Raw genomic sequence first — 57,671 nt, 5'->3', positions numbered from 1 at the left:
CGGGGCGCCCTGTTGATCCATCCATCCTCCGCCTACGGAGGGCCCGTGCTGGGGGGCCGCGGGGGCGGCTCGCCCGTGGGGGTGGAGAGCTCGCCCGGGCGCGGCACGTCCGGTGGCGGCGTGTCTACCTCGGCCGAGTCGGTGGCGGTGTCCGGCGGCCGGCCGTACTCCCACCGGCGGCGTCCCTCCAGCGTGATCTGCCGGCTGCGGCGGTCCAGGTTCAGCAGCAGCGGGTCGCGCCGCACCGGCTCCCACGCGCCGCGGATCGTCCAGCTGCGCGTAGCCTGGTACTCGCCCGAAATCCCCAGCTTGGGCGCGTTCAGCAGGTCCACCAGCTCGAACACCGCAAAGAAGTCCTCGAAAACCTCCTTGCCCGCCTCCACCGACGCGTACGCAAAGATGTCGCTGCCGATGTTGCCGAACCCGGCGCCGAAGCCCACGCCCGTGGGCCGCGAGCGCAGGCGGAAGTAGTCGAACACGCCCAGCTCGGTGAACACCTGCTCGATCTGCGAGGTCAGCACGCCGCCCAGCACCTGCTCCAGGATGATCCCCTGGGTGAACTGCTGCGGGATGGCCGCCAGGTCGGCGCTGCGGCGGCCGAACAGCAGCAGCGTCAGCAGCTCCGACTCCGGGAGCGGCGGGCGCGTGTTGCTGGTCAGGTCGATGGTGGGCGACTGCAGCGTTCCGCCCAGGTGCACCAGCACGGCGATGTCGGCGCTGCCGGGCTCGCCCCCCCGCACCTCGTGGCTGGCCGTGATGTCCAGCCGCGGGTTCAGCTCGGGGGTGCCGGAAAACTGCACCGTTCCTTCCACGATCTCGAACTCGCGCTCGATGGGCCCAATCTGCAGCGTGTACGTGCCCCGCCGCGTCTGCAGGTCGCCGTAGATGCGCGGCAGGTCGGCGGCCGCGTACACCTGCAGGTTGCCGGTGATCTGGATGCGCGTCTGCGGGTTCTGCAGCCACACCGACTCGCCGATCACCACCTCTACGTTGTTCGGCACCAGCGCGCCCATCATCCCCGCCGCGCTGGCCACCATCGACGCCACGGTGTCGGCCCCCAGCTCGCCGACGTCAACGTCGACGATGTCGGCTTCGGCCTGCTCGCCGAACTCGGGAATGTAGATGGTGCCGTCCTCGATCTCCACCCGCCCCGTCAGCTCGGCGCCGGGATAGCGCCCGGCGATGCGCAGGCTGGCGTTGGTCTGCAGCTGGGCCACGTCGTCGTTGTCGATCACCTGGAAGTTGCTGGCGACCACCGCCAGGTCCACGAAGGGCGAGGTGGCGTCGTCCAGCCGGATGACGCCGGAGATCCGCGCGGCGCCCGCGCTTCCCGTGTGCGCGACGGCGCTGTCGACCGTGATGGTTTCGCCGGCCATGCGGATGGACGCGGCCATCCGCTCCCAGCGCACCGCCAGCGGCACGATCGTCACCGCGGCATTCACCAGCGTGGCCTGGCCGCTCAGCTCCACGTCGTTCAGCGTGCCGCCCACCGTGACGCGCGCGTTCGCCTGCCCCTGGCCCTCCTTCAGCATGGTGGGCACCGCGGCCGCCACCAGCTGCATGGGCAGCGAGTCGGCCGTGATCGTCGCCGCCAGCGGGTCGTCGCGAAGCAGCTCGAAGCCGGGAACCAGCCCGCCCAGGGTCAGCGTCATCGGCAGGGTGGCGTCGGCGTCCAGGATGGTGCGCCCCGCCAGCCGCACGGTGGCGTCCAGCCGCATGGACCGGCCCGCGTACTCGCCGGTGACGGCCAGCGTGTCCGTCCGCAGCCCGCCGTAGGTGAGCCCCTCGACCATGGCGTCCAGCAGCAGGCGCGGGTTCTCCACCGGGCCCACGATGGAGGCGTTCAGCGCCAGGGTGCCGGCCACCTCGGGAAGCGTGGGGACGATCTGCCGCAGCTCGGCCATGTCGATGCCTTCGCCGCGCACCACCAGGTTGGCCTGCCCCGACGTGGGAAGCACGCCGTTGGCCTCGATGAAGCCCGTCGCCGCGCCGGTGCGCTCCAGCCGCAGGTTCTCCACCAGGTAGCCGCCGTTCACCAGCGCCAGGCGCGCCTGCGGAACCGCCAGCGACCACTGCACGTCGCGCAGGCGCAGGTTCATGTCGCGCAGCACCACGCCGGTAACGGAAAGCCCGTCCAGCTCCAGCGTTCCCGAGGCGTGGAGGTCCGTCTGCGCGTCGCGGCGCAGGTCTACCCCGAACGAGGCCGCGTCGGGCGACAGGTTGGCCTGCAGCTCGATGGACTGGTAGGTGCTGGCCCCGATCCCCAGCCCTTGCGCGTTCAGCGCCACGTTCCCCGTCCACACCGTGGCGCCGCGGGCCAGCCGCACCTCGGCCGCCAGCTGGCTGGCGCTGTACGTTTCCCAGCGCAGGCCGCTGCCGCGCGCGTTCGCCGCCACCTCGGGATACTTGAGGGTGCCGGCGACGAAGCCGGTGGCCTGCAGCGACCCGGCGATCGCGGGCTCGAAGCGCCCCGGCGGCGGCAGGATGGCGGCAAGGACGCCCAGGTTCGGCGCGTCCACCGTGAACCGCAGCACCTCGCGCGTCGGCGAGGTCAATCCGAGCTGCCCCGACGCGTCCACCCGCGCGCCGCGCACGGCGAGGGAGAGTGTCTCCACCGTCAGCACGCCATTCGCGGCGGCGATGCGGGCCACGCCCCGCTCCAACGGCAGGCCGCCCACGGTGGACCCCGGCTCGGCGTCGAAGGCGACGCGCCCGGCGAAGGTCTCGGGGGTGAGTCCCCGTCCGTCCACGTCCAGCGTTCCCGTCAGCCGCGTCGCGGGGAGCATGGCCATTCCCGGAAGCCCGCTGACGTCCAGGTTCCGCACCCGGCCGGTGACGGCGTAGACGGGCACGTCGCCCGGCGCGTAGGTGCCGCGCACGGTCAGCTGCCCCTGCGTGCCCGTCAGGTCCACGTCGAAGCGGTACGGCGCCCGCCCCCCGCCCGAAACGGCGATGGGGCCGGAAACGGGGCCGGGAAGCAGCCCGGGGCGGCCCATCAGCACGCCGATGCGGAAGTTGTCCACCCGCCCGGCCACGTCGAACTGGGGCGAGCCGATGCCCCCCGGCCGCCGCATCGTCCCGGCCAGGGTAAAGCTCCCCGCCGCCTGGCGCATGTCCACGGCGAAGCGCAGATCCTCCGTCGTGCCCCGCGCGGAGAAGGTGCCGGAGAGCGGCCCCTCCATGGGCGTGGCCGAGGCCAGCACGGCGCCCGCGCGGAACGCCTCCAGGCGGCCCTCCACGTCGAACCGCATCGGCTGGCCCAGCGTCAGCGAGCCGGCTATGGCGATGCCGCCCGCGTCGCCCTGCAGGTCTACGTCGAACCGCACGTCGTCGCCGCTGCCGGAAACGGCGATGGGGCCGGCCAGCGTGGCGCGGCGGAAGGGAAGGGCGGGGAACAGCTCCGTCAGCGTGGCCAGGGCCAGCGGCTGGGCGCGGGCGCGCAGCTCGTAGCTCATCACCTCGCCCATCCGCACCCGTCCCGAAAGCCCGCCCAGCACCGTCTCCGGCGCATCGCCCACGGCGTAGGCCAGGGTGCCGCCCTCGATGGTCAGGTTCTGCATGGAGCCCGACACCGTGGCGCCGCCGGTGATCACCCCGCGCAGCAGCGCGTTCGGCTCGTCGGACAGCGCCGCCAGGTGCTCCAAGCGCAGCGGCGCCGCGTCTACCCGCAACCCGCGGAAGCGGATGGGGTCCTCACCGGGGACGTAGGTCACCAGCCCCGTGGCGGCGATCACGGAGGGGACGGCGTCCGGCGCGTTCCGGGGCGTCAGGTTGGCCGCGAGGTTGATCCGCAGTGGCCCGCCCGTTCCCGCGCCGATGGCATCGAGGCTGTTGATCTCGCCCTGCACCACGCCCAGCAGGGGCAGCTCCTCGGCGTAGCCCAGCGTTTCCAGGTCCGCCAGGCGCAGCGGGTTCAGCGAGATGCGGGTATCGGTGAACACCGGCTCCGCGTCCGGGGCCGTGAGCACGGTCAGCGCGCCGGACGCGCGCGAGCCCAGCACGGCCACGCGCGCATCGGACATGCGCCAAAGCGTGCGGCCGCGCTCCTGCGAGCGGGCGGCCAGGGCGAACTCGGCGATCCCGCTGGCGGGCACCGGAAAGCCCATCCCCTGCAGGTCGGCGAAGGCCAGGGGGTGGGCGCGGACGTTCAGGTCGAAGGTGGGTCCCCCCTTGGCGAACCGCACCCGCCCCTCGCCGTCGAACGACGAGCGCGGGGTGCGCAGGGCATCGATGTCGAAGCGCAGCAGCCCGTCGGGGTCGGATTCCAGCCATCCCGCGAACTGCACGATGCGGGTGTCGGGGTTGCGGACGTTGGCGGTGAACGATGAGATCTCCGTCCGCCAGCCGCCGCCCCCGCCCACGCGCACCAGGGGGAGCGTGGCGTCGAGGTCCGTCAGCCAGTGGATGGTGTACGGCCGCCCGCCGATGCGTGTGCGCTCTGGCTGCTTGAGCGAGGCGAAGCGCGCGTTGGGCGTGGTGGCGGGGGCCACGTACGGCCGCGCGATGCGAGCGCGGCCGTCGGTGATGCGCAGGCCGCGGAAGTGAAGGACGCGGGCCTTCTCCTGGTCCTGCCCGGGGACGGCCACCTCCTTGCCGCCCACCTCCACCTTCATGATGTCGGTGTAGTTCCACTCGCCGTTCGCGCGCTGCAGCAGGCGCATGTACGGCCGGTCGATGGCTACCTGGTCCACCACGATGGGCCCGTCCTGGGCCTGCATGGTGCCGGCGATCAGCCGTCCCCGGGCGACGGGCGCGGTGATGACGGTGTCGCCCGCCTGGTCCAGGAACACCACCTGGCGCAGGAGGATGCGCAGGGAGCCGTCGTCCTCCACCTCTTCCAGCTCGAACGCCTCCTCGGGAAGGCCCAGGCGCACGCGCACCTGCTCCTCGACCACGCGCGTCCGCTGCCGCCCGACGTACCACCAGATGGCCGCCGCGGTCACGGCGAAGCCGGCCAGCGTGCCCAGCAGCAGCAGGGCTACGCGGCCCAGCCGGCGGCGGCGGCGGTGGGGGCGGTGGGGGGTGGTCACAGGGCGTTCCCCAGCGAAACCTGCAGCACCAGCCGGTTCAGCCAGCTCCCCTCGCGCCGCCGCCGGAACTCGCGCAGCAGGGGCATCTCGATCAGGTCGCCGCTTTCGGTGATGCCGTACAGCGGGCCGGGCTCCGGCTGGTACGGGTTGTAGGCCACGTCCAGGCGGAACGGCCCCACCGGCGTGGCGAAGCGCCCGCCCACGCCGGGGGTGATGCGGATGCCCGGCCGCGAGATCAGCGTGTCGCGCGTGTCCCACACCTGCCCGGCGTCCAGGAAGGCGGCGCCGCGCACGTTGAAGCGGGTGAAGATGGGGATGGGAAAGCTGACCTCGGTGGTGGCCAGCAGCGTGCGCGTGCCCCCGGTGGACGAGCGCACGGTGTCGACCTCGAAGCCCTCGTCGCCCCGACGCTGGGGGCGGGCCACGTAAACCGTCGGCCCCAGCTCGTTGAAGCGGAAGCCGCGCACCCCCGTGGGGCCGCCGCCGTAGAACCGCTGCTCGGGGGGAATGTACCCCGTTTCGTCGTTCAGCAGGCCGGTGAAGAAGGTGCCGCCCATCAGCCGCAGCGAAAGCACCACGTCCTCGCGAAGCTCGCGGTGGATGATGCCGTCGGCCATCAGCCGCAGGTACTCGTCTTCGGAGCCCAGCAGGGGCGAGGCGAAATCCATCGTGGTGCGGAACTGGTGCCCGCCCGAGGCGAACGGGTCCAGCCGCACCCGGTTCTGCGTCAGCCCCAGCTGCACCGAGTTGCTCCACCGGCTTCGCTGCACCGCCTGGATGTCTTCGCGCTCGCAGACCTCGAAGGCGATGCAGAAGAAGTAGTCGCTGGCCTGGGTGCGCCCGCGCTGCACGTCCAGCGTCAGCGAGGCCAGCGTCTGCGGAAGCACCTGCCGCACCACGCCCACCTCCGCGCCGGTGGCGCTGCGGACGTACAGGTCCAGCTCCGACACCTGCTCGGTGAACAGCCCCGCCACCAGGCTGGTCTGCGTGGCAAGCAGCCGCGGCTGAAGGAAGTTGGCGGCCAGCCGGTAGTTCAGCGCATCCGCGATCAGCGAGTCGGTGTCGGTGGTGCGCTTTTCGGGATCGAAGGCCGGGCACAGCGAGCGCTCCAGCCCGTTCACCGGGTCGGCGACGCCCACCTTGGCGATCAGCCCGTTCACCTCCAGCCGCCGCGCGCCGCCCAGGAAGTTGCGGTCAAGGTTGCGGCCCTGCGCCCGCAGGCAGTCGAGGGTGCCGTAGCCCAGGGCGATGTCGGCGGCGTAGCGGGGCGCCTCCACCACGCGCACCAGCACGGTGCTGCCGATGCTGTCGGCGTCCAGCTCCATGCTGTCGGGCGTCACCTGCAGCCGCTCGGGCGCCACCTCCACCGCGGCGAAGCTCACCAGCTCCAGGTCGAACAGGCTCCGCTGGCTGCGCGCCAGGTCTGCCCCGCGCAGGCGCGCCCCCCGGCGGATGGCCAACTGCTGCCGCACGGTGCCGGGGTCCAGCCGGTACAGGCCCACGATGTGAATGCTGTCCACCGTCACCACCGGCCCCGGCGCGGCGGCCAGCTCCACCCGGGCCACGTCGGCGATGGTGTCGATCTCGTAGTTGCGCAGCACCTGGGCGTACGCGTAGCCCCGGTTCAGCAGCCAGTTGCGAACGGTGTCGACGGAGGCCAGAAAGTCGTTGCGGCGGAAGGGCTCTCCCTCCTTCAGCGGCAGCCGTCCGGAGAGCGCGTCGACCCCGTCGACGTGGTCGATGCCGGTGACGGCCAGCCCGGTGAGGGTCACCAGGTCGCCCGCCTCCACGCGAAAGGTGACGTTCACGCCGTCTTCCGGCGCCTCGTCCACCACGGGCACCACGCGGGTGCCGTAGTAGCCGAAGTCGCGGTGCACCAGCTGAATGCGGGCCACGTCGCGGCTCAGGACGGCCAGGTCCAGGTGGTAGTCGTCCTTGCCGAAGCTGCCGATGCAGAAGGGAAGAACGCCCAGCGCACTGCACCGCGACACGCGCGTGGTGATCACGCTGCGCAGCGAATCCTCCGGCACCACCAGCTCGCCCTCGAACTTCACCGAGCGCACGTCCTCGCCCTCGTACTGCGCGAACTGCGGCAGCGGCCCCGTCGCCGCCTGGTTGGCGGCGCACGCGGCGGCCCCGAGCAGCGCGCACAGGACGATGGCCGTCCGCAGCCAGGCGTGCGGACGGCGCAGGAGCGCGAACGGCGGAAAAACGGACATCAAGTGTCGGATGGACGGTGCACACGCGTCGGCGCGCCGCGTGCCTGGAAGCGTGCGCGGCGGCCCTGACCTGCTTTTTCGGATATTTCTCGCCCGCGCGTGAATCTACGCGCGCGGGACGGAGGGGCAACGCGGTGGCCGCGCCCCGCCGTGGCGCCGGCCCTGGACGGACGGGCACCGCAAGCGAAGGAAGCGGAAGCATTCACCGTGCCACGTCCCGCGGCGGGGAAGGCGCTGCCCCACCGATGGAATCCGCAGGCGGAACGGCGACGGGAGGCGCAGGCGGCGCCTCCTCCGCAGGGTCCGGGATGAACAGCGTGTCCCTGGGTGCGGACGGGGCGATGTCCTCGATGCGGATCGTGTCGCGCGGCTCGTCCTCCGGCGCCGGAGCCGGGTCGGGGAGCGGCGCGGCGGGGGCCTCCACCGGCTCGGGGCGGGGCGCGTCCTCCCGGGTGGGCGGCCGCGTGCCTGCGTCGCGATCGACCTCGTCCTCGGCGCCGACGGCGCGGCGGGCACGGGCGCGAACGTCGTCCCACGCCTCGCGCGCCCACTCGCCCGCGGAGGTGCGGACGGACTCGCCTACGCGCTCCCACCATCCCGCGTCCTCGCGCCGCCGCCCCCGCGGGCAGATGCCGGCGGGCACGTGCCTGCGCAGGAAGAACTCCTCGTACGTGGGGCCCCGCGCCCGGCACCCGGGGGCGATCACCCGGTCGCCCGACACGGCCACGGTGCGCCGGACGACGCCACCCGGGGCCTTCCACGGCTCCGGTGTCCCGGGCTGCGCCACGCGCATGATGCGTCCCCATACCGGCGCGGCCAGCGTGCCGCCCGATCCCTGGCGGATGATGGTGCGCGGCCGGTCGAACCCGAACCACACGGCGGCGACGAGGTCGGGGGTGAATCCCACGAACCAGGCGTCGGTGGCGTCGTTCGTCGTCCCCGTCTTTCCCGCGGCCGGGATGCCGGCGCCCAGCGCGGCGCGGGCGGCGGTCCCCGTTCCCCGGTCGATGGCGCCGCGCAGCATGGTGGTCACCACGAAGGCGACGCCGCGGTCCATCACCCGCCGCCGCTTGACCCGCGCGCGCCAGACCACCTTGCCGTCGCGGTCTTCCACGCGCGTGACGAAGCGCGGCTCCACGCGGTCGCCCAGCGTGGCGAACGGCGTGTAGGCGCGAACCAGCTCCATCGGCCGGACCGCCGTGGCGCCGATCGCGATCGAGGGGAGCGGCGGGATGTCGCGGGTGATGCCGGCGCGCCGGGCCACCTGCTCCACGTCGTCCAGCCCCGCCTGCTCCGCCAGCTTGACGGCGATGGTGTTGATGGACTGACGCAGCGAGGTGCGGACGGTCACCGCGCCCCGGTAGCGGCCGTCGAAATTGCGCGGCGTCCATACCTCGCCGCCCGGCAGCTCGCGGCGCACGGTGTCGTCCACCACCCGGTCCGTCGGGGTGACGCCCTCGGCGACGGCGGCGGCGTAGACGAACGGCTTGAACGCCGATCCCGGCTGCCGCAGCCCCTGCGTCATCCGGTCGAACGCCGACTCGTCGTACGAGCGCCCGCCGACCAGGGCCAGCACGTCGCCCGTCCGGGCGCTCATCACCATCGCCGCGCCCTGCAGGTACGGCGTCTCGGTGGAGTCGCGGTACGCCGCCCTCCGCGGGCCGGTGAATCGCCCGAAGCGTCCGTTCTCGATCGCCCGCACCTGCGCCTCCACGTTCTGCTCCGCCGCACGCTGGATGCGCGGATCCAGCGTGGTGTGAATGCGCAGGCCGCCCGCGTACAGCGCCAGCCCCAGCTCCGCCTCCAGCATCCGCCGCGCATGCTCCACGAAGTAGGGAAAGCGCGTGCGGAGCCGCGCCTCGGGCCGCAGCCGCGCCAGCCGCACCTCCGCATCCTTGGAGGCGCGCGCCTGGCCGGCGGTGATGCGGCCCTGCGCGGCCATCAGCGACAGCACCAGGTTCCGGCGCTGGACGGAGCGGGCCATGTTGCGCCGCGGGCTGTAGTGGGTGGGCGCCTTGGGCAGCCCGGCCAGCAGCGCCGCCTCCGACATCTTGAGCTGCGACGCGTGCTTGCCGAAGTAGATGCGCGCGGCGGACTCGATGCCGTAGACGCCCTCGCCGAAGTAGATGTTGTTCAGGTACGTCTGAAGGATCTGCGCCTTGCTGTAGCGCTGCTCGATCTCTTTCGCGACGCGGATTTCCAGGACCTTGCGCTTGACGCTGCGGTCGGCGGCGGGAAGGCGGTCGGGAAACACGTTCCGCGCCACCTGCATGCTGATGGTGCTGGCGCCCTGGCTTCGCCCGCCGGGGATCAGGTTCTTGACGGACTGCGCGATGAACCGCGGCCAGTGCACGCCGTGGTGCTCGTAGAAGTTCTGGTCTTCGACAGCGACGAACGCCTGCGCCACGTAGGGCGGAAGGTCGGCCAGCGGCACCACCGCCCAGCGCGTGGGCGCCAGCTCGGCCAGCAGCTGGCCGCGGGCGTCGTACACCCGCGCGGCGCCGCCGGGCTGCAGCGCAGCCAGCTTGCCGACGTCGGGGCAGCCGCGGAAGCCGCACCGCTGCCAGGTGAAGCCGGGAAGGAGGGCGATAAGGGCGATCAGGCCCAGGATCCACCGCCGGTGCACGGGATGCCGCAGCCCGCGCCCACCCGCGCGAAAGCCGGCCTTGATGACCGCCCATCCACCGAACAGCCACGCCTGAAAGAAGAGCGCATCCCTCTCCAGCTGCTCGCCCAGCCACGCCCCTGCCGCGGACGGCACCCGGGCGGGATGCGTGACCAGAAGCCGCACGGCATCCACCGTCCGCGCCAGCTTCTCGCGGACGCGGGGGAAGTACCCCTTGTGGTAGACGTTCTCGGGCTCGGGTGCGCCGGCGGGATCGGGCATTCGCTTGGGAGATGGGCTCCGGGGGATGCTCAGGCCATGGAATCGCCGGCCTGCTCCGTCACGGAGTATACCACCGGGGCCGGGGCCGGGCGAACCCGCCTACGATGGGATGGTCCCCACCGAGGGAGCAGATGGATCTTCCGAATCCCGGCGCGCGCCGGACCTATTCGAAGCGCGATCGAATTCGCCCCTCTCCCGCTTGCGGGAGAGGGGCGGGGGAAGAGGGCAGCCGGGGACTGCGCCGGACTGATCGAAGCGCATCCAGAGCCGCCCCCGCGTCGCCTGCTCCGGAACCCGAGACCCACGATTCCGTCGCCGCTGCCGCGCCCAGGTTTTTACGTGACGCTAGCAAGATCCTTCGGCCCGCACGGGTGTGCTACGGGTAGGTCTGGGGCGCCTGGGCCTCTGGATGACAGACCCCGTGGACGCGAAGAACGCCCAGCCATCAGACAAAGGCGCCGTGTTCCGTTGCATTGACGGCCTGAAGCACGTCGGCCAGCGACCCCTCTCGCAGCGCCTGGACGGGAGTGCGCCCGGCCAGCGTGTGCTGCTCGGTCATCAGCCAGTCGGGGATGACGTCCGGGTCCAGGAACTCCGCGAGTTCCTGGACGACGACCGCGAGGTGCGACAGCAGCTGGCGGTTCTGCGGATTCGGCACGTCGGCGCCCTGTTTCCAGGCGATCAGCCGCGACCGATGGACGCCAAGCAGTTGCGCCATCTCCTGGTCGGTGGAAAAGCCGCGGCGCGCCCGCAGGTAGTCAGCCATCGCAATCACCTGTTCTGCGGTTTTGTCCCGAGTGTACCGCACCCGCTTGCGATTGAATTCGAGGACCGCTACTCCGCGCTCCGGCTGAAAATCACGCACGATCACCCGTGCCGTCCTGCCGGGCTCGCGAACGTCCTCAAGGCTCATGAAGATTACCTCCGAAAGGACTCAGGGCAAGGATAGTGTCGCGCGCAGGAACGAAGAAATGCGAGAAGTGATGCGTGTTTTCTCCCCACCCGTGTCGCATACTACGTACGACATCAATCAAAGTTCCCGCAGCCCCGCGTCGCCACAGTGTGAAAGGCGCGCTAGCCATGCACGTACCGTGGCGTTCCGGATCTGATGACCCAGCGCTGTGCGCCACTACCGCCGAAGCGGGATCGAATTCGCCCCTCTCCCGCTTGCGGGAGAGGGGCCGGGGGAGAGGGCAGCCGGCGAATGCGCCGGACCCCGTCGAACCCCTCGGTCGTCGCGGCCTCTGCACGGTTGCCCGCTGCCGCGCCCAAGTTCCAAGGCGTCCGCAGCTAGATCCTTTGCCCCGCGAGGTAGGGTGTGTGGGCTGGTACGGTGCGCTTGGGGCTCAGGATGACAGGGTTTGGCGCTGCGAAAGGTGTTGAGGTGATGCGCCGGGCTGGCTCCCTTCCCCCGCGCAGTTTGCGGGGGAAGGGCTGGGGATGGGGGGCGCCCGTCGCACGCGCCACACCTGCTGAACCACTGCAGAAGTCGCCCCGCTCGGCTTCGCGGGTCAGGGCGCGACCTCTGGAGGACAGATGTCCGTGGACGCGAAGAGGGCCCGGCGATTCGCCGGGCCCTCTTCGCACTTACGCACTCGCCGTCTACCGGACGACGCGGCTCTCCTGGATCACCACGCCGCGCTCCGCCAACGCCGCGATGTACTCGCGCGCCGGCATCGCTTCGTCGGGGGTCCATACGCCCGGCTTGATCTTGCCCGCGGCCTGCAGGGCGCCGGTGATGGCCAGCGAGTAGCCCGTGGTGCGCATCATGGCCGTGATGCCGGTGTCGGCGTCGTACCGGTCCAGCAGGTCGAAGCGAAGCAGCACGTCGTCGCCCTTGTCGGTGCCCTCCACCTCTACCCGGAGCGCCACCAGGTCCGGGCTTTCCCGGTAGTCCTTGCGCAGCGTGGGCCCCACCGTGGCGATGAACAGGTCGCGCGGCACCACCGGCACCCCCTTCACGTTCACCGGATCCAGCCCGAACAGGCCGATGTCGCGCATGGCCTCCATCATCTTCGCGTGGCCGGGGTAGCGCAGCGTCTTGTACTCCATCGTGGGGATCATCCCCTCGTACCGCTGCGCCATCGTCGACAGGCCGCCCGCCGTGTGGAAGGCCTCCAGCGTGCCGGCACCGGGAAACTCGAGCTCCTCGATCTCCGACAGCGCCTTCACCTGCATCTGCTTGCCGTCGCGGACGACCCACGAAAGCGTGGTGTAGTAGTCCAGCACACCCTCCAGGCTGTACACCACCTGGTAGTTCAGCGGCCGCTGCGGCTTCTGCGGCAGGCCGCCCACCTTGATGGTGACCTTGCGCACCACGTCCAGCTGCCGGATGCCGTGCTCGGCCAGGATGTTCACCATCCCCGGCGCCAGCCCGCAGTCGGGGATCACGCTCACCCCCGCCGCGGCCGCGCGGGGGGTCACCTGCTTCTGCTCGAGCACGATGTCGGTGTTGCCGCCCAGGTCGCAGAAGTGCGAGCCCGCCTCCACCGCCGCCACGCTCATCCCCAGGTTGAAGTAGTAGGGGAAGGCGCTCATGGTGGCCGACACCCCCTCCATCACCCGGCGAATTCCTGTGCGGTCGTTGGCGTCAACTGCAACAGGCGTCAGCCGCCCGCCGATGTACGGCTGCAGAAACGCGGGGAGGTTGTCGACGTTCAGGTCGGCAAGAACGACGTCGTGCTCCGTGTGGGCAAGGAGGTCGTAGGCACAGGCAGAGCCCTGAAGGCCCGCCCCCAGCACCAGCATCCGCATTTGCAGGCACTCCAGAGGTTGCAGGATGGGCCGGCGCCGGCCCGGGATGGAGAAAGGCGCGCAAGATACTGCCCCGGCAGGGGGCGCGCAAAACCACCTGCGGCGGATACGGTGTGGTGCGTCCGCAAACGAATGGATCGCGAAACGAAAACCTTTCGGATTTCGGCGCGGCGCCTATATTTTTGCCCCTGGCCGGTCCCGGCCGAATCCCCCCAAATCCATGGATCCTGACAGGAGACCGATCCCGTGGCGAAGGACGTCATCGAGATGCCGGGCGTCGTGACCGACGTGCTTCCGGACACCCACTTCCGGGTGAAGCTGGAGAACGGCCACCAGTTGCTGTGCTACATCTCGGGCCGCATGCGAAAGAACTACATCCGCATCCTGGGTGGCGACCGGGTGACGGTGGAGCTGTCGCCCTACGACCTGAGCCGCGGCCGCATCACCTACCGTTTCAAGTAGCGCTCGTTCAGCGCGTCCGCCGCCGCCAATCTCCGACCGGCGACCCCCGATCCGAATCTACGACGACGGCCATTCCGCGCGGACGGCCAGGCCGGCGCGCACCCGCTCAGTCCAGCATCGCCAGTACGTCGGCCTGCGCGTGCAGGAACGCGTCCGGGCCTGACTGCTCCAGCGCCTCACGCGGGAAGGGGCCCCACAGCGCCGCGGCCGTGCGCGTGCCCGCCGCCTTTCCCGCGGCCACGTCGTGCGGCGAGTCGCCCACGAACAGCGCTTCGCCCGCATCCACGCCCAGCCGCTCCAGCGCGGCCAGCACCGGCTCCGGGTGCGGCTTGGGATGCGTGACGTCTTCCGGGGTGATGATGGCGTCGAAGTGCGACACCAGGCCGCACAGCTCCATCCCGCGCATGGCCGCGCGCCGGTGCTTGCTGGTGACGATGGCCAGCGCGTAGCCCCGCCGGTCCAGCTCCGCGACGACTTCGACGGCGCCGGGAAAGGGCCTCAGCATCTGGTCGTGCAGGCCGTCCTGGAACGTGCGGTAGGTGTCGAGCATCGCCGCGGCTTCGTCGTCGCTGCGGGCGAACCGGCGGAGCTGCGAATCCAGCGTCATCCCGAACCCGCTCAGCCAGGCGTCGTCCGGCGGGCACTCGCCCAGGTGGGTGGTCATCGTGTGGCGATAGCACCGCATGATCAGCTCGGTGCTGTCCGCCAGCGTCCCATCGAAGTCGTACAGCACAGCCCGGATCGGGCGAGAGGTTGTGCGGGTCAAGCGAAGCTCACCAGTCAGTTTCGTGGTTGGCGCCAGCGCCGGCAGGTGCAAACGATGGCTCCTCACCTGCCGTTCTTCCACCGCACGCCCATAAAAACCTCGATGTCATCGAGGGCATCCTCCGCGAATCCGCCCACCTCGGGGTCGGACAGCAAGGCCTTCAGCGCGGGCACGACCGAGTCGACGTCGATTTCGCGTGAGAGGCGGGCGACATGCCCCAGCGACGTCGCGGCGTTTCGTCGCACCCAAACGTCAGGGTGGGTCAGGTGCCGTAGCGCCTGCTGCTCCGCGACGCGCCAGTCCGGCCCGTGAAGCGCCAGCCGCAGGAGGGCGCGCCCGATCGTGGGCCCATCCCCCGACGCGAGCGCTGCTTCGGCCGCCGATTGCGATATGGGCGCGAGTTCCTCGTACACCATCCCGTCTTCGCTCACCGCATCCTCCTTTTTCCATCACCATCCTGATCGACCGCGAGCGCCGTCAGGATCGCGGGCACCACGTCCGTGATCGACCGTATCGCCGCAAACGCCTCGCGCCCGGCGCCGGTGGCGAGCACGGGTACGGGGTTCAGCGTGTGCCCGGCGCGCGTGTCTTCCAGGTTGCCGTGGTCGCTGCTGATGACCAGGAGGGCGTCATCGGGCAGGGCGTCCGCCAGCGCGGCTATGAACGCGTCCACCCGCTCCACCGCGGCGACGGCGGCGGCCAGATCGCCCCGATGGCCCGTGTAGTCCGTATCGTAGTGGGCGAAGAGCGTCACGTCCGATTCCGACGCCAGCCGCGCGAGCGTTCGGCCGGCTTCCTCCGGCGTTGCCTGCGGAAAGTCATCGCCCAGGCGCTCGCGCCAGCGCTCGTTGGTGATGGACGACGCCACGGCGCGCCCCTCCGCCAGCTCGATGGGTCCGCGGGTGAGCGCGCCCACGGATTCCGCGACCAGCGGCGGCGCGGCGGGCCGGCGGAAGATGCGCGGGTCGCCTCCCCCCAGCGGGTATGCGTTGGCGAAGCTGACAGTCAGCCGGGCCGTCAGCGCGCGGCGGAGCAGGTTCTGCTCGGCGAGCATGGGCCGCAGGTCCGTAGGCACCCACGGTCCGAAGTGTCGCCCGTACTCGGCGGCGGCATTGCGCCCCGTCAGCAGCGCCGTCTGCCCTGTTCCGCTCTGCGGCAATCCCTCGACGCCCATCGAAGCATCCGCCGCGACCAGCACCGCCCGCTCGCCTACGATCCGGCCGTCGGCATCCAGCTGCTCGGTGATGGGCCGGCGGCCGCCCAGCAGCCGCTCGATCCCCGGCAGATCGGCAGCGGCGAACGGGTTGTGTGCCGCGTCGCCCGAGCCGATGCCCACGCCGTCCAGGAACACGAGCAGGGCGCGGCGGGGGATGGTCACGGGTGTTCGACTCGGGTGCGTGGACCGGCTTCGGATCGGGCGGCGGAATGTAGGGCGGGGGCGGGATGGTGGGTAGGGCGCTCGGCGGGGATCCCCATCTCGGAGACTGCAGGGGGGGCGGTCACGATCTTGAGGCCTCGGCTCCGCTCGGGCGAATGAATTCGCTGCAACGACCACACGAAGTCCGCCTTCGCGGACTGGCTTGCCCAAGGGTGAGTTCGGCCAGGTGGCGCGACCGGAACAGGGTGCAGTTCTCCCCCTCTCCCGCTTGCGGGAGAGGGGGCGGGGGGAGAGGGCAGCCGGGGCCCGCACGGCCCTCTCCGAAGCGCTCCGACCTGCCTTTTTGGAGCGACCACGGTCACCGCGGCGAATGAATGAATTCGCTGCAACAAACACACGAAGTCCGCCTGCGCGGACTGGCCTGTTTTCGTGTGTGTGTGGGACCTTGTGGCGCGCCCGGAGTGTGTGGCGGATCCCCTCGGTCGCTGCGGAGTTCGGTGTGGCGGCGGGGTTGCCTGTGGCCGCTCCGTCGGGATGACAGAAAGCCCGGCTCCGCAATCGCGGGCCGGGCTCTTCGTCCACCGTCGTTACCGTTCCGACGGTTATTACCGTTTCGACCGTCGTCCCGCGGTCAGGTCGGGATGCGCAGCTTCTGGCCCGGGCGGATGCCGTTCCGGCGGCCCAGGCCGTTGACGGCCTGCAGGCGCTTGACCGTGGTGTCGTACCGCCGGGCGATGGTCCACAGGCTCTCGCCGTTGCGCACCGTATGGCGGCGGACGGCCGCCAGCCTGCGCTGCTCCTGCTGCCGGCGCTCCGCCACCTTCCGCTGCTCTTCCTTGCGCTCCACCTCGGCGCGGGCCAGGGCCACGCGCTGCACCGTCGCGAAGTTGGCGGCGTACTGGTCGCCGCGGCCGCGGGGGATGCGCACGCCGTACGGCTTGCTCCCCGGAGGCGTCATCGCCCGCACCAGGTGCGGGTTCATCCGCTTCAGCTCCGCCTCGCCCACGCCCACCGCTGCGGCCACGGTCGCCAGCTTGGTAGCGGCGGGGACCTGCACCTCGTCCCACTCCAGCGGCAGCCAGCGTTTTACGCCATCCAAGCCGTACTTCCCGGGCTCCTTGCCGATCAGCGCGGCGGCCACCATCAGCGGCACGTACTCACGCGTTTCGCGCGGCAGGCGGGCCCGGATGCGCCAGAAGTCGGCGTCCTTGCCGCGCTGGCTTCCCGTCGTGGCCTTCATCACCCGCGCCACGCGGCCCTCGCCGGTGTTGTACGCCGCCGCCGCCAGGTACCACGACCCGAACTGCTCGTGAAGGTCCGTCAGGTAGCGCAGCGCCGCGTCGGTCGACTTCTCCGGGTGCTTCCGCTCGTCCACGTACGAGTCCACGCGAAGGCCGTAGCGCTCGCCGGTGTCCTCGATGAACTGCCACAGGCCCACGGCCTGGGCGTGCGAGCGGGCGGTGGGGTTGAAGCCCGACTCGATCATCGAAAGGTACAGCAGGTCTTCGGGCATGCCGCGCTCGCGCAGCTTGCCGCGGATCATCCCCTCGTACCGGCCGGAGCGCTTGAGGTACAGCGCGTAGGCGTCCTGCTGGCTGCCCGTGGTGAAGATGCGCACGAACTTCTGCACCGGCTCGTTGCGCACCACCGGGATGTCCCACGAAACCTCCGAAACCGCCGCGGCGGCCTCGCTGACGATGCCACGCGCGGCCACGGAGCTTGCAGGCGCATTCGTGTCGTCGGCACCCGCGGCTGCTGCGCCAAGCACACAACCGATGAGCACGGCAACGGGCAATGCGGACCTGATCTCCATGCGGACCTCCTTGGGCTGCGCGTGTACGGCGGAAACTGCTGCGGTGCGCGGTGCGCGAGAGAGGGGCGGGCCTGGGAGTCCGCCGCCGGATGCGGGAAACGACTGGTCGCCGTTCCGCATCTAACTTACACGCACACATGGGTTTAGTCAACCGGAGGATGCAAGAATCCGGAAAAACCGGGCTCCGAAGGGCCTGGATGTTTCCGGATCTGGCGGGTGGGTGCAACCCGTTTCTGTGCTTCGATTTAGCAGGCGCGGCGCCGATTTCGGCCGGTGGGCGGCCGGGAAGGATCAGGGCGGATCGGCGCCGCGGCCCTGGGTGCGAATCCGCACGAACGCGGCGATGCCCAGGAGCGCGTAGAACACGGCGCTGGGCCAGGCGATCACGCGGGGAACGAAGATGCCCAGCGCGGCCAGCCCCAGCAGGATGACGCCCCAGATGCTGACCCATCCCGAGTCTTCGCGGCCGATGGTGCGCTGGCCCACCAGCGCGCGGGCCAGCACCGACGCGGCGCGGGCCAGGCGGCCCAGGTAGCGGGCCACGCCGGTGCTGCGGTACGACCGCATCCGCGCCTCGCGCGCGGCGATGCGCGTGGGCGACTCGTCCTCTTCCGTCGGCTCTACCACCACGCGCTCCACGCTGCGCCGGTCCCGCTGCTTGGCCAAGGCGGGAACCCGGCGCGTGTTGCGCAGCCCCACCTCTACCGCCGACGTCAGGTCTCGCTCGAACAGCGCCTCCATCTCGGCCGCGAACTGCAGGTCGGTGACGGCCACGTCCAGCTCCCAGTTTCCCAGCAGCGACGCCAGGTTCAGGTTGCTGCTGCCCACGCGGCTCCAGAAGCCATCGGCCACGGCGGTCTTGGCGTGGATCATGGGCCCTTCCCACTCGAACAGCCGCACCCCCGCCTCCAGCAGCGGCCGGTAGCCGGCGCGCGACATTCCCCCCACGATGGGCCAGTTGTTGTACGCCGGCAGAAGCACGCGCACGTCCACCCCGTCGCGCGCGGCGGCGGCCAGCGCCTCGGCCATGGCCGGCGGAAGCACGAAGTAGGGATCGGTGATCCACAGCCGCCGCTCCACGCCCACGGCCACGAACTGCGACAGGCGGTAGATGCGGGAGCGCCCCGGCTCGCCCTCCACCACGCGGGCCGCCACGTTGCCCACCGTCTTCACCGTCGCGGGGTCCGGAAGCTCGTCGGGGGGAAGGCGGCCGCCCGCCGCGGCCCAGGTGGTGGCGAAGGCGCGGTCGATGACGGCCGCCACCGGGCCGCGGAACTCCACGCCCGTGTCGCGCCAGGGCGGAATGCCCGCGTCGGGATCGCCCGCCCACTCGTCGCCGATGCACATGCCCGACACCGACGCCCACTCGCCGTCCACCGCCACCACCTTGCGGTGGTCGCGGCGCATGAAGTTCAGGGGATCGGTCAGGGAAACGGGGGCGAATGCGCGCACCTCGGCGCCCGCGTCGCGCAGGGGCTTCCAGAACTTCCGCGGCGTGGCCCAGCACCCGATCCAGTCGTACAGCACCCGCACCTTTACGCCGTCGCTGGCCTTTTCGGCGAGCGCGTCGCGAAACCGCCGGCCGATGCGGTCGTCGCGGATGATGTAGTTTTCCAGGTGCACGTACCGCTCGGCGCGGTCGATGGCGTTCAGCCAGGCGCGGAAGGCATCAGTGCCGTCCACCAGCAGATGGGCCGTGTTTCCGCGCACCTGGGGAGCATCCGCCGAACGCATCATCGCCCGCTCGGCCATGCGCATCATCACGCGCATGGAGCCGGCGGACGCCTGCCTGGGTGCGCGCTCGGGGACGGCCTCGGGCGGGAGGAGCGGAAGGTCGGGAATCGTCTCTGACACACGCGGAGGGGTGAGGGTCCGTGGCAGGCTCCGCAAGCGGTCTGCCACCGGGAGGAAAACGGTGCGAGAGTGCGTGGGCGCGTTAGTGCGGCGGTGAGTTAGCGCGCGGTCTAAGGAATCGTGTGGAGCGCCTCCGCGGTCTGACCTACGTACCCGCCGCCGAACAGGTTTACGTGGACGAGAAGGTAGTAGAGCTGGTAGACGGACCGCCGCGTCTCGTAGCCCGGCAGCAGCGGCCAGACCTCGCGATACGCGGCGTGAAAGCGGTCGCCGAATCCGCCGAACAGGTCCGCCATCGCCAGGTCTGCCTCGCGATGCCCCCGGTACGTCGCGGGGTCGATCAGCGCCGGGCCGGGCGTGGTGGACAGCACGTTGCCGCTCCACAGGTCGCCGTGCAGGAGCGACGGTCCGTCCTCGTCCGCCAGGCGGAGGATGGCGGGGAGGCGATCGAACAGGCGCTCCCAGTCCGCCTCGCGCCCGGGGAAGCGTCCGGAGCGGCGGGCAAGGTCCAGCTGTGGGCCGAGCCGCCGATCGCACCAGAAGCCGGGCCACGTGTCGGCAGGCGCGTTCTGCTGCGCCAGCAATCCGATGAAGTTGTCTTGCTCCCAGCCCCAGGAACGCTCGACGGCGGCGCGATGCATCTGCGCGAGCCCGCGCCCCAGCCGCTCCAGGAACTCCGGCGAGCGGGCGGCCGGCTCCAGCCACTCCATCGCGATCCACGCGGGCGCATCTCCATCCGCCTCCGCGTGCGCGATCACACGGGGGACGACCAGCTCCGCCGCTTGGGCGCGGAGCTGGTCCAGGGCGTACGCCTCTGCCGCGAACATGCCGGCGGGTGACTGAGGATTGTACTTCAGGAAGACGGGGCCATCCGCCGTCTCCACCCGCGCCCCGTGGTTGATGCACCCGCCGCCGACAGGCGTCGAGGAGCGGATGGTGCCTAGGTGCATCTCGACGGCGCGGCGGAGGGCGACAGTGATTCCCATGGTCTCCTTGTCAGCACCACCGAGGATGTATGTCCTCTATGACGAGCCAGCCAGCCACGCTTCGCGGCAGTTCGCGCCCACAACAGGCGAAATCGACTGCTCTCTCCACACATCCAGCAGAAGATCGAGAGACTCCCTAGCGGCCGGGTATCCGTCGGTCCTCGCGAGTAGCTCTCCAACAAGCTCGCGTGCTGCGTGATCGCTGGGCGACGTAGTAACTAATAGAGCCGACACGAGGGCAGCAACATACCACGTCCACTCTGGATTGAAGCATCGAATCAGTTGTTCCTGTAGGTCGCCAACCGAAACCCGAGTGTCAGGATGGAGGAGTAGCGCTATGTTTGCTGCACCTCGGATATGAGCGGGAAGTTGCGAATCAACCGCGATGTCTGCCAGAGGTGCCGGATCGGGAACGAAGCCTGCTAGCCCGCTTGACACTTCGTCCAGTCGAGAGTGGGCTCGACTGTCCTCATGGTCGCTAGGCCGAAAAAGATGCGGTAGCCGGGTATGAGGAAGTACCAGTGCGATTACATGAGGCAGAAGTACGATCTCATTCGGCAGATCTAGCGCGAAGGCGGCATTTGGTTGGCGCCAGAAGAGATCCTCAGGAATGAGCTCTGCTTGGCTAACCAACGCCTCGCGAAGACGCGCTCCGAGCGGTGGCGCCTCCGCCAAGAGATTACCGAGAATACCGAGTAGATCCGGGGATAGCGTGCCCCGGGTCAACGCAGCATTGACGATCGCCTCTGTGAGTGCTGGATCTGTGAGCCACTCAGGGGGCGCCCCGTCGAAGTAAGCATACCACTCGAATCGCATGCCCATAGCTGTGTCAGGGTACTGTTCGAGTAGTTGTAGTAATTCTGATGCTGAAGCGGGTACTGTGAAGCTGACCATCTCGAACCTTGGACCAAACCGCAGCCCCTCGTGTGTTTGGGTCCTGAGCAATCCTTCGATCGCCTCCAGTGGGATAGTGGCTAGATAAAGACTAAGATCAGAGTAGCGTCGATGCGGCGACCGCGGAATGTATGCACTCAGTTGCCCGTGCATTACCCTCATCAGCCACGGCGCGGCAGCGAGTTCAGCGATAATGCCACGTAATCCATGGCCACTCCGTGCTCCGGCAAAGACTAGCAGAATCCTGACGATCTCGAGAATGCCGCGCGCGCGCCCGGACAACATTTCCAGCGTTAGATCCGGGCGATGAGTTGTTGCTGAGGACCAATCATGTGCGTGTCGGTGCACCGCCATCGGCCCAATTTGCTCGACGACCAGTTCTCGTTTCCAACCATTCTGGAGCAGTTCGTCGAGCAGTACCTGCTCAAGTGCCGAGAGTCCTATAACATCGGCCGCCCGAGTGGTCGAGAAATCGTCCTGACGCAATAGTTCAAGCGTCGTTACACATCCACGCTCACCCAACGACCTCCACTCTGACGAAGTCAATCGATTAATAGCTTGAGACAGAAGCCATTTGCGTTGGGAATGATCAGCTTCGGCATCATCGTCCGGCTCGAAAAATGACGATGAGCATTCAAAAATGATAGCAAGTCTGGATGTAGAGGCACGTGAATAAATATCAGCGATGAGCGATAACCAAGGGTCGTCATCGCGAACGAGACTAGCTAAAAGCGCGAGCCAGCCGACGCATTCGGCCTCAGCGCTGTCATGAATCATCTCTAGCGCAACCTTCGCAAGCCAGACACGCGATTGCGAATGGCTGGTATTCGCTATCACATTGAGTATCGCTGGATCCGTGATCCCACCTAATGTACCCAGTACCGGACGTACATCTTGTCGGTATCGTTTGTCTTGCTCGAGCACGCCTTCCTGAATCAAACGCGCAACTGCCCCTGCACCTCTTCCTAACCGCCTCCGGAGCAAGCGTTCAGCCCCATGGGAGTCAGAACCATCAACGCTCATTAGTACTTGCACCGCTACGGCCAGCTCAGTTCGCCTGCCGTTCTCAATTAAGGCACTCAGGAGAAAATGCATCACCTCTCGCCAATGTTGATCGCCCGCAATTACTTCCAGTCGACCACGCAATGTACTCGCTTCGACGGAGTCGTATATGAACTCGGCAGCAAAAAATTCCTGAAGCTGGCGAACGTCAAAACGAACATGATCACCATCATCGGGAGTGCTTACGAGAACCAGCCGTTCCTGAGTGGCTTCAACAACGGCGTCGGCTAGCTGGTCTGCCGCATCTTCGGTACGCTGCGACACGGTCTGCTCGACCAGCAGGCTGAACTCGCGGCGAGAAAGTCGGGTTTGTGCTCCCTTGCTCGTCTCGGCACGTGCGTGCAGATCGAACCCGAGACGGTCATGCACGCTCTTTATGAGCTGTTCCTCTTCCCGAAGCAACCGAGCGATCCGTTTGTCTGCGAGTTCACGATTCGCCTCACGCCGGAGAATAATCTCGTAGAAACGTGTGAACAGCTGCCATCTCCGCTCGGGGGGTCGGCCACCATCGCGAACGATGATTGCCATGATATGTGATTGAAGGGGACTCTTCATCAACTCCCGAACGGACGGAGATTGAACCGCAGTTGTTAGAGTAGCTATCGCGCGCTCCGCCTCCGCCTCTGTCCGGTCGAAAGCGACGACGGGACTTGCGCACGCAAGAGCTTGGTCCTCAGATAGTTCTACCAGTTCAACAACTGGGGCATCCAATGACTCGAACTGGCCAGAATACCCTTGCGGCCGAGACGTGCATATGGTGAGTAGATCACAATCCAATTCTAAAGCAGCGACGTCAACAAAGTTAATAACCTCAGCGGCAATACTGTCTTTTACATCATGCGGCACCTCGTCTAGTCCATCAAACACTACAACCCAGCTTCCTTCCCGAAGAGCAGCGCGAATCGTGACGGTCGTGACCGTCGTGTCGACTACCGCACTGATGCGCTCTGCGCAGAACGTCAATACGCCCCGAGGTGCTCCCTCGTCACGACGTCCAAACCACTGGGCATAGTCTTTTAGTTCGATTACTAACGGAATCCGAGGGACAATGGGCCAGAATCCATTTCGCACTGCACCGTTACGAATCTCCTCTGCTAAATCTTTGTCTCGCTGCACCATCAACGCGCCCCCGGGTTGCAGTGCCAGGGCAGCGCGGTGTACTTGGCAAAGATACTGGCCGAGCGTGGATTTGCCCTGACCCGGTCCGCCTTTCACGAACCAAACGCGCGCACGGCTGGGATTTCGCTGCCATTTCCGCCAAGTCTTTGTCTCCACCCTTACGCGACTAGGGCGGTGGTTCTCCTGTGCCGCACTCGCGAGGTACTCCATAGCCATACCGCGGAGTTGAAACTCGGCACATGAAAACGGCAGATCAACGAACAACCGCTGGAGGCCAGGCCTAGAATCCGACGTTGATCCTGCCTGCTCCAATTTGGTGTGCTGATTGTCGCGAAGTCCTCGAACGACTAGATAGTTGATGAACGTTTGGACTTCCAGCTTATCCTGCTGGAGGAGGTCGAGCAGTCGTGCAAGTATATGACCGGGAGTTAGGAAGTGTTGGTACGCAGCTAAGATGTCGGGATGAAGGATTAGAAAATCGGCGATCTTGCTTCCTCCCCAGATGTGGAAGCGCTCCGCCATCTCTGGTCTTGCCGCCCGCACGAGTTCCCGCGCGCGATCGAACGCGCCCGTTTCGGCTGCACCGCTCGGGTCAATATTTGTAGCGATGATCCAGTTATCTGGCCATTTTCGCTTAGTTCCATGTTTCTCGAACTCGGAGATCTCTTCTTCAATACGGGAGAGGAGCCATTTTTGAGGGTCGCTGCTGAGGTGCGGCGAGTGGAATTTCGATTGTATATACCAGCGCCCTGACCACCTCGCCGCCTCACTCGGGTATGCTGCCTCGCCTTCGTAGTAACCGTCGCGACCGCCATCTGGACCTGGACCGAATCCTGTGGCTCCTGCGCCCAACACTCGCAGCGACAAAGTATTCACCAGATGTTCGAACGCGCGCGGATCCAATTTACCTAATTCGTAGCTGTGTAGCATATCTTCCGTGCTCGGAATGACGTGGCAGGGGCGCTCTCCGGAGGTTAACGTAAGCCCGTACGTGAGAGCGATGCAATCCCGATCTATTGAACTTCTGAATGCTGGACGATGTGGTCCAGCAGGCCGGCGGTGGCGCGTTCCACGATGTCGTGCACGTCCTCGAAGCCGCGGGGGCCGCCGTAGTACGGATCGGGCACGTCGCCGTGGCCCGGATCGGGATCCCAGTCGCGCAGCCGCCCAACGGTGGCCGTCCCGGGCGAGCGCTCGCGCAGAAGCTGGATGCCTTGCATGTTCTCGGCATCCATCGCGATCACGTAGTCGAAGCGGCGCAAGTCGGCCGCGACCAGCTGGCGGCTGCTTCCGGACAGCTCGATGCCGCGGCGCTTCGCCGTCTCGGTGCTGCGGCGGTCGGGCGCCGCGCCGCGATGGTAGCCGGACGTCCCCGCCGAGTCAATCACGAACCGGTCCTCCAGCCCACGTTCGCGCGCCCTATGCCGGAACACCGCCTCGGCCAGCGGCGACCGGCAGATGTTGCCCATGCAGACGAACAGCACGCGGATGCGCTCGTCGCGGGTGCCCGGCAGGTGCAGTTCCGACTGTTCGGACATCAGTCCGGGGGCGGAATGGTCAGGCGCTGGCCGGTGCGCACCTGGTCGGATTCCAGGTCGTTGGCGTCGATGATGTCCTGGCGCGTAACCCCGTAGCGCCGGGCGATTCCGAAGAGCGTTTCGCCCGGCGCCACCGTGTGCGTGCGGGTGGCGGGACGGGTGGGCCGCGATCCGGTGCGGTTCGGGGTCCGGGATGCGGCCGGAGTCTGCGGCTGCGCCGCCGCGCCTTGCGTCGAGCCGGATGCACGCGAGTCGCGGGCCGTCGCCGGAAGCCGAAGCACCTCGCCGACTTCCACGCTCTCCCAGTCTACATCGGGGTTCATCGCGCGTAGCTGCGCCGCCGTTACGCCGTACCGCCGCGCGATGCCGAAAAAGGTTTCTCCCGCCGCGACGGTGTGCGTGGTGCGTCGCGGGGCTGGTGTGGAGCCCTGCGCGGGGCGGTTGGGCGTGGTCGTGCCGGAGCCAGCCGTCGTGCGGCCGCTGGCGGGAGTCGTCGCCGACGTGCGCCGCGAGGCCGTGTCGCGCGGGGCGTTGCGGCCGGTTCTGGACGCGGTGTCGCGTGATGCGGTCCGCGTCCGGGAGGCCGTGTCACGCGATGCCGTGCGGCTCCCAGCCGAAGCCGTGTCGCGCCGCGCGGTCTGGCCCGTGGTGGTGCGGTTCGTCCCAGTCTGCGCCGTGCCTGTGCGCCGCGTAGAAGTGGTGTCGCGCGATGCAGTGCGGCTTCCAGTCGAAGCTGTGTCACGCCGAGCGGTCTGGCCGGTGCTGGTCCGCGTTGTCCCGCTCTGTCCCGTGCCCGTGCGCCGGGTGGCTGCGGTGTCACGCGACGCGGTGCGGCCCGAGCCCGTGCGCGCGGTGTCGCGAGTTGACGCGCGCCGAGACGCCGCCGTGTCGCTGGATGCCACGCGCGGCGCGGGAGCCGTTTCCAGCCACACGATCTCGCCCCGGGGTGGCCGGGGCGCTACCTGGCCGCTCGCCTCTACGGAGAACGGACCGCGCCCGCCGTCGCGAGAGAACGGCCCGGGACGCGGCACGCTGTCCGCCGCCGCCTCGTCTCCATCCGCCGCGTCCGCGTCGGTGGAGTCGGGCGGGGCGGGCTCGGCAAAGCGGATGGTGTCGCGCGGGGGGCGGCGGTTGGGCGTGCCCTGCGCCGCCGCCTCGGGGGCGGCGAACGCAAGGGCCAGGACGAGCAGGGCGATGCGGCGCATGGGGTCAGGCCTGGGTGGGCTCCGCCGCCGCCTGCTCGCGGCGGTGCTTGATCCATTCGAGAATCGGCGGAACGAGCGAGACGAGGATGATGCCGATCACCACGTACTCGAAGTTGTGCTTCACGGCGGGGATGTTCCCGAAGAAGTACCCCGCGAACAGGAACGAGGTGATCCAGATCACGCCGCCGATGATGTTGAACGACAGGAAGCGCGGGTAATCCATCCGCGAAGCACCCGCCACGAACGGCGCGTACGTCCGCACGATGGGAATGAAGCGCGCCAGGATGATGGTCTTTCCGCCGTACTTGGCGTAGAACTTCTCCGTCCGGCGTAGATATTCCAGCTTCATCACCCGTGCGTCTTCCTTGAACACTCGTAGCCCCACCGCCCTGCCGATCTGGTAGTTGACGGTGTCGCCCAGCACGGCCGCCACCATCAGCACCAGCCACAGGATGATGATACTGAGCGCCTGCTCGCCGGGCTGGTTGTTGGCCGCCGCGGTGATGGCGCCCGCCGCGAACAGCAGCGAGTCGCCGGGCAGGAACGGCGTCACCACCAGCCCGGTTTCGCAGAAGATGATCAGAAAGAGGATCGCGTACGTCCACGCGCCGTACTGGCGAAGCATGTCCGCCAGGTGCACGTCGAGGTGACGAAAGTAGTCGAACGCCTGTTGAAGGAACTCCATTCCCAGCCGCCGTTCAGGTGAGTGCCGCAACGGTATACCCGCCGCGACGCCGAATGGTATCGGAGGCGGGGAGGGGATTCAAGGATCGTGCTTGATTCAGCTTCAACTCAGGTGTCCCTGCGCCCGACCACGAGCGTGAACTCGACTTCTCCTCTCCCCCGTGCAGTTTACGGGGGAGAGGCCGGGAGAGGGGGACGGCCGCGGCATGCGCCAGGTCCGGTCGAAGCGCGTCGACGACCCTGTCGCCCCGTTGCCCTGACCCGCGGCGGCCCCTAACCTGTCGCTATGAGCGAGCACGGACTTCCCACGCTGTCGGCCGACGAGCACCAGCGATACAGCCGCCACCTGATCCTGCCCGAGGTGGGCCCGCAGGGGCAGCGGCGGCTGAAGGCCGGGCGCGTGCTGCTGGTGGGCGCCGGCGGCTTGGGATCACCCGCGGCCATGTACCTGGGGGCGGCGGGAGTCGGCACGCTGGGCATCGTGGAGTTCGACGTGGTGGATGCCAGCAACCTGCAGCGGCAGGTGATCCACGGAACGTCCGACATCGGCCGCCCGAAGCTGGATTCCGCGCGCGACCGCATCGCCGAGATCAATCCCCACGTAGTCGTGGAGCCCCATCCCGTGCGGCTGACGTCGCAGAACGCGCGGGAGATCATCCGGCGCTACGACGTGGTGATCGACGGCACCGACAACTTCCCCACGCGCTACCTGGTGAACGACGCCTGCGTGCTGGAGAAGAAGCCGTACGTCTACGGCTCCATCCTTCGCTGGGAGGGGCAGGCGTCGGTGTTCGCGGCCGAGGGCGGCCCCTGCTACCGCTGCCTGTTCGCCGAGCCGCCCCCGCCCGGCATGGTCCCCAACTGCGCCGAAGCCGGCGTGTTCGGCGTGCTGCCGGGCATCGTGGGATGCGTGCAGGCGCTGGAGGCCCTGAAGCTGCTGCTGGGCGCCGGCGACACGATGGTGGGCCGGCTGCTGCTGTTCGACGCGCTGCGGATGAGGTTCCGCGAGATGCGCCTGCGCCGCGACCCGGCGTGCCCCGTGTGCGGCGACAACCCGACCGTCCACGAGCTGATCGATTACGAGCGCTTCTGCGGATACGAGCCGCCGGGCGCCCAACCGGAGAACGACATGTTCGGCGTGCCCGAAATCACCCCGTCGGAGCTGAAGGAACGGCTGGACCGGGGAGACAAGCTGACGATCATCGACGTCCGCGAGCCCCACGAGTGGGAGATCGGCAACCTGGAGCCGCAGGGCGCGCGGCTGATCCCCATGGGCGAGGTTCCCGAGCGGATGGACGAGATCAGCGCGGACGACGAGGTGGTACTGCAGTGCCGCTCCGGTGGGCGCAGCGCGCAGGTCCTGCACTTTCTGCGTGCGCAGGGCTACGAGCGGCTGCTGAATCTAAAGGGCGGCATCCTGGCGTGGTCTGACGAAGTGGACCCCAGCATTCCGAAGTACTGAGGGGAAGTGCGTGAGTGCGTGAGTCGGCGCGATGTCATCCCGATGGAGCGGCCCCGGCCAACCCGACGTCCCGCCAATGTTCGCAGCGACTGAGGGATCCGCCACACATCGCGGGCGCGCCTATCGGTCCTCCTCACACGAGAACAGGCCAGTCCGCGAAGGCGGACTTCGTGTGGTTGTTGCAGCGAATTCATTCGCCCGACAAAGCCGAGGTCTCCGCCATGACAGCGGTCTGACGCGCCGGTGCAGGTCCGAAACCATTCGCCCCCGGGCGATCACAACATCCCGATGAATCGATGTCGCAGCCGGACCCGCAGGCCCAATCCATCGCCCTTCCCACCGCCGAGGACGTGCGCGACGCCGCCAACCGCCTGCGCGGCGTAGCCCATCACACGCCCGTGATGACCTCGCGGACGCTGAACGAACGGCTGGGTGCGCACGTGTTCTTCAAGTGCGAAAACCTTCAGCGTGGCGGCGCGTTCAAGTTCCGGGGCGCCTACAACGCGGTATCCAAGCTCTCGAACGACGAGCGCGCGCGGGGGGTGCTGGCGTACTCGTCGGGCAACCACGCGCAGGCGGTGGCTCTCACCGGCCGCATCCTGGACGTGCGCACCGTCATCGTGATGCCCGACGACGCGCCTGCCGCCAAGATCGAGGGCACCCGCGGCTACGGCGCCGAGGTGATCCTGTACGACAAGGAAACCACCTCGCGCGAAGAGCTGGCGGCCCAGCTTCAGCAGGAGCGCGGGATGACCCTCGTTCCCCCGTACGACCACGCCGACGTGATCGCCGGCCAAGGCACGGCCGCGCTGGAACTGATGGAAGAGGCGCCGGACCTGGGCGTCGTCATCACCCCCTGCGGCGGCGGGGGGCTGCTGAGCGGATCCGCGCTGGCTGCCCGCTCACTGCGGCCGGGCATCCGCGTGGTGGGGGTGGAGCCGGAGCTGGCGGACGATGCAACGCGCTCGTTCCGCACCGGCACCCTGCAGTCCGTCCGCAACCCGCCCACGATCGCCGACGGGCTGCGCACGCCCTCGCTGGGCCGGCTGACGTTTCCGCTGGTGCGCGAGCACGTCACCGAGATGCGCACGGTGAGCGAGGAGGCCATGGTCGAGGCCATGCGCTTCCTGTGGACGCGGATGAAGCTGGTGGTGGAGCCCTCCGGTGCCGTCCCCCTCGCCGCGCTGATGTCGGATCCGGATGCCTTCCGCGGCGAGCGCATCGGCGTGGTGATCAGCGGCGGAAACGTGGACCTGGCGAACGCCTGCGCGCTGCTGGCCTAGCGGTGCAGAAGGCTGTCCGTCGCGCCGGTCCCACCGTGGCCGCTACTCGCCGCGCCGCGAGGTCGGGACGCACCACTTCCACACGCAGCTGACGCGGCAGACGGGTTCGGGAAGCGAATGAAAACGAAGGCCACGGGGCGGGTACCCGAAGCCCTCGTAAAATCGTCAACTCATCCGGCCCGGGCGTCGACTCGGGGTCGACGCCGTCCCGTTCTCACCAGCAAGCTTGGCCGCCGCAGTTCGAGTACTGAGCCGTGCCGCAGGGGTCGTTGCTGTTGCACGCGCAGTCCGTGTAGTTGCACGTCCAGTCGCAGGTGTCACCACAAGTTCCATTGCACGACGCGTCGCAGGTGCCGTTGCACGACGCGTCGCAGGTGGGGCAGCCCGGGCACGTGCAGTTGGTGTAGCAGGTGCACTGCTCGCCGAACACGGTGCCGGCCTTCGCGGCGGGCCTGGTGGTGTCGAACGAATCGACAGCCAGTTGGTCCAGGTTCAGCTTGAGCTTGGTACGCATGGGGTTCTCCATCGGTAAGAGCGAGGAAAAACACCGACGGGCGGAGGCGTGGCGCCCCCGCCCGTTAACACTCAGTAGCAGATCTCGTTGCAGTTGGTCTGGAACGCGGTTATCCGCAGTAGTAGCGAATGCAGGTGTCGTAGGTGTCGTTGCAGACGCAGGTGTTTTCGTAGTAGGTGCCGTTGCACGACGCGTCGCAGGTTCCGTTACACGACGCATCGCAGGTTCCGTTACACGACGCATCGCAGGTGGGACAGCCCGGGCACGTGCAGTTGGTGTAGCAGGTGCACTGCTCGCCGAACACCGTGCCGGTCTTCGCCTCGTTCTTCGTGGTGTCGAACGAATCGACGGTGAGCTCGTCCAGGTTCAGCTTGAGCTTGGTACGCATGGGGCCCTCCCGGGGCGGTGGGAAAATGTCGGCCTCGCGTTCGCGAGATCCGACGAGAACGGCAACGCGTAGCGCAGCCGCAGCACACAAGCTCAACTCGTAACCCGACAGCAGTGCGCGCCCGCAAGGAATGGGAAGGCGTAAATGGCACGCACGATACGGCAATTCTCCTGGGCGGCAGCCACTCGGCTGTGATCGGCTTCGGAGATTTGGCTGTTTTCGTTATGACGCAAAACGTGTTCCTTGTCAGCGCCACCAGAACCATTCGCGCGCAGCAAAACGGGGCCGGCGGATGATCCGCCGGCCCTGCGTGGTTCCCCTCCGCGCTCGGTACTTTAGGCGGCGGCTTCGACTGGCTTCCTGGCGCCGAGGAGTTCCTGGGCCACGATGTAGCCCGATCCGCCGTTTACGCCGTGCCCCGGCCAGGTGGCGGCGCCCAGCATCAGCACGTTGGGCACCACGGTGCGATGGCTGGGCTGGCCGGCCAGCGGGCGGAACAGGTAGCTCTGCGCCACGTCGTGCGAGCCGCCGTACGGGTCGCCCGGGCCGGCGTTGGGGCTGAAGGCCGCGATGTCGCCGGGAGAGATCACGTGCATTCCCAGGATGGCGCCGGGCACGTTCGGAAGGTGGCGGCCCACGATGTCCACCAGCCGGTCGGCGTAGCGGCGCTTCAGGTCGTCGGTCCAGGTGCCGTCGCCCACGTCGATGGTCCCCGCCGCGTCGCCCTTGGGCCGGTTGGGAATTTCGAGCACCTGGATGCGCAGGATGGACTTGCCCTCCGGCGCCCGCGACGGGTCCAGGTTGGTGGGGCAGTCGATGGAGACCGTGGGGTTCGCGGGCAGGTAGCCGTTCAGCGCCTGCGTCACGTGCTCGGCGGTGGCGCCCATGCCGCGCGTCAGGTGCGGCTGACCCGTTCGGGCCATCCGCTCGTCGGCCCAGCGCGGGGCCTCGGAAAGGGCCAGCTGAATCTGCACGCAGCCGCGCCCGTAGCGGTACTTGCCCGCCTGGCGGACCAGCGGCGCGGGAACGTCGGCGCCCTCCAGCAGCTTCAGGTACAGCTGGTCGGGGTTTACCGATGCGACCACGGTGCGCGCGTGGATCTCCTCACCGTGGGCGGTCAGCACGCCGGACGCGCGGCCGTTCCTGACCAGGATGCGCTCCACCGGGGTGCCGGACCGCACCACGCCGCCGCGGTCCTCGATCAGCTTGACGAGCGACTTGGCTAGCATCTCCGAGCCGCCGACGGGAATGGCCATGCCGCCGCCCATCAGGGCCATCAGCGTCAGCGGCACCCAGAACCCGCCGTTGGCGCCATCGGGCGTGCGGCCCAGGTGCATCACCCAGGGCGCCACCATCGCGTGAAAGACGTCGGAGCGAAAGCGGCCCTCCAGCACGTCGCGCGCGCTGGTGAAGAAGTCGGCGGCGAACTCGGTGAAGCCGGGGCCATCAGGGTTCACCATCAGCCGGCGGATGGTTTTGCGCGCGTCGTCCGAGGCCAGGTCCTGGTTGAACAGCCCGAACACGTCACCGGCGTGCGCGCCGAACTCCTGCATCATGGTGGCGAACGCGGCCCCGTCGCCGGGCGCCAGGCGCTCGCACTCCGCCACCGCCTCCCCGAAGTCCACCGGGAACAGGGCCGTGCGCCCGTCCTCCATCGACACGCCCGTGGGGTACGCCGTGTTGACGTAGCGCAGCCCGCGCTCCTGCAGCTCGGGGCCCAGGTCGGCGTACGCCGCGCCGGTCAGGAACAGCGGGTGCGCGGCGGAAAACGTGTCGTGCTTGAAGCCGGGAAGCGTCAGCTCGTCGGTGCGCACCAGCCCGCCGGGACGGTCGTTGCGCTCCAGCACCAGCACGCTCTGCCCGGCGCGGGCAAGGTAGGCCGCGGCGACCAGCGCGTTGTGGCCGCTACCAATGAAGACGGCGTCAAATTTATTCATGGTGTGCCTCAGCGATCGTCTTGGGTTGGGTCGTGGATCGTCCTCGGCGGTGGGGAAGGCAACGGGCATTCCGGGCGGGAGCAGCGGCGGGCAGGAAGCTAAGTCGTTGCGGCACAACGATGGGGCGCGGAAGGAACTTCGGAGTGGTGTGTGGCGCCGTGGCCGCATGCGGGACATGCGTTCCACGGCACCCTACGACGCCAAGGGCGTGCAATGGGTCACACGCACCATTCACGGGACCAGCGCCATCTCTCGTGTTGAATGTGTCTGCAGCGGAGGAGGGTCCGCGGACGAGCGCGAAAGCTCGTCCGCGGGACCGGATGAGATCAGCGGATGCGGAGCGGGGTGACGGCGGTGGAGCTATCCACGTGGATCACCGCGTCGAACTGCTTCGACATCACCGCGTTGAAGTAGTGGCTCTGCCGCTCGGTGCGCGGCGCGTAGATCACGCCCACCGCCCGCTCCAGCCGCGGCTCGCCGAGCACGCGGCTCAGCTCCTCGCGCCCGCGGAAGGTCAGCAGGAACGCGGGCAGGCCGGTACGGTGGAAAAGGCCGGAGTAGCTTTCCGGCAGCGCGGGGTTCAGCCGGCGCAGGCGGCCGGGCGCGTCCCACTCCTCCGCCGCCAGCACCGTTCCGGCGTACGTGGTGAAGCCCACCAGGAACGAGCGCTCCGCATACGCCTGCCGCATCAGCTGGCCCACGTTCAGCTCGCCCCCGGAGCCCATTTCCGTCATCCGTGCATCGCCGCTGTGCGTGTTGTGCGCCCAGACCACCACCTTGGGCGTCTTGCCCTGCGCCTCCAGGTGGGTGACGATGGACTCCAGCGTCTGCGCCATGTGCCGGTCGCGCTGGTTCCACGAGGTGGGTCCGCCCTCGAACATCACGCGGTAGTACTCTTCGGCGTTCCGCACGACGCGCGCGTGCTGCATGGCCGAGAACAGCTCGTCGTCGGCGCGCGTGTCGGCGCCCACGTGCGGGTGGGCCTGGTAGCGCTCCTCCATCTCCGCCGCCTGCGCGACGGCCTGCTCGCGGCACAGGGGCCGGCCGGCGGTGTTGGCGGCCATCCCGTACTCCTGGGGGTTCGGCCGATGGCGCGAGAAGCACGCGTAGCGCTGCCGGGCGCGCGCCGCCGCGGCCGGGTCCGTCCGCGACAGGAAGGAGACCACCGAGTCGGCGGACTCGTAGAAGCTGTAGACGTCCAGGCCGTAGAACGACACCCGCTGGGCCGCGGGCTGGGCCTGGTTGTGGGTGCGCAGCCAGCCGGCCAGGTCGCGGATGTCGGTGTTGGCCCACATCCACTGCGGAAAGCCGGAGGTGAAGCCCACCAGCGCCTGCTCGGGCGTAGCCGCGCCCGGCTCGCCATGGATGAAGCGGTCCACGCGCATGGCGTCGGGCCACTCGCCCTCGATGGCGACGGCGGTGAACCCCTTGTCGCGGATCAGCCGCTGGGTGATGCGGGCGCGCTCGCGGTAGAACTCGTGGGTGCCGTGCGTGGCTTCGCCCAGCAGCACGAAGCGCGCGTCGCCTACCTGCGCGATCAAGGCGTCGTAGTCCGTTTCCGCGCCGGTGAGGGGGATGGCCGCCGCGCGGACGATCTCCACCGCACCGTCCACGTCGCCCGGCCGCGGAGCCGCATCCGCCACGGCCTGCCCCCCGCCGGAGTTGGCGCAGGCCCCCAGCAGCGCCATCCCCAGCGCCGTCATCGCCCGTTCCAAACGATTCGACCGCATTGCAAACGCCTCCACTCCAAGGGTTTAGGAGTGGAGGCGAAGGCAGGCCGCGTACCAGCGCGGGAGCAGCGAAGGACTGCTCCGGGCGATCAATCCATCGGGGAGAATTCCACAGCGAACGTGTTGGACACCGTCTCGTGGAATCGGTTGGAATCTCGGCTTTCGGTCGCGCGGACGCGGATGCGGTAGCTGCCGGGCTCGCCCACGCTCACCACCGAGCGAACCGAGTCTCCGGGCTGCACCTCCAGGGGGCCGCTCGTGTTGATGGCCTGGCAGAGGCTGCCGCCGCCGTACGCCTGGCGCCAATCGCCCCCTTCACGCCGGTCGACGGCCACGATCACCGCGCCGCAGTGCGGAAGGTAGATGGGCTCGTCGCCCTCGTTCTTCACGATGAACCCGACCAGGCTGACGGAGCTGATGGGTTTCGCGACGTACTCCTCCTGGTCGGTGCGCACCTTCAGCTCGGGCTCGCTCGAGCTGAACGGCGAACTGCAGGCGGCCAGGAGGATGAACGGCAGCGCGGACAGAATTCTTTTCATAGGTCGATCTCCAAGGGTCACGTTCCGGGGGGGCAGGGATACAAACGAACGAGCGCCCCGGGATGCGACACCCCGGAGCGCCCGCCATTCTCCATCGCCCGCCCCTCAGCGCACCGCCAAGCCGTTGCGCTCGCGATACGCCTGCTCCGCCGAGGCCAGCGCATCCCACGACCGCTGCGAGGCGCGGCGCAGCACTTCGCGTGGCGCGCGCCGCGTGGGCCACGGCGCGGCGGCGGTGTTCACGTCGCCGGGAAACAGCGCCAGGCTGCCGTCCACGATGGCGCGGGCCACCACTGCGCGCGTGGGGCGGTCCAGGTTGGCCATCACCGCCAGGGTGCGCAGCGCGCCCTGTGCGAAGGCGTCGGTGACGAAGGTGGCGTATTCTTCCCGAAGCGCACCCGTGCCCAGGTCTGGGAAGCGCTCCAGCAGCCCGGCAAGCGCCTCGTCATCGCCCTCCTTGACGCCGCGCAGAAGGAGCACGCTGGCCACCTGGGGCCAGCGCGTCTGCGCGCCGCGGGCGGCCACGGCGGCGAACAGCTCGTCGTCCAGGCGGTCCAGCAAGTCGTACGTCTCCTGCTCCTCCAGCTCCACGGTGAACGGGTCGCGCGGAGGCGGGATCCGCTCGCCGTTGGCCCCCGTGCGGCGCGTGGTGGTAGAGGGGGTCTGCCGGGGCGGCGCGGCCGGCGCGGCGTTCCGCCCGCCGACCATGACGATCTCGGTGCCCACCTGCACGTTGTGGAACAGGCGCAGGGCGTCGGCGTTGCTCAGGCGGATGCAGCCGTGCGAAACGCGCTGGCCCAGCAGCTCGGGCTTGTCGGTGCCGTGGACGGCCAGCCCCTGGCCGATGAACACGCCGGCCGAGCCCAGTCCGCGTGGAAAGCGGCGTGCGTCGGAGTTGGGCGGCGGCACGCGCAGCCCGTTCTCGATGAAGTACCAGTCCGGGGCGATCCAGTCCGGCTCCACCTGCTTGTGGGTGACGTGAAAGGTGCCATTGGGCGTGGCGAAATCCCACTCGCCGCGGTCGTGCTCCAGCCGAAGCCCGGTGCCGGTGCCCACGGGAGCGGACCACAGCACCCGCCGCCCGCGCGCGAAGTACAGGCGGTTGGCGTCCAGGTCCACCACCACCGCGTAGCCGCCCCGCGCCAGCGAACGCGACCGCACGCGGGCGAGCGGGTTCTGCGCCTGCGGAGCCGCGTCGGCCGGGCGCGCGGTCGGGGGCCGCCGCGTGGGCGCGACGGGCTCCTCGGCGCGGCGGCGCGGACGCTGCTGCGCGTCGGCCGGCGGTGCCGAGGCGGCCGCCACGCCCGCCGCCGCGAGCGCCAGCACGCCGGCGCGGCGAAGGAGAAAGAAGGTGTTGCGCATACTTCCGCGGGGTACCACGTGAGTCAGGCGTCTGCCCCGTCATCGGGGGGCAATCGGCATACCCGCCGCGTCACGTGGTTGTTTCCTCCGCGCCCTCGCGTTTCGGGCTAACGGGAGGTCACGACACTTTGGGTCCAGGTGTGGCCAGGCAGGGCCGGTGCTCGGGCCGGCGCCCCCCATCCCCAACCCTTCCCCCGCAAACTGCGCGGGGGAAGGGAGCCAGCCCGGTGCGTCGCCACAACGCGTTGCAGCGCCATGGTTTGTCATCCTGAGGCCCAATCGCACCCGATCAGCCCGTAGCACAGACGACGCGGGCCGAAGGATCTGGCCGCGGAAGGGAAACAAGCCCGGGCGCGGCAGCGGTCACCGTAGCCGAGGCCTCGGCTGCCGTGGGGCCCTCACCCGGCCGCGCTGACACGCGTGCCACCCTCTCCCACAAACAGCGTGGGAGAGAGGGTACACTTCGGGTTCGAGGCGAGGTCGGGCCCTGGTGGAGGCCCCGACCTCGCTGGGGCGACTGAAGTCGCGGCAACGACGGCCCAAAGTCCGCCTTCGCGGACTGCACGCGCAGTCGAGTGCACGACGCCGGCCCGAGCGCGATCGAATTCTCCCTTTCCCCCGCTTGCGGGGGAGAGGGCCGGGGAGAGAGGGCGGCCAGAGGCATGCGCCGCGACTCCCGAAGCGCACCGTTCCTCGCCCTCGTTGCTGTAGAGTGCGTGAGCCCGGCCGAAGCGCAGTTCAGGTCTCCCCCTCCCCTGCGCAGCGGGGGAAGGGGGCCGGGGGGAGGGGGCTCTCGCGGCATGCGAGGCAGCCAGTCGACCCCCACCGAAGTTCCCCCCTCTCCCGGCGCAGTTTGCCGGGGGAGGGGCCGGGGGAGGGGCCACCCGCGGCATGCGCCAACGTCAGTCGAACGCCCGATCCCTCAACGGTGGCCAGCCTAAACTCCGATTCCCTGCCACCCCCCGCCCCTCGGTCGGCCCTCAATCCCGCGGCTTCCCTCGCTCGGATTGCGTGGACGCCATCAGCCGGTACGTCCGCAGCCGCACCACCAGCGACGTGCCGATCACCCCCACCACCCCGGGCTCGGCCGCCAGGCGCTCCGCCACCTTCAGCATCTCGTCCACGCTGAGCTCGCCCCCTGGCGAACCCACTCGCGCGGCGGCAACGGCGCGCACCCACGTCGACGCGGCGCGGTCCGGCCCAATGGCGCGGGCCAGGAACGCCAGCGCATCGTCGCGCGTGGGCGGAATGAGAGCGCCCTCCGCGCCGTCTACGCCGTTTCCCATCATACTGATCTGCACGCCTGGCCGAATGCGAAAAACTCCCGGAAACGGGATGCTACCCCCTGGCCAGGCCCGGGTCAAGAGACCCGTTTCGGGCGTGCCCCGCAGGCGGTATCGTTCTCGCCGGAGCATGGCGACGACAACGGTGCAAAGGTCTACGGAGATGAGTTCGACGCGGGTGTTCAGGGTGCCGCACGTGGTGATCGTGGGCGGCGGGTTCGGCGGCCTTTCGGCGGCGCGCGCGCTGCGCAACGTGCCCGTCAGCGCCACGCTCGTCGACCGGCGCAACCACCACCTCTTTCAGCCGCTGCTCTACCAGGTGGCCACGGCCACGCTGTCGCCCGCCGACATCGCGGCGCCCATCCGCCTGATCCTGCGCCACAGCCGCGCCACCGAGGTGCTGATGGCGGAGGTCACCGGCTTCGACCTCGACGAGCGCAAGGTGTGCCTGGCGGACGGGCGCACGCTGGACTACGACTACCTGGTGGTGGCCACGGGCGCCACGCACGCCTACTTCGGCCACCCCGAGTGGGAGCCGCTGGCGCCGGGCCTGAAGACGGTGGAGGACGCCACGGAGATCCGCCGCCGCTTTCTGCTGGCCTTCGAGGCCGCCGAAGCCGCCACGGACCCGCAGGAGCGGCGGGACCTGCTCACCTTCGTGGTCATCGGCGCCGGGCCCACGGGGGTGGAGATGGCGGGGGCGATGGCCGAGACCGCCCGCCGCTCGCTCGTGCGCGACTTCCGCAACATCGACACGTCCACCGCCCGCGTGATCCTGCTGGAAGGCGGGCCGCGCGTGCTGGCGGCGTACGAGGAGGGCCTCAGCGACTATGCGCGGCGCGCCCTGGAGCACATCGGCGTCGAGGTGCGCACGGGCTCCATCGTCACGCGCATCGAGCCCGACGCCGTGTACATCGGCGACGAGTGCATCCGCACCCGCAACGTGGTCTGGGCGGCCGGCGTCACGGCGTCACCGCTGGGAAAGATGCTGGGCGTGCCGACGGACCCGGTCGGCCGGGTGATGGTGCAGCCCGACCTGTCCGTCCCCGGCCACCCGGAGTTGTTCGTCATCGGTGACCTGGCGCACCTGCGGGACAAGCGCGGCAATCTGCTTCCCGGCGTCGGCCCCGTCGCGCTACAGCAGGGGCGGCACGTGGCGCGAAACATCCGCGCTACGCTGCGCGGCGAAGAGCGCCGGCCCTTCCGCTACGTCGACAAGGGGAGCATGGCTACGATCGGCCGGCGCAAGGCGGTGCTGCAGGCGCACCAGGTGCAGGTCGAAGGATGGTTCGCGTGGCTCGCCTGGCTGTTCGTCCACATCTTCTTTCTGATCGGCTTCCGCAACCGGCTGCTGGTGATGGTGCAGTGGGCGTGGAGCTATCTCACCTGGCAGCGCGGCGCCCGGCTGATCACCGGCGAGGTGGGGTCGGAGCTCGCCCCACCCGGAAAGCCGCTGGGGACGGTTGATCGAGCACAGCGGCCGCTCTCAGAAGGACGCCCGGCCGCGCGCGACGCCGCCGTGGCTGCGGCGCAGGGGCAGGTGGCGCCGGCGGACGCGGAGGGCACCGGGTGGATGGGCGGCGACCGCGCCCAGGGCTCGTCCCCGCCCGCCGGATGAAGGGCTACGCGGAGCGGCTGGCCGACTGGGCCGCGCGGCTGGGCGCCACCGTCCACGCCACGCGGTATCCTCGCGTCGAGGCGCGGGGCGAGGCGTGCGCCGTGCGGCTGGTTCCGCCCGGCGCGCCCACCGCGCGCGTTCTCGTCGCCCACGGGGCGGGGAACGACGCCCTGTTTCCGCTGCTGGAATTGTTCGGCGCCCTGCTGGCCAGCGGCGCTGAGGTGTTCTCGTTCGACGTGGACGGGCACGGCTGCGCCAGCACCACCGTGTTCGCGCCGGGCTCCGTCCGCACCGCCATCGCGGCCGCGGCGGACCAGGCGGAGCGCGGACGGCCGCCGCTGCCGCTTCACGTGGTCGGGCACAGCCTGGGGGGATCGCTGATGCTGGATGCGCTCGCCTCCGGGTCTCTTCAGCGCGCCGCCTCCGCCGCGATCCTTTCCTCGCCGGTGGACGTGCGGATCGGCGCGCGGACGGTGGCGGGAGAGCTGCGGGGGTTCTTTCGCCTCGATACGCTGGCGCAGCGCCGGCACTATGGATGGTGGGGACTGGTGCCCGCCTTCGGCCCGGTGAAGCGCGCCTCCTACCCGTTCCGCCGCGTGGACGACGACGGCCGCGCGTGGAGCTACGTGGCCGCCGTCCAGCGGCTGCTCGCGGAACTGGACCTGGAGGCCCGCGCGGGCACCATCACCCATCCCACGCTGCTGGTGTACAGCGACGGCGACTGGATCGTCCCGCACGCGCAGGGGGCGCGGCTGGCCGCGCGCATCCCGGGCGCGGAATTGCTGTCGCTTCGCGGCGTGTCGCATTACACGCTTCCCTTCCATCGCCTGACCATCGAACGCGTGGTCCGGTGGATCGGCCAGCACCAGCTCGCCGCCGCATGAGCGAATCGCCCAGCATCGACATCCACGTGCACCTGGCCGGGGTGGGCACCAACGGCTCCGGCTGCTGGGTGTCTCCCCTGTTCATGCGGCGGATGAGCTTTCGCCTGCTGAAGCTGCGGCACGGGATCAACGCGCGGCAGATGCGCGAGTCGGCCGATGCGGACTGGGCCGCGGACGTGGCGGACCGCGTACGCCGCAGCGAGCTGACGCACGCGGTGGTGCTGGGGTTCGACGGGGTGTACGACCGGGTGGGTGCGCTGGACCGGGCCAGGTCGCAGATGTTCATCCCGCCCAGCTGGGTGTTCGAGGTCTGCCGCCGGTATCCGCAGCTGCTCCCCGGCCCGTCCATCAACCCACACAGGGCGGACGCGATGGAGCGGCTGGAGGAGTGCATCGAGGGCGGGGCCGTGCTCATCAAGTGGCTTCCCGCCACGCAGGGCATCGACCCGGCAGACCCGGCGCTTGGCCCGTTCTACCGGCGGCTGGCGGAAACGGGCATCCCCATCCTCGTCCACTCGGGGGGGTCGGAAAACACCTTCGCGGAGGTGAATCCCGCGCTCAAGGACCTGCGCCGCATCCTCCCGCCGCTGCGCCTGGGGGTGCGGATGATCGTGGCGCACTGCGGCGTGCCCGTCTCCTACGCCGGGGATCGCGACCAGGTGCCGCTGCTGCGGACGATGCTGGGGGAGTTTCCGCACCTGTGGATCGACAACTCGGGAATGGCCAACCCGCCGCGCTTCGCGCACCTACCCCGCTTTGCGCGCGACCCGGACTTTGCGCCGCGGATGCTGCACGGAAGCGACTTTCCGGTGCCGTCGAATGCGTTCTGGTACGCGCGCCAGCTGGGCGCCCGCCGCGCGATGGCGCTGGACCGCATCCGCAACCGCATGCAGCGCGACATCGAGATGAAGCGCGCCCTCGGCTATCTGGACGACGCCCTTACGCGCCCCGTGCAGGTGCTGGCCAACCTGCACCGGTGGGTGCCCGCTAGATCAGGGCCCTTCCGCGCCCGCTGACTAAAAGACATCTTCAACACTCGCTTATCCCTATAGACGCATAGTATGCGAGATACCTTGTTGATCCGGGAGCTTCGGCTCGAAGACTTTCTCTCCTTCGCCACCCCGGGTGTCTCGGTTGGCTTGCGGGCTCTGAACGTGTTGATAGGACCGAACGGGTCGGGTAAGTCGAACGTCCTCGAGGCATTGGCAGTGCTGCGCGCCTCGCCCGGTGATTTGGCGGGGTTACTCCGGAGCGGCGGCGGTGTCACCGAGTATATCTGGAAGGGGGATCGCAATCCTGACGCGGCGTGGATCGAGGTAGAACTCCGTCCATACGTCAGAAGTTCAACGTCACCGCTGGTCTTTGGGTTTTTCCTCACTGCCCTAGGCACCCGCTTAGAAATCATCCACGAGTATATCTATCGGCAGGACGGCGTTAGAGAGTTTTTGTACAAATCCGGATCGGGTACAGGCACACTGAACAGTCCCCTGCAAGAGGGGCGTGCAGAGGCGGTGGCGGAGATGAAGGCTGATAAATCGATCCTCTCCCAGTTGCGGGATCCGATCACATACCCTGAGATCACGTACATTGGAGACAGGTTCAGCAGTATCGCGCTATTTCAGGACTGGAACGTCGCCCGGCGGTCGGCTGCGCGATTGCCGCAACCTACGGATCTCCCGAACGATTTCCTGCTACCGGATGGTAGCAACCTCGGCCTGATTCTACACGACCTAAGCCAAACTTCCGCCAAGCGCGACGAAGTGAGTGAGTACCTTCGCAAGTTCTACGAACGGGCCAGGTACATCACGACCAAGATCCAAGGCGGCACACTGCAATTATACATCGAAGAGGAAGGTGGCCGGCTGATCCCTGCCACGCGGCTGTCGGACGGGACGCTGCGCTACCTGTGCCTGCTTGCGATCCTCTTGCATCCGAACCCGCCGCCGGTGATCGGGATTGAGGAGCCGGAGCTGGGGCTGCATCCGGACATCCTGCCGACGATCGCGGAACTGCTGCGGAAGGCCTCGGAGCGCACGCAGCTGTTCGTCACGACCCACTCGGAAACGCTCGTCTCAGCGCTCTCGGACACGCCGGAGTGCATCTTGGTTTGCGAAAGCACTCCGGATGGCACGACGATGAAGCGCCTAGAGGCGGAGCCCCTGCGCGAGTGGCTGGAGAAGTACTCGCTCGGCGAACTCTGGCGGATGGGGGAGATCGGAGGGAACCGCTGGTGAACGAGATTTGGATGTATGTGGAAGGGGGTCGCGGTCGTGACAGCAAGGCGTCACTTCGGGCCGGGCTCGCGCAGTTCTTTGAGAAGTCGCGTGTGACCGGCGGCTCGCAGAAGACCATATGGCGCGTCGTGATGTGTGGCTCGCGCGAGGAAACCTATGAACTTTTCGTGCGGGGCTGGAGAGATCATCCGAACTCACACGTTCTCCTGGTCGTCGATGCGGAAGGGCCGGTAGTCGGTACGGAGCGCGAGCACCTGGCCGCGCAGGACCGATGGGATCTCTCGTTCGCCAAGGACGATTCCATCCACCTGATGACCGAGGCGATGGAATCGTGGTTCGTTGCTGACGTGAAAGCCCTGACCAAGTTCTACGGGCAGCGCTTCGCCGCTGCGTCTATCCCGAAGCGCAAAAACGTCGAGGAGATCGCGAAGGCAGACGTCGAAAAGGCGCTCAAGGATGCTACGCGCAACACGCAGCCGGGCTTGTACCTCAAAACGCGGCACGCGCCGAAGATCCTCGAAAGCCTGGACCCCGGGACCGTCCGGGCGCGTGCACCACGGTGCGAACGCCTGCTCCAGCACCTCGCGCAGCCGGGCGGTTGAGCCCCGTCGCTCGCCCCCGCCGCGGACAGCCGCTAGATTCTCCGCTGGATCAAGTGCCTCGAGTGGGAGAATCATGCTGCAGACCATTCTCGACAACGTAACCGACGGCGTGCTGGTGCTGGATGCGGACTGGCGCATCACCGAAGCCAACCGCCGCGCCGAAACCCTGTTCCGCCGCCGCCGCGCCGACCTCGTCGGCCGCGTGGTGTGGGAGGCGCTTCCCGACGTCGCGGGCACGCGCTTCGAGAGCGAGGTGCGCATGGCACGCGAGCAGGAGCTGGTGCGCATCGTCGAGCACTTCTACCCCTCGCTCTACGTGTGGCACAAGGTGCGCGCGGCGCCCTCCGGCGACGGGAACACCCTCCTGCTCTTCAGCGACATCACCGAGATCGCCCGCCGGCAGCACGGTGAGGCGGTGCGCGAAGCGGTGCGCAGCATCGTGCGGCAGGCGCCCATCGCCATCAGCATCGTGCGCGGGCCGGAGCACCGGTTCGAGGTGGTGAACGAGATGGGGCTTCGCCTGATCGGCGACCGCGAGGTGGAAGGCCGCACGGTGCGCGACGCCTTTCCCGAACTGGAAGGCCAGGGCTTCTTCGAGCTGCTCGACCAGGTGTACGCCACCGGGGAGGCCTTCGAAGGCCATGAAATGCCCGTGGAATTCGACCCCACCGGCACCGGCGAACGGGTGAAAGGCTGCTTCAACGTCATCTACCAGCCCCTGTTCGAGGCCGACGGCCGGGTGTCCGGCATCCTCAGCCTGAGCGTGGACGTGACGGACCTCGTCGCCGAGCGTTCGCAGATGCAGCGCGCGGCGGTCGAGCACCGGGCCATCCTGGCGCAGCTGCTGGAAGGCGTGATCGTGACCGACGCCGAGGGGCACATCCGGTTCGTCAACGACGCCGCGGAGCGGATGCATGGAACGCAGCGCCTGGGCGTGGCACCCGAGGCCTACACGCGCGAGTACCACCTGCTGCGCGAAGACGGGAGCGAGTACCCCGCGCACGACCTTCCGCTGGCCCGCGCGGCCCTGAACGACGAAGTGGTCACCAACGAACGGTGGCTCGTCCGGCGCGGCGACGGCACGGAAGCGCGCCTGGAGGGCAGTGCGAGCCCCGTCTTCGCCGAGGGCAAGAAGCTGGGCGCCGTGCTCACCATGCGCGAGATCTGAAGCGGCGGCACGGCATCTCCGCCTCCCCATCTCTCCAGTCGAGCCACGGATGATGCGCCCAATCCCGCTCGCCGCGCGGATGCACATCGCGCGGCGAACCGCGTTTCTGCTGGCCCTCTGTGCACTGCCCGCGCGCGCATCGGCGCAGCTGCGGCCGCTGGACGCGTTGGAGTGGCGAATGTTCGACGGCGGGCGAACCGTGTCGGCGCAGGTGGGTGGTGGATGGATGGCGGGGCAGCGCGCGTCGCTGGCGGGAACGGAGGGCACGCTGGTGGAGGCGGGAAACTGGCGGGCGTTCTGGCGCACCGGCCGCGTGGTGCTGGAGGGCGGCGGCACCGTGCAGCGGTTCTTCGACGAAGAATCCTCGTTCGCCGCGCCGGAGCCGTACGTCAAGATGACGGACGACGGAAAGCGCCGCGACGCGGGCGACTACCGCATCCTCACCGCCATCCGCCTGACCGGCGACGGCGCGCCCGTGGCCGCCGCCCTGCGGTTCGGCACGCGGCTGCCGACCACGGACAACGCGGTGGGGCTGGACCGGGACGCGACGGACTTCATGGCCACCCTTGGCGGGCGCACCGTCCGCGGGCCCATTGCGCTGCAGGCCGAGGCGGGCGTGGGCATCTTCGGCACGCGGCGGCCCACCTTCGAGCAGGACGACCTGCTGGTGTACGCCCTGCGCGCCGAGTACGCCGTGGGCTCCCTCCGGCCGATGGTCACCGTGCTGGGCCAGCAGGTGGGCAGGCCCCGGCGCCGCGAGATCCGCGGCAACGAGTCGCTGGGCGAGGTGCGCCTGGGGGTGCGTGCCGGCGGGCGCCGCTGGCTGCTGGCCGAGGCGGTGGCCGGCTACACCCCGTTCAGCCCGGCGTGGGGCCTCCTGGTTTCCGCCGGGATGGACTGGTAGGGCTCCAATCGACAGAAAAAAGGAGCGGGCGGGCCGAGGATTCGGCCCGCCCGCGTTTCGTCGGCCTCGAGCTGGCTCAGGCCGGCACCGGGGCGGTGGCGGCCATCAGCTCCACGTCCAGCCCCTCGGCGCGCACGCGGCGGTCGTAGTACAGGATGACCGTGGCCGCCACGGAAAACGGATACGTCAGCGCGTTCACCAGCGCGCCGAGTGCGCTGACGAACCCCTGCGACATCGGGTCAGTGGCGCTGACCGCGGACGCCATCAGGAACCGCACCGCCATGGAGGGCAGGGTGGCGATCAGCCCGGCGACGAGGACCACGGCGCAGATCCGCCACCAGTCGCCCTCCGCCAGCTCCGCCGAACGCTGAAGGGCCGCGAGCGGCCCCCGCCGCTCCACCACCACCGCCGGGACCACCGCGAAGAGCAGCACGTACACGATCAGTGCCCCGATCAGCAGCCCGAACAGCCCCAGGAAAACGGCGATGCCGGTAAGGATCATCGCCAGCGCCAGGGGAAAGAAGCGGGCGAAGCCGTGCCGCACGGCCTCGCCGACGGTGGCCGGGTGCCCCATGTACGCCCGGCTGGCCTGGTAGGTGAGCGCGGCAAGCGCCAGCACCACCCCCACCAGCATCATCGGGGCGATCAGCAGGACCAGGATGCCGCCGCCCACGAGCGCCGCATCGGACCCGGACGCCGCGGCGACGCCAAGGGTCGCCGACAGCACGGCCAGCGGCAGGTACAGCGTCAGCGCCGTGCCCAGCATGGGCGCGAACTGGCGGCGGTACAGCGAAAAGGAGCGGTCCAGGATCTCGCCCACGTTCAGCGGGCGCAGCATGGTGGGGTGCATGGCGTTTTGGACTTCGGGGAAGGAAATCGGCGGGCGGGAGATGAAGCTATGCAAAGGTCCTGGCTTTCTCAACCGTCAGAAGTGCCAGGCAACCCCCACCACCGGCACCACGGGCAGGGTTGACACGGGCTGCAGGCGCGCGCCGCTGTCGCCCTCGGCGAAGTAGCGGTAGAAGAGCGCGTCGCGGCTTTCCAGCGCGTTGAGAACCTTCAGGTAGGGCGTCAGCTGGGTGCGGCGGCCGGCCACCATGGGCGTCCAGGTGCGAGACACCTCGGCATCCACGCGCAGGAAGTCCGCAGAGGGCCCCCGCAGCGGTGAGTCGCTGTCCAGCCGCACCGAGTTGCCGCTCTGGTACACGGGAAGGCTCGCCCCGTCCAGCGCCTCGGCCTGCCCTCCCACGGTCACCGGGGTGTAGGCCAGGCCATCGCCGTACGCCACCCGCAGCCCCAGCAGCGTGCGGCGCCACACCGGGCCGCGGACGCCCGCGCTCACCGTCTGCCGGCCCACGAACTCGGCCGAGGTGCCCATCCCCTCGTTCGAGTTCCACCCCCACGAAAGCGAGTACCCGAGCCAGCCGGTCACCTCGCCCGCCGTGCGGCGCACCCACACGTCCACCCCCGAGTTGTGGGAGATGTTGGCGTCCTTCAGCGGCAGGCCGTGGAAGCGCTTGTAGAACCCTTCCAGCCCCAGCCGCACGCCGGCCACCAGCTCCTGGTCCAGCGACATGGCGAGGTGGGTGGCGCTGGCGACGGCAATCTGCGTGGGAACGCGGATGGCATCGGCGCTGTTGCGCGGAGGCGCGCCCGCCTGAAGCGAAGGCCGCGGAACGCGCACGTACTGGTGGTAGCGCCCGGCCGCCAGCGTCAGCGCCGCGCCGTCCGACAGCAGCCAGGTAGCCGAGGCGCGCGGCGCCACCTTGGCCACCTGGCCCACCGAGAAGTGGTCGCCGCGAAGGCCCCCGCGCAGAAGCACGCGCCGGGCGGGCTGCCACGACGCGTCCACGTAGCCGCCGGCCGCCGAGCCGGCGCCGCGCGAGTACAGCAGCAGCCGGTACTCCTCGGGAACGGTGGCGATGTGCCGGAACCAGGTGCGGTCCAGCGACGCGCCGTAGCGCAGCCGCACCCCCCCGCGCAGGTCGCTGGCCAGGTCCAGCCCCAGCCGCAGCCGCTCCTGCTGCCACTCCAGCTGCAGCAGCCGGGCAGGGTCGCGCTGGGGCAGGTTGGCGTCGAAGCGTCCCCCCGCCACGGTGAGCTCCGCGTCGGCGCCGCGCAGCCGTCCGCGCCAGCGGATGGAGGTGGCCAGGTTGCCCCACCGCGCATGGCCGTCGCCCGGGCCGGCCGTGTCGATGCGCACCCCTTCGCGGTTCATGAACCCGGTGATGGACAGCGCCCCGTACTGCGTCGGCACGTCCAGCCGCGCCAGCGCGTCGCCGAACTGATAGGGAAACGGCTCGCTTTCCAGCTGCGTCATGCTGGCGCCGTGCACCGTGCGCGCCGACACCAGGTACCGCGCCCCGTTCCCCAGCGGCCCCTCGGCGCGCCCGCGCGCCGACATCATGTCCACCGCTCCGGCGCCCGAGTGGCCGTCGCCGTTTCCGCCGCGGGTGGAAAGGTCCATCACGTACGACAAGCCGCCGTCGTACCGCGCGGGCGCGCCGCCCAGGTACAGACGGGCAGACCCCAGCACGCCGGGCTCGAAGGTTTCCAGCAGCCCGCCGGTGTGGAACGGGGCGTACACGGGGGCGCCGTCCAGCAGCACCAGCTGCAGCATTCCCGACGATCCGCGGACGTACAGCGCGTCGCCCTCGTCGCCGTCGGGCTCCGCTGCCGGCTCGTACTCCTGCCCCAGCGCCCCGTCCAGCCCGCCGCCCTCACCCAGCGTGCGATGGCCGATCAGGTAGCTGACGTCCGTCGAGGGCACCGAAATGCTGTCGGCGCGCGGGTCGCCCAGGGCGTGGACGCGCACGGGGGCCAGGGCGATGGGCCGCAGCTCCAGCGCCACGTCCAGCACCACCTCGCCCCCGGAGGGAACCAGCACCTGCATCTCCTGCGGCGCGTGCTCCAGGTGCCGCACGCGCACCACCTGCCAGCCGGCGCCCACCCGCAGGGAGTATCGTCCGGTGCTGTCCGCCATCCCCACCATCGTGCGGGGGCCGGACCCGGCCTCGACGACGGCCAGGGCCACGGGCAGCCCCGACGGGTCGCTCTGCACGGTGCCGCGGATGACCCCCCGGGCCGTATCCTGGGCGGGGGCAGCGGCGATCAGCGCGGCGGCGAACAGCGCGGTGAGCATCAGCGAACGGCGGCGCGGAAGCGGATGGACATCAGGGCCCGGCGCGGAAGACGGGCTCGGCGGCCGATCCGTCCACCCGCGGCTGCAGTGAGCGCAGCGTGGCGCCCTCCTTGGCGGCGTACACGCGGCCGTTCACCTCCAGGAACGCCGTCCGGGCGCTCGCGGGAAGGTGAACCACCACCTCGCCCGGCCCGGCGCCCACGACTTCGATGCGCCCCGGCGCCGTGCGGAAGCGCGCCGACGCGGCGGAGCCCGTGGCGTGCACCTCGGCGTTGGGCCCGTCCGTCAGCCGTGTCCGCACCCGCAGCTCGGGCGACGAGCCCGACACCACCACCCGCACGCGCCCCGCGTCGGGAAGGATGGATACCGCCTTGGGCAGGGGCCCCACCGCGGGCGCGGGCGCGGGCGCTTCGGGCGCCCGCTCCAGCCGCACCGGCTCGGCGGGCCGCTCCTCCACCGTCGCGCCGCCCAGCCAGCCCCTCACGGGGCTGCCGGGCACGGCCGCGGCCACGCCGGCCACGGCCAGCGTCAGCGCGATGGCGGCCGCGCGCGGAAGCGCCCGCCCGGCACCGGCCAGCGGACGGCCGGCGCGGCGCCGGCGGTGGAAATTGGCCTGTGCCCGCAGCACGGGGGCAGGCACGTCGGCCAGCCCCAGCAGGGCCGAGGCCCGCTCGCCCCCCGCGCGAAGCTCGGCCAGCTCGCCCGCGCACGCGGCACATGCGGCCAGGTGCCGGTCGGCCGCGCCGCGCCGGTCGGGCGCCAGCTCGCCGTCGAGCAGTTCCAGAAGGGTGCCTTCACCCAGGTGTGTCATCCGTCCTCCCGTTCTCCGTCGTACACCGCCAGGAACCGCCGGGTTGCGCGGGCCAGCAGCGTGCCTACCGATCCCGGGGCCACACCGGCCACACGGGCGATTTCGTCGTACTTGAAGCCCTCTTCGCGCATCAGCAGCATCTGCCGGTCGCGTTCGGGAATCTGCTCCAGCGCGCGGCGCACCTGCTGCACCGCGTACTTTCGCTCCGCCTCCACGTCCGGCGCGGGGAGCGCCGACGGCTTCCACGGGGTGGCCGTCAGCAGCCGTTCGCGGCGCTTGCGCGTGCGCGCCCCGTCGCGGAACAGGTTGGTGGCCACCGTGAACAGCCACAGCCGCGCCTCGTCGCCGGGGAGCGACCGCCCCAGCAGGCGCACGAACGATTCCTGCGCGATGTCCTCGGCCTGGTCGTGGTCGCCCGTCAGCCGATGCAGGTAGCGGAACAGCGACGGATATACGTCGCGGAACAGCGCGTCGTAGTCCGGGGCGTTCGTGGGAACGGCCTTCAAGACCGGCCTCGGCGCCGCGGGTGCGGCGGCGTCCGGCGCGGGACGGGCGGCGTGGCTGCTCGGCACGTGGGCTCGATCATCGCTTCAGGAGCGGAATAACGCGGCGCGGCGCCATGCGCCACGCATCCGACGGGGGAAGAACGCCCGTCGCGCGCCGATCGTGACACGCCGTCGCCAACGCTGCGCGGCGCACACGTGTCACGACTTCCAAGGGACGTTCGTTGTACGCCCGAAGTCGCTTCCGCCATGTGCGACATTCCCCGTCAGCCGGAATTCGGAAAGAGATGAAGAGGCCGATCCTGGCCGCCCTCGCGGCGGCCGTTGCCGCCAGCGCGTGCAACGACATGGCCGTCAACGCCGTCTGCCCCGACGTCGCCAGCCCGGCCGTCCTCATACGGGTGGTGGACGGACCCACCCAGCAGCGGGTGGACATGCAGGTCACGGGCAGATGGGAAACCGGCACCCTGGGCGACTCGCTCCGCCACCTGGGGGCGGGCAGCGAGCGTTACCTCGCCGCCATCGGCCCGGCAGGCACCTACACGGTGACCGTCGGGCGGCCCGGGTCGGCCGTGTGGACGCGCAGCGGTATCGTGGTTCCGGGCGCCACCTGCGGGCCACAGACGCAGGAGCTCACCGCTACGCTGCAGCCAGGCTGAGCCTGAGTGCGGCCGGCGCGCGGGGCGGCCTCGTTCACGACGGGCCGCCCCGCGCCTTTTGCGCCTGCCCGTTCACTGCCAGCGGAACCCCCGCACGCTCAGCAGGAACGACCCGATCATCCACGCCAGCAGGATCCCCACCTCGCCCGCGAACGCCCCCAGCGGCAGCGCGTCGTTGTAGATGGCCCGCAGGGCGTCGTTCAGCGCGGTCAGCGGCAGCGCCTGCACGAAGGGCTGCAGCGCGTCGGGGTAGCGGCTGGCGGGAAAGAACACGCCCGACAGCACGAACATCGGCAGCATCACCAGGTTCAGCACCCCGCTGACCCCCTCGATGGTCCGCGCGCGGGTGGACGCCAGCAGCCCCAGGCCGGCGAAGGTCATGGCGCCCAGGACCACCGCCAGGGCCAGCAGGGCCAGCGACCCGTTCACCTGCACGCCGAACGCCAGCCAGGCGAACAGCACGATGGGCGGCACCTCGAGCACCACGAACGCCAGGCGCGCCAGGATCTGCGCCAGCAGGAAGTCGCTCCGCCGCATGGGCGTCGACGACATCCGCTTCAGCTGCTTCTTCTGCCGCATCTGCACCAGGCTGAAGCCCATCCCCCACATTCCCGTCGACATCAGGTTCAGCCCGATCAGCCCCGGGATCACCCAGTCGATGTAGCGCCCGCCCGGCCGCCGCGTGGGATCGTCGATGGTCGGCACTCGCGGCACGGCCCCCGCGGCGCGCTGCACGACGCGGTCGGCGATCAGCTGCGCGCTGCGGCTTTCCGCGCGCGCCGGGTCGAACCGGTAGGTCAGCCGGTCGCGCCCGGCCAGGAGGACGGCGACGTCGCCTCGGGCCACGGCGCGCTCGGCGGCGTTCGCGTCCAGCACCGTCACCTTCACCTCGGTGGACTGGCGGAGCGCGGCCAGGTAGCGCTCGGCGACGGAGCCTTGCTCGACACCAACGGCGGCGCGCTCCGCGGGCGCCTCGCGGAAGGCGAGGCCCAGCCCCACGGCCATGATGATGGGAAACCCGAAGGTCCAGAACAGCGCCTCGGGCTCGCGCACGAAGCCGCGGATGCGGGCGAGGGTAAGCTCGCGAAGGGGACTGGGATCTCGCATTCGCACTACCTTTCAGGGGCCCGGAGGCCTTTCTGTAGACGATCCACTTTCGTCGGGTGGCCCGGACCACATCCCCTGTACACAGTGTTGATTTTGCCGCGGGGCACACCCATCTTCCGGCCAGCTAAAACGAACCCCCGGCAGACGGGAGTCTGCCGGGGGTCGATCGCCTTTCCTCGGAACCATCACCGGCTCCCCTTGCAGGGGCCAGGAGAGGATCGCCCGAGGCTTCTCAAGTACGTTAGCACGATGACGAGCCTCGGTCAAGACACGTTTCTTCGCGGCCGCGGAAACGGCGCTTTCGGCACACCGGCTCCGCCTGGGTTTTCAACATCGCGCAGGCGACACCGCAGAGCTCCTGCTCGCGCGCCACCTGCGGAACCTGGCCCTGTCCGAAGCGCTCTATCCCGTCCTTCAGATGCTTGAGCCCGGCCCACCGGGCTCGGCTACTCATCGCGCAGCTCCCGTCCGGTCAGTGCCAGGAACACGTCTTCCAGCGTGGCGCGGTGGGTGGTCAGCTCGGTGAGAACGCCGCCCGCCGCGCCGATGCCGTCCAGCAGGGCGGGGAGGCTGCGGTGCGTTTCCTCGACGGTCAGCTGGGTGGCGCCGCCGTGGGTGGAGACGCGGGTGACCCCCGGGATGGCCCGCAGCTCGTCGTCCGAAGGCTGCGCGGTGGCGGCGAACTCGATCACGTGCGCGCCGCCCAGCGATGCAATCAGCTCGGCCGGGGTGCCGTGGGCGATCACCCGGCCGTGATCCATGACGGCGATGCGGTCCGACAGGCGCTCGGCCTCGTCCATGAAGTGCGTGGTCAGCAGGATGGTGCCGCCGCGCGCCTTGAACGCCTCGCACACGTCCCACAGTTGCCGCCGCGACTGCGGGTCCAGCCCGGTGGTGGGCTCGTCCAGGAACAGCAGGTCGGGGTCGCCCGCCAGCGCGCAGGCCACGGATAGCCGCTGTCGCTGGCCCCCGGACAGGTGCCGCACCTGCGCCCTGCGCTTCTCGCCCAGCTGCACGAAGTCGATCAGCTCGTCCGGCGTGGGGCCCTGGCGGTAGAACGAGCGGAACATCCGTACGATCTCTTCCACCGTCAGCCGGTCGGAAAACTCGCTTTCCTGCAGCTGCACGCCCAGGCGCTGGCGGATGGCGGCGGCGTCGCTTTCCCATCTCATCCCAAGGACCTGCACCTCGCCGCCGTCGCGGGGCTGCAGCCCCTCCAGGATCTCCACCGTCGTCGTCTTGCCCGCGCCGTTCGGCCCGAGCAGCCCGAAGCACTCGCCCCGGCGCACCTCCAGGTCGATGCCGTCCACCGCCACCGTGCCGCCGAACCGCTTGTGCAGCCCGCGGCAGCGGATGGCGGGCTCAGTCCGTGTATCCGTCCGTTCCAACTCGCGTTCTCCATTTACCGGGGGAGAAAACGGCCCACGCTCGCACGCCCGGTGCCGCGGTTGCGGGTCACCGTTGCGATGCCCCGTGATCTTCGGCGTATCTTTGGTATGCTTTCTGCTGATAAACACATCCAACAGGTTGACTGACAACTACTTGGACCACGTTCCGGAGAACGAGCCATGACCGATCGCGCGACGCAGGAGCACGCCGAGGACAGCAACATGATCAAGGACCCGGACAACTGGGTCACGGGCGACGAGCCGATGACGGGCGCCCAGCGCTCGTACCTTCACACGCTGGCCGAAGAGGCGCACGTGGAGGTGGAGGACGACCTGACCAAGGCCGAGGCCTCCAAGAAGATCGACGAGCTCAAGGACGAAACCGGCCGCGGCCGCTGATCCCTCGTCCGCCCGATGCGCGCCCCCGGCTTGGACGAGCCGGGGGCGCTTTCGTTCGCGGGATGAGAGCATTGACCTTTGCCCCCACTCGCATCAAAATGGACGTACACCCCACCTGCGCAAGAAATCTGAGGTACTTATGAATCCCACTGTGGATCGCTATCTCTCCAGTGCAGACCTGGAGCCAGTGCCCGTTACGAACGCGGACGTCCTGGCGTTCTGGACCAAGGTGGAGCGTGCCCTGGACGATGCGCACGAGGCCGGTATCAGTCTCGACACTCGGCTGTTGTGTGCATGCGGCGCAGCGTTGCTCGTCGCGGTGGCGATCGGTCGCGCCGCGGGTTACCACTTTTGCATTGGCGATGATCAGCAGCAGATCGTATTCGACGTTGCACGGAGCCTGGTCCGCGACAGTAAACTGGCCAATGCACTTTCCGAGATGACCCACTTCCTGCCGCTGTGGCACGCGGTGGAGAATGAACCATTCAAGAGTGCCAATGTGCACGACGTTTCCGCTGCGATCACGGCGGCTACCCTCGTGATCAACCTGGGCGCGAAGCACCTCGGCGTGAAGCGCCCAATCAGCACTCGGCCGGCAATCTGAAACACGAAAGCGAAACGGGCCGGAGCCGATTCCTCGGCTCCGGCCCGCTCTCGTTCGCGGCTGACGCCGGGGACGCCTACTCGGCCGACGACGGGCCGGCGTTGCGGACGGCCTCCGGCACGCGGTCGGCGAACTGCTCGAAGTTCTGACAGAAGGCGTTCGCCAGGTCGCACGCCCGGGCGTCGTACGCCTCGGGGTTCGCCCAGGTGCCGCGCGGGTTCAGCAGCTCGGCGGGGACGCCGGGCACGTCGGTGGGCACCTGCAGGCCGAAGAACGGCACCGTCTCGGTCGCCACGCCGTCGAGCTGGCCCGAGAGCGCGGCGCGCACCATGGCGCGGGTGTACGCCAGCTTCATGCGGCTGCCCTCGCCGTACGGCCCGCCCGTCCAGCCGGTGTTCACCAGCCACACCCGCGCGCCGTGCTGGGCGATCTTCTGTCCCAGCAGCTCGGCATAAACCCCGGGGTGCAGCGACAGGAACGCCGCGCCGAAGCAGGCCGAGAAGGTGGGCTGCGGCTCCTTTACGCCGCGCTCGGTGCCCGCCACCTTGGCCGTGTACCCCGACAGGAAGTAGAACATCGCCTGCTCGGGGGTCAGGCGGCTGATGGGGGGGAGCACGCCGTACGCGTCGGCCGTCAGGAACACGATGTTCCGCGGGTGGCCGCCGCGCGCCTCGGGGACGTAGTTGTGGATGTAGTGGAGCGGATACGAGATCCGCGTGTTCTCGGTGATGGAGATGTCGTCGAAGTCCACCCGCCGGGCTTCGTCCATCACCAGGTTCTCCAGCACCGTGCCGAACATGCGGGTGGTGGCGTAGATCTCCGGCTCGCCCTCGGGCGACAGCTTGATGGCCTTGGCGTAGCAGCCGCCCTCGAAGTTGAAGATCCCGTCGTCCGTCCACCCGTGCTCGTCGTCGCCGATCAGCCCGCGCTCCGGGTCTGCCGACAGGGTGGTCTTGCCCGTGCCCGACAGCCCGAAGAAGAGCGCCGTGTCGCCCTCGGGGCCCACGTTGGCCGAGCAGTGCATGGAAAGCACGCCCTGCATGGGCAGCACGTAGTTCATCACCCCGAACACCGACTTCTTGATCTCGCCGGCGTAGCGGGTGCCGCCGATCAGCACCTCCTTGGCGCCGAAGTTGATCAGGATGAAGGTGCTGGTGCGCGTGCCGTGGCGTGCGGGGTCTGCCTCGTACTCGGGCGCATGGAGAACGGTGAACCCCGGCACCATGTCGGCCAGGCCCCCTGCTTCGGGGCGGCGGAACATGTTGAACGCGAACAGGTTGTGCCACGCGTTGGGGGTGATCACCCGTACGTTGAGCTCGTACTTGGGATCGGCCCCGGCCACCATGTCGCGCACGTACAGGTCCTGCCCCTCCAGGTGCGCCATCACGTCTTCGCGCAGCGCCGCATAGTGCTCGGGCGAGATGGGCACGTTTACCTTGCCCCACCACACGTGCTCCTCGGACGAGGGCTCGCGCACCACGAAGCGGTCGTTGGGCGAGCGGCCGGTGTGCGGTGCTGTGACGGCGTTGAAGGGGCCTCCCTCGACCAGGCTGCCTTCGCCGCGCCGAACCGCGTGCTCCACCAGCTCCACGGGGTTCAGGTTCCAGAACACGGTTCCGGGGTTGCGGATCCCGTGGTTTTCCAACCCGTAGCGGCTTTCGCGGCCGGTGCCGGCCGCGGCGGGAGCTTCGGGAACAAGGGTCGTCGACATCGTCGCTCTCGTGCAACAGGGTCGTGCGGGCCCGATCAGACGGCAGCCGGGCGGGCAGAAACGGCAACTCTAGCACCCCCGGCGCGGGGATGCAAGGTGAACACGGCTCACCGGTCTTGTGCTGCCACGTTCATGAAGCGGTCCCGCGCCGGGTCAGCTTTCGTGCCCGTCCTCCCGGTCCGGGAACTCCGATGCGAGAAGCCGGGGCTCCGGCACCTTGATGTCGAAGCCATCGGCCAGGACCCCGGACAGGTGCGTGGCCAGCGCGATCTCCAGTTCCGCCAGCGCCTCGCGCCGGGTTTCGCCCACGACCGAGAACCCGGGTAGCTCGCGGATGGTGATCACGTAGTAGGGCTCCTCGCCTTCCGCGTCGCGAATGGCCCGTCCCTCCAGCGACCACGGCAGCGCCATGTGCTCGCCGACCCGCGCGTCGTCCTGGCTCCCGCTCCAGGTCGCGCCTTCCTTGCGGATGGCGAGCGGCACAACGGGCCGGTGGCCGCAATCCAGCGTCGCCTCGATGTACTCGCGCAGCACGATCGGAAAAATCGACTCTGCCTCCGTGCGTGAGTCGCACACGACGGAGAACCCGCTCATCTCGTCGATCGTAATCAGGTAGTACGGTTCGGCGTCCGGCGCCTCGCGCACGCCCCTCCCGCGCACGGACCAGGGAAGTGCCAGGTATTCATCAACAGTCCTCATCAGATCCTCCATGGCTGGGTGGAGACACTGGATGAGGAGCAAATCTACGGGATCTCCGAGCGGTGTAAAGTTTGTTCGTTTTACGCCACCGCTGGCACCAGCAAGAATCAGCGTCGCGGCGCGCCCAGCTGCATCCGCAGCCCCGCGTACAGCGAGCGTCCCGGCCCCGGCTCGTAGTACCGGCCGCCGAAGGCGTTGATGACCACGGACGTGTTGTAGCCTCGATCCAGCAGGTTCGTCACGCCGGCGAACGGGGCGAACTCCAGGCCCGCGACGCGAGCGCCCTCCCATCCCCCGCGCACGTCCACCAGCGCGTACGAGGGCGACGCGAACCCGGCGTCGGCATCCGTATCCGCCCCGGCGTGGACGACACGTAGCGTGCATCGAGCCCCGCGAACGGGCCGCGTGGGGGCGAGGCGAGCAGCGACAGCTTCCACCGGTGCGGCGCGATTCGGGGGAACGCGGGTGCCTGCACGGTCGTTCGCGCCCACCACGTAGCGGCCGAGCGCGCCCCGGTGTGCGTGTAGGCCGCGCGCGCCGTGAATCGCGAAACCGGGAGCGGGGTGCACCCTCCGCGGCTCTGCGGCCGCCCACTACCGCAATGGGAGCCTTTTGTGACATACCTTGTGGAAACCGGTGTTCTCGTGTTATTGTAAAAACACACGTTTGGGCCTGACGGTCGGTCCTGGCGCGGATGTCTCCACTCCCCGGCCCGCGCACCCGGGGCGAGTGGCGGCGGCCGTCCGCGGTCGGGGCGAAGACATCACCATGGAACTCTGTTTCTCATCCCTTTTCACGAGACACCATGTACAAGCCGACACTCTCGATTCTGCTGCTTGCAGCCGCCACCTCGGCCTGCGACGCAGGTCCCACAGGCGGAAACACCTCCGCCCCGCGACCGGGGACCCCTGACGCGGCCATGCAGGACTTGGCGCGTGGCATCGCCATGGCAATGGCCGATCCGGACATCCGCGAGGACGTCCGCGACGCCATGCGCGCTTCGCTTATAACCCAGCATCGCCTGGTGCTACACGAGTACCTGGCGTCGCCAGAAGCTGATGACTTGGTGGCCAGCGTGGCGCAAGCACTGGGCAGCGACCCGGCGGCTGTGCGCACGCTCGCGGCGCAGCTCCCGGATGCCGACTTCTTCGTTCCGGCCCGCGAAGACCGGCGTACGTGGAAGGCTACGCCCAACCTGGTGGTAACCGGCCTCGTTCAGCGGCCTGAAGATGGGTTCAGCACCGGCTTCCGGCCCGGCGGCACGCGCACGCGGGTGGCGTTCAACCGCGCCAACCCCGGCGTGGCGGTATTCCAGATCTCCCCGACCGAGTTCCGGGGCCGCCGCATCGATCCGCAGGCAAACGTGCCCGGAGATGTGATCGAAGAAGCGAACGACGGCGTGATCTCCGGCCGGTATATTTGGACCCCGGTCAACGGCACCCCGGTGACCATCGAGTTGGCCGACCTGGGCAAGAGCAGAGCGGTACGCGGTCCCAAACTGAACGAGAGCTGCGATCCGCAGACAGCCTTGCTCCCCTGCGCCGAAGACGGAGGTAGCGGTGGTGGTGGCGGCTCCTACGCGCCCGCCGACACGACCTTCCTGGACTACTACTACCTTCACTACGCCGACGGCTGCGGCGACCCCGACCCCACCTTCCGGGCCACGCACTACAATGCGGCCGGCGTGGCCACCGGCACGGGTGAGCTGCAGTACGAGGAGGTTCCTCGGTTCACGCACTTCTATCCGCATGCCGCGCTCCTCTTCCGGCGCATTACCGAAGGCACGTCGGAGCGCGTCTACTTCAAGATCATCGACCGCGACGGCGGGTTCTGCGGCGGCGACGACGAAAAGGGGGGGCGTAATTTCTACGCAAGCGACCGCGGGCAGATCCGGACCATCTACCAGAGCGGCAACGCGACCGCCAACATCGAGCTTGACTGGACGCCCAAGTACTAAGGCGCACTGACAGGTCGGGCAGCCGAGCCGGGCAGGAGCACTCCTGCGCGGCTCGGTCTGCGTTCCGTCCCGTACCGCCCGCCGCTTCCTCAGCACGCCTGAGTTGGTTCCGCCATCAGCGGACTTCTCCCA

Annotated in this window: 47 protein-coding genes (1 of these 47 only partly in view); 15 read left to right on the top strand and 32 right to left on the bottom strand. The window is 69.3% G+C overall.

Features of this window, described 5'->3' with window-relative positions; genetic code table 11:
• Window positions 1-32: 32 nt before the first annotated feature.
• The 5 genes from VF632_RS01745 to VF632_RS01725 form a co-directional block, all read right to left on the bottom strand.
• Window positions 33-5,030, bottom strand: a complete 4,998-nt coding sequence (locus tag VF632_RS01745) for a translocation/assembly module TamB domain-containing protein (protein WP_331021117.1) — start codon at window positions 5,028-5,030, stop codon at window positions 33-35.
• A complete protein-coding gene (locus tag VF632_RS01740) occupies window positions 5,027-7,249 on the bottom strand; it encodes a BamA/OMP85 family outer membrane protein (protein WP_331021116.1) in 2,223 nt (740 codons plus the stop codon). Before VF632_RS01740 ends, VF632_RS01745 begins: the two co-directional genes overlap by 4 nt.
• A gap of 202 nt (window positions 7,250-7,451) precedes the next feature.
• On the bottom strand, window positions 7,452-10,136 hold the full coding sequence (locus VF632_RS01735; RefSeq protein WP_331021115.1) for a PBP1A family penicillin-binding protein: 2,685 nt from the start codon (window positions 10,134-10,136) through the stop codon (window positions 7,452-7,454).
• A 445-nt stretch (window positions 10,137-10,581) separates the two neighbouring features.
• A complete protein-coding gene (locus tag VF632_RS01730; protein ID WP_331021114.1) occupies window positions 10,582-11,049 on the bottom strand; it encodes a hypothetical protein in 468 nt (155 codons plus the stop codon).
• Between the two features lie 689 nt (window positions 11,050-11,738).
• Window positions 11,739-12,890 (bottom strand): saccharopine dehydrogenase family protein, encoded by a 1,152-nt coding sequence (locus VF632_RS01725; protein ID WP_331021113.1) that lies wholly within the window; start codon window positions 12,888-12,890, stop codon window positions 11,739-11,741.
• Window positions 12,891-13,157: 267 nt separating this feature from the next.
• On the opposite strand from VF632_RS01725, the gene infA reads away from it, so the two are divergent.
• Window positions 13,158-13,352, top strand: coding sequence for a translation initiation factor IF-1 (infA, locus tag VF632_RS01720; protein WP_349263959.1), 195 nt, complete (start codon window positions 13,158-13,160; stop codon window positions 13,350-13,352).
• 106 nt (window positions 13,353-13,458) lie between these two features.
• Here the strand turns inward: infA and VF632_RS01715 are convergent, their stop codons facing one another.
• From VF632_RS01715 to VF632_RS01670, 10 genes are all read right to left on the bottom strand, one after another.
• On the bottom strand, window positions 13,459-14,085 hold the full coding sequence (locus VF632_RS01715; protein ID WP_331021111.1) for an HAD-IA family hydrolase: 627 nt from the start codon (window positions 14,083-14,085) through the stop codon (window positions 13,459-13,461).
• Window positions 14,086-14,180: 95 nt separating this feature from the next.
• Window positions 14,181-14,549, bottom strand: a complete 369-nt coding sequence (locus VF632_RS01710) for a hypothetical protein (protein WP_331021110.1) — start codon at window positions 14,547-14,549, stop codon at window positions 14,181-14,183.
• On the bottom strand, window positions 14,546-15,496 hold the full coding sequence (locus VF632_RS01705) for an alkaline phosphatase family protein (RefSeq protein ID WP_331021109.1): 951 nt from the start codon (window positions 15,494-15,496) through the stop codon (window positions 14,546-14,548). Before VF632_RS01705 ends, VF632_RS01710 begins: the two co-directional genes overlap by 4 nt.
• A 631-nt stretch (window positions 15,497-16,127) precedes the next feature.
• A complete protein-coding gene (locus tag VF632_RS01700) occupies window positions 16,128-17,309 on the bottom strand; it encodes a lytic transglycosylase domain-containing protein (protein WP_331021108.1) in 1,182 nt (393 codons plus the stop codon).
• A 291-nt stretch (window positions 17,310-17,600) separates the two neighbouring features.
• Window positions 17,601-19,163, bottom strand: a complete 1,563-nt coding sequence (locus VF632_RS01695) for a phospholipase D-like domain-containing protein (protein ID WP_331021107.1) — start codon at window positions 19,161-19,163, stop codon at window positions 17,601-17,603.
• A 110-nt stretch (window positions 19,164-19,273) separates the two neighbouring features.
• A complete protein-coding gene (locus tag VF632_RS01690; protein WP_331021106.1) occupies window positions 19,274-20,149 on the bottom strand; it encodes a fructosamine kinase family protein in 876 nt (291 codons plus the stop codon).
• 36 nt (window positions 20,150-20,185) lie between these two features.
• A complete protein-coding gene (locus VF632_RS01685) occupies window positions 20,186-24,154 on the bottom strand; it encodes a hypothetical protein (protein WP_331021105.1) in 3,969 nt (1,322 codons plus the stop codon).
• An 83-nt stretch (window positions 24,155-24,237) separates the two neighbouring features.
• Window positions 24,238-24,762 carry a low molecular weight protein-tyrosine-phosphatase gene (locus tag VF632_RS01680; RefSeq protein WP_331021104.1) on the bottom strand — a complete coding sequence of 175 codons (525 nt, stop codon included), beginning with the start codon at window positions 24,760-24,762 and terminating at the stop codon, window positions 24,238-24,240.
• Window positions 24,762-25,967, bottom strand: a complete 1,206-nt coding sequence (locus tag VF632_RS01675; RefSeq protein ID WP_331021103.1) for a LysM peptidoglycan-binding domain-containing protein — start codon at window positions 25,965-25,967, stop codon at window positions 24,762-24,764. Before VF632_RS01675 ends, VF632_RS01680 begins: the two co-directional genes overlap by 1 nt.
• 4 nt (window positions 25,968-25,971) lie before the next feature.
• Window positions 25,972-26,652: a DedA family protein gene (locus VF632_RS01670; protein WP_331021102.1), complete on the bottom strand. Its 681-nt coding sequence runs from the start codon at window positions 26,650-26,652 to the stop codon at window positions 25,972-25,974.
• A 285-nt stretch (window positions 26,653-26,937) separates the two neighbouring features.
• Here VF632_RS01670 and moeB point away from each other — a divergent pair, with 285 nt between their 5' ends.
• Window positions 26,938-28,113: a molybdopterin-synthase adenylyltransferase MoeB gene (gene moeB / locus VF632_RS01665; RefSeq protein ID WP_331021101.1), complete on the top strand. Its 1,176-nt coding sequence runs from the start codon at window positions 26,938-26,940 to the stop codon at window positions 28,111-28,113.
• A gap of 296 nt (window positions 28,114-28,409) precedes the next feature.
• Window positions 28,410-29,396: a threo-3-hydroxy-L-aspartate ammonia-lyase gene (locus tag VF632_RS01660; RefSeq protein WP_331021100.1), complete on the top strand. Its 987-nt coding sequence runs from the start codon at window positions 28,410-28,412 to the stop codon at window positions 29,394-29,396.
• 214 nt (window positions 29,397-29,610) lie between these two features.
• Here the strand turns inward: VF632_RS01660 and VF632_RS01655 are convergent, their stop codons facing one another.
• Together VF632_RS01655 and VF632_RS01650 are read right to left on the bottom strand one after the other, a co-directional pair.
• A complete protein-coding gene (locus VF632_RS01655; RefSeq protein WP_331021099.1) occupies window positions 29,611-29,910 on the bottom strand; it encodes a hypothetical protein in 300 nt (99 codons plus the stop codon).
• 109 nt (window positions 29,911-30,019) lie between these two features.
• Window positions 30,020-30,298 carry a hypothetical protein gene (locus tag VF632_RS01650; protein ID WP_331021098.1) on the bottom strand — a complete coding sequence of 93 codons (279 nt, stop codon included), beginning with the start codon at window positions 30,296-30,298 and terminating at the stop codon, window positions 30,020-30,022.
• 113 nt (window positions 30,299-30,411) lie between these two features.
• Here VF632_RS01650 and VF632_RS01645 point away from each other — a divergent pair, with 113 nt between their 5' ends.
• Window positions 30,412-30,594 carry a hypothetical protein gene (locus VF632_RS01645; RefSeq protein ID WP_331021097.1) on the top strand — a complete coding sequence of 61 codons (183 nt, stop codon included), beginning with the start codon at window positions 30,412-30,414 and terminating at the stop codon, window positions 30,592-30,594.
• Between the two features lie 39 nt (window positions 30,595-30,633).
• Here VF632_RS01645 and VF632_RS01640 read toward each other — a convergent pair whose 3' ends face one another.
• The 5 genes from VF632_RS01640 to VF632_RS01620 all read right to left on the bottom strand — a co-directional run bounded on the left by VF632_RS01640 (window position 30,634) and on the right by VF632_RS01620 (window position 37,155).
• On the bottom strand, window positions 30,634-32,235 hold the full coding sequence (locus tag VF632_RS01640) for an NAD(P)/FAD-dependent oxidoreductase (protein ID WP_331021096.1): 1,602 nt from the start codon (window positions 32,233-32,235) through the stop codon (window positions 30,634-30,636).
• A gap of 326 nt (window positions 32,236-32,561) precedes the next feature.
• A complete protein-coding gene (locus VF632_RS01635) occupies window positions 32,562-33,965 on the bottom strand; it encodes an erythromycin esterase family protein (RefSeq protein WP_331021095.1) in 1,404 nt (467 codons plus the stop codon).
• An 89-nt stretch (window positions 33,966-34,054) separates the two neighbouring features.
• Window positions 34,055-34,504, bottom strand: a complete 450-nt coding sequence (locus VF632_RS01630; protein ID WP_331021094.1) for a hypothetical protein — start codon at window positions 34,502-34,504, stop codon at window positions 34,055-34,057.
• 105 nt (window positions 34,505-34,609) lie between these two features.
• Window positions 34,610-35,866: a L,D-transpeptidase gene (locus tag VF632_RS01625; RefSeq protein WP_331021093.1), complete on the bottom strand. Its 1,257-nt coding sequence runs from the start codon at window positions 35,864-35,866 to the stop codon at window positions 34,610-34,612.
• Between the two features lie 980 nt (window positions 35,867-36,846).
• Complete coding sequence (locus tag VF632_RS01620; RefSeq protein ID WP_331021092.1) at window positions 36,847-37,155, bottom strand: hypothetical protein; 309 nt, start codon at window positions 37,153-37,155, stop codon at window positions 36,847-36,849.
• 157 nt (window positions 37,156-37,312) lie between these two features.
• Here VF632_RS01620 and VF632_RS01615 point away from each other — a divergent pair, with 157 nt between their 5' ends.
• From VF632_RS01615 to VF632_RS01585, 7 genes are all read left to right on the top strand, one after another.
• Complete coding sequence (locus tag VF632_RS01615; protein WP_331021091.1) at window positions 37,313-38,767, top strand: NAD(P)/FAD-dependent oxidoreductase; 1,455 nt, start codon at window positions 37,313-37,315, stop codon at window positions 38,765-38,767.
• Window positions 38,764-39,651 carry an alpha/beta hydrolase gene (locus tag VF632_RS01610; protein ID WP_331021090.1) on the top strand — a complete coding sequence of 296 codons (888 nt, stop codon included), beginning with the start codon at window positions 38,764-38,766 and terminating at the stop codon, window positions 39,649-39,651. The genes VF632_RS01615 and VF632_RS01610 overlap by 4 nt, the downstream gene beginning before the upstream one ends.
• The gene (locus tag VF632_RS01605; RefSeq protein WP_331021089.1) at window positions 39,648-40,667 is read left to right on the top strand and encodes an amidohydrolase family protein; all 1,020 of its coding nucleotides are present in this window, start codon (window positions 39,648-39,650) and stop codon (window positions 40,665-40,667) included. The genes VF632_RS01610 and VF632_RS01605 overlap by 4 nt, the downstream gene beginning before the upstream one ends.
• A gap of 45 nt (window positions 40,668-40,712) precedes the next feature.
• A complete protein-coding gene (locus VF632_RS01600) occupies window positions 40,713-41,885 on the top strand; it encodes an AAA family ATPase (RefSeq protein ID WP_331021088.1) in 1,173 nt (390 codons plus the stop codon).
• Complete coding sequence (locus VF632_RS01595; protein ID WP_331021087.1) at window positions 41,882-42,487, top strand: DUF4276 family protein; 606 nt, start codon at window positions 41,882-41,884, stop codon at window positions 42,485-42,487. Before VF632_RS01600 ends, VF632_RS01595 begins: the two co-directional genes overlap by 4 nt.
• A gap of 73 nt (window positions 42,488-42,560) precedes the next feature.
• Window positions 42,561-43,655 carry a PAS domain-containing protein gene (locus VF632_RS01590; protein ID WP_331021086.1) on the top strand — a complete coding sequence of 365 codons (1,095 nt, stop codon included), beginning with the start codon at window positions 42,561-42,563 and terminating at the stop codon, window positions 43,653-43,655.
• 49 nt (window positions 43,656-43,704) lie between these two features.
• Complete coding sequence (locus tag VF632_RS01585) at window positions 43,705-44,559, top strand: hypothetical protein (protein ID WP_331021085.1); 855 nt, start codon at window positions 43,705-43,707, stop codon at window positions 44,557-44,559.
• 76 nt (window positions 44,560-44,635) lie between these two features.
• Here VF632_RS01585 and VF632_RS01580 read toward each other — a convergent pair whose 3' ends face one another.
• The 4 genes from VF632_RS01580 to VF632_RS01565 all read right to left on the bottom strand — a co-directional run bounded on the left by VF632_RS01580 (window position 44,636) and on the right by VF632_RS01565 (window position 49,018).
• Window positions 44,636-45,409: a hypothetical protein gene (locus VF632_RS01580; protein ID WP_331021084.1), complete on the bottom strand. Its 774-nt coding sequence runs from the start codon at window positions 45,407-45,409 to the stop codon at window positions 44,636-44,638.
• Window positions 45,410-45,484: 75 nt separating this feature from the next.
• Window positions 45,485-47,701, bottom strand: a complete 2,217-nt coding sequence (locus tag VF632_RS01575; RefSeq protein WP_331021083.1) for a TonB-dependent receptor — start codon at window positions 47,699-47,701, stop codon at window positions 45,485-45,487.
• Window positions 47,702-47,732: 31 nt separating this feature from the next.
• The gene (locus VF632_RS01570; protein ID WP_331021082.1) at window positions 47,733-48,512 is read right to left on the bottom strand and encodes a hypothetical protein; all 780 of its coding nucleotides are present in this window, start codon (window positions 48,510-48,512) and stop codon (window positions 47,733-47,735) included.
• On the bottom strand, window positions 48,509-49,018 hold the full coding sequence (locus tag VF632_RS01565) for a sigma-70 family RNA polymerase sigma factor (protein ID WP_331021081.1): 510 nt from the start codon (window positions 49,016-49,018) through the stop codon (window positions 48,509-48,511). The genes VF632_RS01570 and VF632_RS01565 overlap by 4 nt, the downstream gene beginning before the upstream one ends.
• Window positions 49,019-49,302: 284 nt before the next feature.
• On the opposite strand from VF632_RS01565, the gene VF632_RS01560 reads away from it, so the two are divergent.
• Complete coding sequence (locus VF632_RS01560) at window positions 49,303-49,674, top strand: hypothetical protein (RefSeq protein ID WP_331021080.1); 372 nt, start codon at window positions 49,303-49,305, stop codon at window positions 49,672-49,674.
• A 72-nt stretch (window positions 49,675-49,746) separates the two neighbouring features.
• Here the strand turns inward: VF632_RS01560 and VF632_RS01555 are convergent, their stop codons facing one another.
• Together VF632_RS01555 and VF632_RS01550 are read right to left on the bottom strand one after the other, a co-directional pair.
• Window positions 49,747-50,781 (bottom strand): ABC transporter permease, encoded by a 1,035-nt coding sequence (locus tag VF632_RS01555; protein ID WP_331021079.1) that lies wholly within the window; start codon window positions 50,779-50,781, stop codon window positions 49,747-49,749.
• Between the two features lie 446 nt (window positions 50,782-51,227).
• Complete coding sequence (locus VF632_RS01550; protein WP_331021078.1) at window positions 51,228-52,169, bottom strand: ABC transporter ATP-binding protein; 942 nt, start codon at window positions 52,167-52,169, stop codon at window positions 51,228-51,230.
• A 180-nt stretch (window positions 52,170-52,349) separates the two neighbouring features.
• Between VF632_RS01550 and VF632_RS01545 the strand changes: the two genes are divergently transcribed.
• Together VF632_RS01545 and VF632_RS01540 are read left to right on the top strand one after the other, a co-directional pair.
• On the top strand, window positions 52,350-52,568 hold the full coding sequence (locus VF632_RS01545; RefSeq protein WP_331021077.1) for a DUF3072 domain-containing protein: 219 nt from the start codon (window positions 52,350-52,352) through the stop codon (window positions 52,566-52,568).
• A 139-nt stretch (window positions 52,569-52,707) separates the two neighbouring features.
• A complete protein-coding gene (locus VF632_RS01540) occupies window positions 52,708-53,172 on the top strand; it encodes a hypothetical protein (protein WP_331021076.1) in 465 nt (154 codons plus the stop codon).
• A gap of 76 nt (window positions 53,173-53,248) precedes the next feature.
• Here the strand turns inward: VF632_RS01540 and pckA are convergent, their stop codons facing one another.
• From pckA to VF632_RS01525, 3 genes are all read right to left on the bottom strand, one after another.
• Entirely contained in the window at window positions 53,249-54,883 is a 1,635-nt protein-coding gene (gene pckA / locus VF632_RS01535) for a phosphoenolpyruvate carboxykinase (ATP) (RefSeq protein ID WP_331021075.1), read from the bottom strand.
• A gap of 153 nt (window positions 54,884-55,036) precedes the next feature.
• Window positions 55,037-55,582, bottom strand: a complete 546-nt coding sequence (locus tag VF632_RS01530) for a type II toxin-antitoxin system HicB family antitoxin (RefSeq protein WP_331021074.1) — start codon at window positions 55,580-55,582, stop codon at window positions 55,037-55,039.
• A 107-nt stretch (window positions 55,583-55,689) separates the two neighbouring features.
• Window positions 55,690-56,019 carry a TonB-dependent receptor gene (locus VF632_RS01525; RefSeq protein WP_331021073.1) on the bottom strand — a complete coding sequence of 110 codons (330 nt, stop codon included), beginning with the start codon at window positions 56,017-56,019 and terminating at the stop codon, window positions 55,690-55,692.
• Window positions 56,020-56,387: 368 nt separating this feature from the next.
• Between VF632_RS01525 and VF632_RS01520 the strand changes: the two genes are divergently transcribed.
• Entirely contained in the window at window positions 56,388-57,539 is a 1,152-nt protein-coding gene (locus VF632_RS01520) for a hypothetical protein (RefSeq protein ID WP_331021072.1), read from the top strand.
• A 115-nt stretch (window positions 57,540-57,654) separates the two neighbouring features.
• Here VF632_RS01520 and VF632_RS01515 read toward each other — a convergent pair whose 3' ends face one another.
• Window positions 57,655-57,671, bottom strand: partial view of a TonB-dependent receptor gene (locus tag VF632_RS01515; protein WP_331021071.1) — the final stretch only. The gene runs 2,050 nt beyond the window's last position; 17 of the gene's 2,067 nt are visible here — the last part of the coding sequence; the start codon falls outside the window, past its right edge — the gene reads right to left on this strand; the stop codon is at window positions 57,655-57,657.

This window comes from Longimicrobium sp., assembly GCF_036388275.1.
Classification (GTDB): Bacteria; Gemmatimonadota; Gemmatimonadetes; order Longimicrobiales; family Longimicrobiaceae; genus Longimicrobium.
Note: the sequence above shows the minus strand (reverse complement) of the source record. Positions and strands in the feature narration are given on the sequence as shown.

Bases quoted from the DNA above. Each gene is read 5' to 3' on its own strand.
- VF632_RS01740 (WP_331021116.1), bottom strand. From the start codon at position 7,249: ATGTCCGTTTTTCCGCCGTTCGCGCTCCTGCGCCGTCCGCACGCCTGG.
- VF632_RS01735 (WP_331021115.1), bottom strand. From the start codon at position 10,136: ATGCCCGATCCCGCCGGCGCACCCGAGCCCGAGAACGTCTACCACAAG.
- VF632_RS01730 (WP_331021114.1), bottom strand. From the start codon at position 11,049: ATGAGCCTTGAGGACGTTCGCGAGCCCGGCAGGACGGCACGGGTGATC.
- VF632_RS01725 (WP_331021113.1), bottom strand. From the start codon at position 12,890: ATGCGGATGCTGGTGCTGGGGGCGGGCCTTCAGGGCTCTGCCTGTGCC.
- infA (WP_349263959.1), top strand. From the start codon at position 13,158: ATGCCGGGCGTCGTGACCGACGTGCTTCCGGACACCCACTTCCGGGTG.
- VF632_RS01700 (WP_331021108.1), bottom strand. From the start codon at position 17,309: ATGGAGATCAGGTCCGCATTGCCCGTTGCCGTGCTCATCGGTTGTGTG.
- VF632_RS01690 (WP_331021106.1), bottom strand. From the start codon at position 20,149: ATGGGAATCACTGTCGCCCTCCGCCGCGCCGTCGAGATGCACCTAGGC.
- VF632_RS01685 (WP_331021105.1), bottom strand. From the start codon at position 24,154: ATGCTACACAGCTACGAATTAGGTAAATTGGATCCGCGCGCGTTCGAA.
- VF632_RS01680 (WP_331021104.1), bottom strand. From the start codon at position 24,762: ATGTCCGAACAGTCGGAACTGCACCTGCCGGGCACCCGCGACGAGCGC.
- VF632_RS01675 (WP_331021103.1), bottom strand. From the start codon at position 25,967: ATGCGCCGCATCGCCCTGCTCGTCCTGGCCCTTGCGTTCGCCGCCCCC.
- VF632_RS01670 (WP_331021102.1), bottom strand. From the start codon at position 26,652: ATGGAGTTCCTTCAACAGGCGTTCGACTACTTTCGTCACCTCGACGTG.
- moeB (WP_331021101.1), top strand. From the start codon at position 26,938: ATGAGCGAGCACGGACTTCCCACGCTGTCGGCCGACGAGCACCAGCGA.
- VF632_RS01660 (WP_331021100.1), top strand. From the start codon at position 28,410: ATGTCGCAGCCGGACCCGCAGGCCCAATCCATCGCCCTTCCCACCGCC.
- VF632_RS01655 (WP_331021099.1), bottom strand. From the start codon at position 29,910: ATGCGTACCAAGCTCAAGCTGAACCTGGACCAACTGGCTGTCGATTCG.
- VF632_RS01650 (WP_331021098.1), bottom strand. From the start codon at position 30,298: ATGCGTACCAAGCTCAAGCTGAACCTGGACGAGCTCACCGTCGATTCG.
- VF632_RS01640 (WP_331021096.1), bottom strand. From the start codon at position 32,235: ATGAATAAATTTGACGCCGTCTTCATTGGTAGCGGCCACAACGCGCTG.
- VF632_RS01635 (WP_331021095.1), bottom strand. From the start codon at position 33,965: ATGCGGTCGAATCGTTTGGAACGGGCGATGACGGCGCTGGGGATGGCG.
- VF632_RS01630 (WP_331021094.1), bottom strand. From the start codon at position 34,504: ATGAAAAGAATTCTGTCCGCGCTGCCGTTCATCCTCCTGGCCGCCTGC.
- VF632_RS01625 (WP_331021093.1), bottom strand. From the start codon at position 35,866: ATGCGCAACACCTTCTTTCTCCTTCGCCGCGCCGGCGTGCTGGCGCTC.
- VF632_RS01620 (WP_331021092.1), bottom strand. From the start codon at position 37,155: ATGATGGGAAACGGCGTAGACGGCGCGGAGGGCGCTCTCATTCCGCCC.
- VF632_RS01615 (WP_331021091.1), top strand. From the start codon at position 37,313: ATGAGTTCGACGCGGGTGTTCAGGGTGCCGCACGTGGTGATCGTGGGC.
- VF632_RS01610 (WP_331021090.1), top strand. From the start codon at position 38,764: ATGAAGGGCTACGCGGAGCGGCTGGCCGACTGGGCCGCGCGGCTGGGC.
- VF632_RS01605 (WP_331021089.1), top strand. From the start codon at position 39,648: ATGAGCGAATCGCCCAGCATCGACATCCACGTGCACCTGGCCGGGGTG.
- VF632_RS01600 (WP_331021088.1), top strand. From the start codon at position 40,713: ATGCGAGATACCTTGTTGATCCGGGAGCTTCGGCTCGAAGACTTTCTC.
- VF632_RS01590 (WP_331021086.1), top strand. From the start codon at position 42,561: ATGCTGCAGACCATTCTCGACAACGTAACCGACGGCGTGCTGGTGCTG.
- VF632_RS01585 (WP_331021085.1), top strand. From the start codon at position 43,705: ATGATGCGCCCAATCCCGCTCGCCGCGCGGATGCACATCGCGCGGCGA.
- VF632_RS01580 (WP_331021084.1), bottom strand. From the start codon at position 45,409: ATGCACCCCACCATGCTGCGCCCGCTGAACGTGGGCGAGATCCTGGAC.
- VF632_RS01575 (WP_331021083.1), bottom strand. From the start codon at position 47,701: ATGCTCACCGCGCTGTTCGCCGCCGCGCTGATCGCCGCTGCCCCCGCC.
- VF632_RS01570 (WP_331021082.1), bottom strand. From the start codon at position 48,512: ATGACACACCTGGGTGAAGGCACCCTTCTGGAACTGCTCGACGGCGAG.
- VF632_RS01560 (WP_331021080.1), top strand. From the start codon at position 49,303: ATGAAGAGGCCGATCCTGGCCGCCCTCGCGGCGGCCGTTGCCGCCAGC.
- VF632_RS01555 (WP_331021079.1), bottom strand. From the start codon at position 50,781: ATGCGAGATCCCAGTCCCCTTCGCGAGCTTACCCTCGCCCGCATCCGC.
- VF632_RS01545 (WP_331021077.1), top strand. From the start codon at position 52,350: ATGACCGATCGCGCGACGCAGGAGCACGCCGAGGACAGCAACATGATC.
- VF632_RS01540 (WP_331021076.1), top strand. From the start codon at position 52,708: ATGAATCCCACTGTGGATCGCTATCTCTCCAGTGCAGACCTGGAGCCA.
- pckA (WP_331021075.1), bottom strand. From the start codon at position 54,883: ATGTCGACGACCCTTGTTCCCGAAGCTCCCGCCGCGGCCGGCACCGGC.
- VF632_RS01530 (WP_331021074.1), bottom strand. From the start codon at position 55,582: ATGAGGACTGTTGATGAATACCTGGCACTTCCCTGGTCCGTGCGCGGG.
- VF632_RS01520 (WP_331021072.1), top strand. From the start codon at position 56,388: ATGTACAAGCCGACACTCTCGATTCTGCTGCTTGCAGCCGCCACCTCG.